Here is a 57,671-nt window from a genome sequence, read left to right as displayed (position 1 = left end):
AGAGGGCCCGGGCCGATACCTTCGAATTCGACGACTTTGACGCCACGCAGCGGCTCACTCAGATTCATTGTTGGGGTCTGTCAGGAAAAAACGCCGGCAAGCATCGATTGAAACGGCCGGTTTGTACATGGGGTGCCGCCTCGGCGCGACCGCTTCGACCGTCAAAGCGCCCTTTCGGCAGCGAGCAAATCTTCCGGCGTATTCAGGTTGACCGGCGTCGCGCCATGCAGCCAGACGAGCGCGCGCGTCTGCTGCCAGATCATCAGACTGTTCTGCCCGCTCTCGATGAACCTCTCGACATCCGCCGCGAGCCCGGTGCGGATCAGGCAGAACGTCGGGTGTGCGCGAACGCCATCGTGCATCGCCACGACCTCCGCTGCCGCATGTCGTGCTGCTTCGGCGATGAACCGATCCGCGATGTCGGCGGCGAGCACCGGCGTATCGCAGGGAACACACAGCAACCAGGGATGCCGGGCCGCCTGCAGCAGCCGCAGGACTCCGGCAATCGGGCCTTGCCCGATCGTGTCGCTCACCACGTCAAGGCCGAGCGCGTCGTAGCGCTCGCGATTTCGATTGGCCGAGACGATCAACTCATCGACCTGGGGCTGCAGCTGGTTGCGCAGACCTGCAATCAGCGGAAGGCCCTTGAATGGCAGCCAGGCTTTGTCGGCGCCGCCATGCCGGCGCCCTTCCCCGCCAGCGAGAATTCCACCGGTGATCCTTGATGCGCGCGTCATCGCCCTGGTCCGATCCTTGATCGTCGATGCTTGAACCTGCGGCGAGTTTAAGGATATCGCCGCGCGATGGCGCGCTACAGATCCCTGTCAGTCGGAGATGACCGCAATATCCCAGGTCGAATCCGGATATCAGTGCGCAATTCCCGAGGCGCCGGCCTCGTCGATCAGCGCCCCCGACGTGAAGCGCTCCAGGCCAAACGGCTCGATCAGCGGGTGGCGCTTGCCGGTGGCCAGCGTGTGGGCCATCGTCAAGCCGCCGGCCGGCGTCGCCTTGAAGCCGCCGGTGCCGAAGCCGCAGTTGAGATACAGCCCATCGATCGGAGTCGGACCGAGGATCGGCGACGAATCCTTGACGACATCGCAGATGCCGGCCCATTGGCGCATCAGGCGCAGGCGCGAGAAAGCCGGAAACATCTCGAGCATGCCGGCGGTCACGCTCTCGACGGTGTGGAAGTTGCCGCGCTGGGCATACGACGGATACATGTCGAGCGCGCCGCCAATCAACACTTCGCCCTTGTCGGTCTGGCTGATGTAGACACCGGTCGACGGCGACAGAACCATCATGTTCAGCGCCGGCTTGATCGGCTCCGACACGAAGGCCTGCAGTGCGTAGCTCGTGATGGGCAGGCTGAGCCCCGCCATCGCGGCCAGCTGGCTGGTATGCCCGGCGACCGACAGGCAGACCTTGGCCGCCGCAATATCGCCGCGATTGGTCCGCACGCCGGTGATGCGATTGCCCTGCCGGGTGAAGCCGGTGACTTCGCAGCCCTGGATGATGTGTGCGCCGCTTTCGTCGGCGCCGCGTGCGTAGCCCCAGGCCACCGCGTCGTGACGCGCCGATCCGGCGCGGTTCTGCACCAGACCGCCGAGCACCGGGAAGCGGCCGTCGAGCCGCAGCAGCGGCTCGCGCCGGCGCAGATCGTCGGGTTCCATCCATTCGGCCACGATGCCATTGAGCCGCATGCCGTTCATCAGGCGCCGCGACATCTCGACCTGATGACGGTTATGCGCAAGCACCACCTGCCCGCGCTGCGACAGCATGACGTTGTAATTGAGCTCCTGGCTCAGGCCCTCCCAGAGCTGCAGCGACTTCTCGTAGAAGGCGGCCGATTCCGGGTAAAAGTAATTGGAGCGCACGACCGTCGTATTGCGGCCCGTATTGCCGCCGCCGATCCAGCCCTTTTCAAGAACCGCGACGTTGGTGATGCCGTGGTTCTTCGCCAGGTAATACGCCGTCGCCAGGCCATGGCCGCCACCACCGATGATGACGACGTCGTAAGTGGACTTCGGTTCGGCGTTTCGAAAGGCGGGCTTCCAATGACGATGCCCGCGCATGGCATTGACGGCGATCGACAGCGCTGAATAACGCACAGGCTTCCTCGATTTCAGTGCGTGAATCGATTCAAAGACGATTGCGCACGAAGTCGCCGCCTTTCATGATCATCGAGTAATGCTCGTCCGGCCGGGCCATCACATGAATGTCCTTCAGCGGATTTCTGTCGATCGCGATGATGTCGGCATAGGCGCCCGCTTCGAGACTGCCGACCACGCCGCTTTTCTGCATGATCTCGGCGTTGATGCTGGTCGCCGAGCGCAGCAGGTCGATCGGCTTGAAGATGTCGGCGCGGAAACTGAATTCCTGGCTCTGCATCGGATGGAAGCGTTCCTCGAACAGATCCGTGCCCATGCCGACCCGCGCACCCGCGCGCTGCAGGTATTCCATCGACTGGTACGCCGCCGCATGGGCGACCTTGATCTTCTCCAGGCTCTCGCCAAACATGCCGAGCTCGGGGCCATAGCGCATGACCTGCTCCATCACCGCGATCGTCGGCACCGCAAACGTCTTGCCGTCGGCGGCAGCAATCAGCTTCGCGGTCTCTTCGGTGATGATCGTGCAATGGTCGATCGAGCGAATGCCGGTGCGGATGCAGCGGCGCGCGCCGTCGTCCGTATGGCAATGCGCGATCACGTACTTGCGGCGGGTGGCGGTCTCCTGCACCGCGGCCTCGATCTCGCCGTCGGTGTACTGCGGCATCCACAGCGGATCGGTCGGCGATGACACGCCGCCGGAGATAAACATCTTGATGTGGTCGGCGCCCTTGCGCAGTTCGTTGCGGCAGAACAGGCGCACATTCTCGACGCCGTCGACAACCTCGGCGAAGGTGTTGTTCGCAACGCAGCCGCAGGGCTCTTCATGCTGGTCAGCGGCGCGCATGTCGCCGTGACCGCCGGTCTGCGACAGCGCTTTGCCGCCGTAGTACAGACGCGGACCTTCCATCAGGCCCTGGCTGATCGCCAGGTGCAGGCCGATCTCGCCGCCGCCCGGATCCCGCACCGTGGTGAAGCCACGGTGCAGCGCGCCCTTGAGCAGGCGCGCGGCATGCGCGACCTTGAGGGGGATGGTCATGTTGTCCATCCGGTGCATGTTGAAAGTGATGCCGTACACATGGAAGTGTGCATCGAGCAGTCCCGGCATGACGAAGCGTCCGTCGAGATCGATCACCTCGGCGCCGGCCAGCTTTACGTCGCCGCGCGCGACTTCACGGATCGTGTCGTTCTCGATGACGATGCTGCCGCCTTCGATCAAGGCCTCGTTGCGGCCGTCGAAGATGACGCCGTTCTGCAGAACCTTCAGGCTCATTGAATCTCTCCCTGCCGCGCCGGCGCGGACGGAAATACAGTGTTGAGATGCCACTCGAGCACCGGCAGCGGCATCGAGCCGCCGCCGAGCACCGCGCTGTGGAAGTCGCGGAAGCTGAAGCCGTCGCCCAGCCGCTGCTGGACATCGTTGCGCATGCGCAGGATTTCCTCGTCGCCCAGCTTGTACGCCAGCGCCTGCGCCGGGATGCCGCAGGAATAGCGCAGCGTGTCGGACTCGATCTCGCCTTCGGCGCACATCGTATGCTCGCGCATGTACTGCTTGGCCTGCTCCCAGCTCCAGCCGAGCGCGTTCATGCCGGTGTCGACGACCAGGCGGCAGGTCAGGAAGGCGTCCTGCGACAGCCGGCCGTACCAGTCGTACGGATCGTCGTAGAGCCCCATCTCGCCGGCCAGCATCGCGGCGTATTCCGCCCAGCCTTCGTTGTAGGCGTTGACCATGCCCGCGCGCCGGAAGCTCGACAGGTTTGGATTGTTCAGCTGCAGGTTGAGATGCAGGTGATGCCCCGGCACCAGCTCGTGAAACACCAGCGATGCCGCCGCGATGACGGCCTGGCTGTCGAGCTTGGAACCGTTGTAATAGTAGATGCCGCGCTTCTCCTGGCCGACCGGCGCCGTGTAGTAGCCCCAGGTCATGCTGCCCTCCAGCGCCTGCGGCAGGCGCAGCAGGTCGTAGTCCGGGCCGGCGCGCTCGGCGAAGAATTCATCGAAACGCTGTTCGACGCGATCCTTGTGGCGGCGCATCTTCTCGCCGATATCGTCCGCGGATGTCGCGATGGCACCGGGCTGCTGACGCAGGTACACCGCGAATTCCGCTTCGCTGCCGGCAAAGCCGAGCTGCTGACGCACTTCGGCCATCTGCGCCTGGATGCGCGCCATGCGTGCGTGGCCGGCGGCGTGAACCTGCTCGGCGGTCAGGTCCATCGTCGTGTGCATGCGCAGCAGTTCTTCGTACACCTGCCGGCCGCCGGGCAGCTTGTCCATGCCGACACCGTCCGGCGCCTTGCTTTCATAGCCGGCATCGAGCTGCGCCATCAGGGCATCGAAACTCGGCAACACGGTCTGATCGATGCGGCGCTGAATCTCCGCGCCAATGGCTTCGGCATTCGAGAGTGCCGCCAGGCGCTCTTGCTTCACCGGAAAGACCGCTGCGGCGTTGGCGCGGGTCGCCGCCAGCAACTTGCGCACGGCGGGCAGCTGCAGCTTGTGGATGCGGATGCCGCGCTCGGCCTGCCCCGCGGTGCGCGCATGAATCTGCTGGTTCATGTGGGCCAGGTCGCAGAGCAGCGCGAGATAACGCTCGCCGTCGCCGTCGCGCTTGAACGCAAATTCACTGAGCACGCTGATCAGCGCGTTGTAGATGAAACCGCCGGTGTACGCGGTCTGCGCAAACGGGCCGTAGAACACGACGCTGGTGAGGTCGATCGCGAGCCAGTAACGGTCCGCTTCTTTGCTCCAGGTCTCGGCGAAGTAACGCAGCAGCTTGCTGGTCAACACGTACTCATGCGGCAGCTGCGCTTCGTCGACGCCATCGATGATCGCGAGGATCTTGTGGCCCAGCTCGGCGCGCCGCTGCGCAGCTTCCAGGCTGATGTCCGGCAATTTGACCAGGCCTTCGGCATCGCGCCTGAAGACGGAGCGGCTGACGACGGAGGCTGCCAGCTCCGCGGCCTCGTTGATGGCGATCAGACCGGCGGCCAGGGGGCTGGGTTGATAGAGCGGCATGAGCAAGTCCTGCAGTGGGCGCGGCAACCGGCGCTTATGATTTGAAGTAGCCGGCGATCGTGTCGAGAATCCGCCGCCGCGCATCCGGATGCGAGAAGCCGTGATGCCCGTAGGCGAAGTAATGAAAGCGCGCGTCCGGATTGCGGTCCGTGAGCACAAGCGCGAACGGCGCCTGCGAATCCTGTACGCCGCAGTAGAAATCCAGCGGCACCGGAATCGCGTAGTAGTCGAAACCCCAGGGCTTGGTCGCGAACGCCAGCTCGGCCAGCAGGCCCTGCTTGCTGTGATGGCTGATGAAGCGATAGTGGACTTCGGCCACATCCGCCTCGGTGCCCGGCGGCGGCCCCATCAGATCGAGCGAACGGGATCCGCCGCCATGCTGCGCGGCCGCGGATCGCTGCTTGCGGATTCGCTCGCCGGAGCCTGCCGCCAGGCCGATGATCAGCCGCGGCCAGTAGCGCATCAGGCGGTAGCCCCAGGCCGCAGTGCCGGAGGTCACGCTGCGCGCAACGGGATCGAACCAGGGCACGGTGGGATTGATCGGCACCGCACCGACGACGCGCGGCGCCATCGTCGCGGCGATGGCCATCGTCATGAGGCCCCCGTTGGATTCGCCGAAACAGGCGAACTTGTCGACCTTCAGGTGGCCGAGCAGTTCGGTCAGATCGTCTGCGTAGGCGGCGCTGGAACGTCGGGGAGCCAGGCTGGAGCCGGCAACACCCGGCCGGTTGGTCGCGATCAGGCGGATATTTCTCTGCACGGCTTCGCGGTGAAAGATGCCGGCCTCGAGGCTGAGGCTGCCGCCGCCGTGGAAGTACAGCGCCGCCCTGCCGGCGGGCGCGCCGAACTCCTGCCAGGTCAGTTGGCGGCCATCCGCCAGCGTCAGCGTCTGGACCGGCGGATCGATCAGTGGAATGTCTTGCATGGGATTACTGCATCACCCGGCGCGGCACAATCTGGAACGGCTTGGCGACCGGTGGCGTGCTCTTCATCAGGTGTTCGACGAAATAGTTCCAGGTGCGCATCGCCGTATAGGGATTGAGACCCTGGCTCGCCGTTGGATGTGTCTTGTTCGGCAGGATCAGCGCGTCGTAAGGCTTGTTCGCCTGGATCAGCGCCTCGACCAGACGATAGGCCTGCGACGGCGGCACGTTCTCGTCAGCATCTCCCCAGACGATCATCATCTTGCCGCTCAGGCCTTCGGCCATGCTGGTGACGTCGAGCGGCTTCCACGAGATCGGCTTCTCGGTCGGATTCGCCGGTGTGTTCGTTCCGTCCGCGTAGACCGCCAGGCCGTTGAAGTTCTCGAAGCCAGGATAGAGCGCGGCGTAGTCGTAGACGCCCGCGCCGGTGACGCAGACCGAGTAGAAGTCGCCGCGCGTCAGGATCGCCTGCGCGCTGAAGGTGCCGCCCCACGACCAGCCGTGGATGCCGACGCGGCGCAGGTCGAGTTCGGGCTTCTGCGCGGCGAGTTGCTGGATCGCTGCGATGTGATCGGCGATGCCCAGCTCGATGTACTTCGGATAGCCCGGATCGCGGAAGGCGTTGCCGCGGCCCGGCGTGCCGCGAGCGTCGATCACCGCGACGCCGAAGCCCAGCCGCGCCAATGCCGAGCGGTTGGCCGGATTCGATGCGGTCGCCGCGCCCACGTAGGTGCGCGGCGCCACGTAGACCTGCGGGCCGCCGTAGCAGGCGTCGATGATCGGATGCGCGGCGTTGCCGAGGATCTTCGCCGGCGGGTAATACACGACCGCAATGTCGGTCTCGCCGTCGGCCGCCTTGAGCAGCTGCCGCGACGGCGGCCGGTAACCGGCTTCGAGCAGGGCGGACACATCCGTGCGTTCGACTTCGGCGATCAGCGCGCCATCGACCAGCGAGCGCAGCACCGTCACCGGCGCGGTGCTCACGGTCGAGCAGGTGTCGATGAACACCGCGGACTGCGGCCTGATCTTCTCCGGCGCATCGGGCACGCCGAACAGCGTCTTGAACATCGGTGCGGCATTCGGCTCGAACTGATGATCGACATGCAGCTCGCCGCCGGTCAGCAGCGTCAGGCTGGAGCCGTCGAAACCGACGCGGTAAAGATGGCGGTAATACGGGTCGACGCCCGCCTCGCGGCCGCCGGCGCTGAAGTACAGCGTGCGCTGCGCTTCATCGATGTGATGGATGTCGAAGACCATCCAGGGACCGCCGGTGATCTGGCCCAGCAGTTCGCCGCTCTGTGCATCGTAGCGATACAGATGCCCGTGGCCGGAACGATCCGAGTACCAGATGGCTTCGGCGCCGTCGCCGAGGACAGTCACGTTCGGCACGTTGTACAGCAGGGTGTTCGACTCGTAGCGCGAGACCGGTGCCGGCTCGTGGATCAGCGTCGTCACGACGCCGGTCTGCAGATCGATGCGCAGCAGCGAGCCGCTCGCCGAGGCCTTGGTCAGCGCCAGCATGAACAGCTGCTTGCGCTGCAGCGACCAGCCGACGATGCCGTTGCCGAGCATCATCGACGGCGCGAGTCCGATCGGCAGCTGCAGCCGGATACGCGTGCCGGTGACGATGTCGAAGACAAACCAGTCCATCTCCAAATCGGCCTGATCGCCGACGATCGAACGGCGCAGCTGGTGGACCACCGGCCGGAACGAGCCATCGGTCGGCACGTGCTCGACGAACGGCTCCAGGGCGACGTGACGTTCGTCGATCCGCGGACACAGCAGGTACCGGCCGTCAGGAGAAAACGAGGCGCCGAACGGCGGCAGCACGGCGCCGCTCTTCTTCAGCGGAATGTATTGCAGACCGCTGTCCGGAATCTTCCCATAGCTGAAGTATGCCGCGCCGTCATCGGTCAGCCGATGCTCGCGCCCGGTGTGCAGATCGACCAGCAACAGATTGTCGCCATCGCGCGCCACGCCGTGCGTGCCGGTGGGTGATCGCAGCAGCCCTGCCCTCGGCGCCTTGGCCTCCGCCGTCGCGACCGAATGATTCTGCAGGTCGACCGTCACCGACTTGCCGTTGACCAGCGCCTTCAGCGTGCGGCCGTCCGCGCTCAGCTGCGCGTTCTGCAGACCGAGATTGTCGGCTGTCAGCGCGCTCGCAGGCATCAGCGCCTGATTGAGCGCGGCCGCAACGGCGTCGTGATCGAAAGCCGCCTGGCGGCTGCCGTTCTTTGCATCGACGATGACGAAACGCGAGCCATCGCGGGTCTGCCGCTGATACCAGAAGCGACCGGTCTCGCCCAGCCAGTTCGGCGTGATGTCCGCGTTGAGAATCAGCTTCGGCAGATTCGCCTCGACCAGCTGGCCGGCGGCGGCGTAGTCGTCCGCGCCGAGGACGGTAGTTGTTGCAGGTGCATTCATGTTCGTTGGTTTCCGGTGTGACGCTTGCCGATCTAGAAGCTGCCGCTGAGGCGCAGCACGACGGCGCGCGGCGCCACATACGTGACGGTATCGCCCGCGGGCTGCGGATTGGTCGTGATGCTGCTGTAGCCGCGCTCGTCCGTCAGATTGTTCAGCGACAGGCTCAGCTGCGGCCAGTAGCTCTCGCCGACCGCGCTGGCGAACAGGTTGAGGTCGAGCGTGTGATAGCCGAAGACCTCGGCAGTGCACTCGATCGTGTTGCAGGCCTGGCCCAGATACAGATGACGCAGCGACGCACCGACCTGCCAATCGCGGACCGGCTGGATGTAGGCCAGCGTCGTCGCGGTCTGCCAGCGTGGCGACAACGGCCACGGCGAGCCGGTCGGCACCGTGCCGCCCTCGACCGACTCGAAGGGTTCGGTCGTCACCGTGCGGTTCCAGGCCACTGCGGTGTCGAGCGAGACGCCGGGCATGAACGGCGGCAGATAGCGCAGGGACAGCTCCACGCCGTTGCCGTCGGCGCCGCCGACGTTGTCGATGAAGTTCAGGGTCGCGACGCGGTCGAGCTGGAAGACCTGCGGATTGGTCCAGTCGATGTGGTACGCCGAGACGTCGATGCGCAGAGAGCGATCGAACCAATCGGTGCGCAGGCCCAGTTCATAGTTCCACAGGGAATCGGACTTGTAGACCTCCGGCACGTCGGAGGTCGGAGTCGATGCGGCGAGCTGCGGACCGCCGAAGCGGAAGCCGCGCGACACCGTGAAGTAGGTGCGCACTTCGTCGGTCGGCGCGAACACGATGGACGCCTTCGGACTGATGCCGTTCTCGCCCACGGAGCGATAGCGCGTCGTCTCCATGAAGTTGTTCTGCGACGAATAGATCACGCCCGCGGTCGTGATCGCACCATCGGACTCGATCTCATAGGCGCGCGCGCCGAGTGTCGCTTCCCAATGTTCACCGAGTTCGCGCGTGACCTCGCCGAACAGCGCCCGCTCTTCCAGCTGCACCTCGCCGATCAGGTTCGCGATGTTGAGCGTGCCCTGCAGCCTGCCGACATTCTCCGGACAGGGATTCGGCAACAGCCCCTCGAGGAAACCGGGAATCTGGATCGGCAGGCTCGGCAGACCGGTCGCGGCACCGATGTTGGAGCAATCGTAGAGATCGGTCTGGTAGAGAAAAGCGCCGGCGAGCCAACGCCACGGCGAGTCGCCGGGTGCCGACACCGCACGCAGCTCCTGCGTCATCCCGTCGCTGCGGTTCGTGTTGACGCCCGCCAGCAGCGGCAACAGACCGCCCAAGGCACGCGAGGCTTCGATGAAGGCATCGAACTGCTTTTCGAAATAGGAGCTCTGCAGGATCAGGTCACCCCAGCCGAAGCTGCGCTCGATGCCGAGGCTTCCCAGCGTGTAGCTGTACTCGACGGGACTCGGACGCGGACTGTTGTCGCGCGACAGCTGGCCGTCGTAGTTGTCGGTGAACGCGATGTCGTCCTCGGTCGTGTGCTGGGTCGCTACCGCCAGCGACACTTTCCAGCGATCCGCCGGCAGCCAGGTCAGCATGCCGCGCGCGCCGTTCTGTTCCAGCGTGTTGACGTCTTTCTTGTCGTTGTAGAGATCGTCCGTGTACCCGGGCGATTCGCGCTGGAAGCCCATGATGCGCACCGCCGCCGTGTGATCGGCGAACGGCACGTTGACCGCGGCACCGTAGCTCCAGCCATCACCGCCATTGCCGGGATATGCGTTGAACTGTCCGAAGTACTTCAGCTGGAACGCATCGACGCTAGCCGCCTCGGGAACGTAGCGGATCAGACCGTTGAGGCCGGTGCCGCCGAACAGCGTGCCCTGCGGCCCCTTGAGCACCTCGACCGTCGCCATGTCGAAGGGGTTCGGGTCGAGCTGGACTTTCGGTGCAAACGGATCCGAGAACGGAATGTCGCCGAACAGCGTACCGGCGGTCGGGTTCACGCCCAGGCCAGTCGAGATGCCGCGGATCGTGATGCGCTTGGCCTGACCGCCGGAGCCCTCGTCGGTCAGATTGACGCCCGGCACCAGCGTGACGATCTGGTCGATGCTCTGCACCCCCTCGCGCTCGAGGTTCTCGCCGGACAGCACATTGATCGTCGCGGGAATGCTGCGCACCGGTGCGGCACGTTTGGTCGCGGTGACGACGATCTCTTCAAGCTGCGCCGGCTCCGCCGCTTCAGTGATCTCCGATGCAGACGCCTCGGCGCGCAGCGGCACGACCTCGACATTGGGCAGATCCTGGGCAACCGACTCGGCGGCCTCCTGGACGCCGGGCGCTTCGACCGCCGGCTCCTGCGCGAAAGCAGTGCCCGCCATCAGCGCGGGTATCAACGCGCGGCCGAGGCCACGCGACATCAGTGACAAGAGTTTCATGGCGCCCTCCGCACGGCGGCACGCGTCTTGGCGGGGACGCCAGTCCCGGCACCGCGCAGGAAAGTGTCGATCGCATTGCTGATCATCGCGCGGTGGAACGGCTCCAGGCTTTCGACGCTGAGGCCGGTCATGGTCAGCTCGGCCGGCGGTGCCTTGTCGAGCTTTCTGAGGAATTCCCGATGCAGTCGCAGGGCCTGTTCGCCGCCGTTGCGCAGGCGATAGATTTCCGTACCGCGGTTGTGCGCGAGGCCGGAAAGCACTTCCATGCAGAGCATGGCCAGATGCTCTGGCAGGCCCAGCGCCTGCAGAGTGCCCCAGTTCTGCCGCAGCTGGCGCGCCGCGATCTCGATGCTGACCGGACCGGCGACATGACGCAGGTAAGGATGGGTGCTGTGCGCTTCGATCTGCGCCAGCGCAAGCTCCAGCAACTGCTCGCGCAGAGGCTCCGGACGTGCGGCGTCCAGCACCGGCATCCGCTTGAGCAGATGCGCGGTGACGGCGTCCTCAAGGTCGGCCAGATTGTCAAAGTGATAGTTGATCGTGCCGAGCACGCAGCCCAGCTCGCGCGCCACTCCGCGCAGGCTCAGGGCCTTGACGCCGCCCCGGTCCAGCAACGCCAGCGCGCACTCGACGATGTCGTCCCGATTGAACGTTGACGGACGCCCTGGCGCAGCTTTCACCACTGCTCTCATTCGAATGCCCCGAGTGATCTTAGGTAGTTTTTGGTCGCTGACCGAAAACAACCATACAGTGATGAATGTTTTGATTCTTGTCAAACCCGGGAATATCCCCTACATCACTCCAGCGATCAGCGCCGTGAAGCCTTCACCGCCTACGCCTGTCGATCTGCTCGACCGCCCCTCTTAAGGGGGACGTCCGGCATCTATGCGGGATCAGGGCCGGTCACGTGGGCGGTCTCTAGAGGATGGTGTAAACCATCAGGAACGCTGCCGTGGTCATCGTTGTCAGCGCCAGCAGGAATAAAAGATCCGCGGCACGAATGAGCGCCGTGGAGAATCCGGCATTTCGGGTTTTGAGTGCACCGAAGATCAGATAGATACAGAGAAGAAATGCCGCCGAGCAGGCTGCGAACACATCGTCGGCAATGGTCTCCGGGCCACGCGCCTTCCCCGTTGAATTCATGAAGGCTGCGACGGTGATGCACAAGCCTGCAAGTGTTCCCGAGACTGAAAGCAAACCGAAGACTTCTGCTCTTCGCGAATTGCTGTCGGATGGACTTTGTTCATTCATAGATAACGAAATGCGCGATGAAGCGCTTCTGCGGGTTCTGGTGAAAAAGCCTAGTGCCCCATGGGCATTCGGATCTTCAGAACTATAGTCGACCGCATCCCGTTGGACGCAACAGACGTCTCGCCTTATATGATCGGCGGCAGCCTTGGAGGCGAGGACGACTCCACGCCCAGGGCTGCGTTCACGCCTCGAACAGGCCCATCAGTCGTTCTCGTTCTTGTACGCGACACCGTCACGCATGATCAGGGAGAGCTTGCGACCCTGCGCGGCCAGCAGTTCGATGTCTTCCAGCGGGTTGCCGCGGACGGCAATCAGATCAGCCCGCGCGCCCACTTTGACGCAGCCAATTTCACCGCTGCGCTTCAGAATTTCGGCATTCATCGAGGTTGCCTGCCGGAGAATTTCCAGCGGCGTGAAGACGTCCTTGCGCAGGCTGAACTCGGTGCCGTGGCGGGTGTGCTGCGGCCCCAGCAGATCGGAGCCGAATCCGATTTTGCAGCCGGCCTTCTTCATGCGCTCCATACCGCTTTGCGCGTGCTCAACCACTTGACCGACCTTGCGCACGCTTGCCGGCGGCAGGCCATGCTTCGCGCCATCTTCATAGAACGCAAAGATCACCGCCATGGTCGGCACGATATAAGCCCCCTGCTCAGCGACGAAGCGCGCGGTGGCGTCATCGATCAGCGTGCCGTGCTCGATGGTGCGCACGCCCAGGCGCACGCTGCGTTCGATGGCTGCGGCCGGATGACAGTGCGCCGCGACATAACGCCCATGGCGTGTCACCTCATCGACGATGGTGCGGGTCTCGTCATCGGTGAACTGAAGGTTATCGACCGGATCATTGGGCGAGGCGACGCCGCCCGAAGCGAGAATCTTGATGTGGTCGGCGCCGCGGCGCAGTTCATCTCTCACTGCGCGCAGCACCGCGTCCGGGCCGTCGGCGAGCACCGCCAGCTTCTGGTCGATGGCACCGCAGTTGCAGAGATGATGATCGTGGTCGTCCTCCTGCCCAGGCCGCCAGTCGGCGTGGCCGCCGGTGGTCGACAGCAGACGGCCGCCGTAGAACAGCCGCGGCCCCTTGACCAGGCCGTTGGCGAGCGCCTGCGCCAGTCCGTAGTCGCCACCGCCGACATCGCGGATCGAGGTAACGCCGTAGCTGAGCATGTTGCCGAGAAAGCCGTGCGCGTACTGCGCCAGATACGTCCAGGGCCGGCGCATGTTGCTCGTCAGGTTCAGCTCCGAGGCATAGACGTGCACGTGGGCGTCGATGATGCCCGGCATCAGCGTCTGCCCGGCGAGATCGATCTGCACGGCCGTTCCCGACGACAGCCGCGGACCGATGTCCTTGATGCGGCCGTCCTCGATCAGCACATCGTCCTCGGTCAGGTCGGCACTGCTGCCATCGAAGACCGCGGCGTTCTTGAGCAGGTAGAGGGTCACGATGTGTTTCCTAGTCGAATTCAGCGGTCAGGCGCAGGCTCAAGGCGCGCGGCCTGTTGTAGGTCCAGGTGTCGCCGGACAGCGCGCCGACGGCGTTGCGTCCGACGACGCCACGCTCGTCCGTGAGATTGCTGACACCGAAGCTCAGCGCGGGTCTGCCGATCCAGTCGGGACGCGAGACGTTGGCGCTGAGGTCCAGCGTCTTGAAGTCATAGAGATCGTAGCTGTGCTGCAGGTCGCTGTAGGCGCGGCTCCAGTACGCGTGCGAGACCGCGGCGCCGGCGATCCAGGGTCCGAAGTACGTGATGTAGGACAGCGTCGCGGAGGTCTGCACCGGCGGCGACGCCGGCATCTCGGCGCCCTTGCCGACGGTGTCCTGACCGTTCTCGTAATCGCTGGTCGTGACGGCGCGGATGTAGGACGCGAGCAGGTTCAGTGACAGGCCGGGCAGCGGCGTCAGCCAGGTCAGCGAACCCTCGACTCCCCGGCTGCTGACTTCACCGACGTTGTCGATGTACTGATTGCTTGCGGCGCCGCCGGCGTTCTGCGAGAGCTGCGCCTTCGACCAGCTGATGTCGAAGAAGGCGACATCGACACGCAGCGTTCGGTCCAGCCAGTCGGTGCGCACACCGATCTCGCGGCTCCACAGCACGCTGGAGGAAAAGGCGAGCGGTACCGGCGTTCCGGTCACCGGATTCTGATAGTTGCTCAAGCCCGGAATGACCAGCGGCGTGTTGATGCCGCCAAACTGGAAGCCGCGCGCGATCGTGAAGTAGGTCATGAAGCTGTCGCTCGCCTTGTAGGCCAGCGAGAACTTCGGATTCAGACCGTCTTCCTTCTGCGAGAAATCGCTGTCGAACACCGGAATGCCGACCGAGCGGGATTCGAACGAGCCTTCGATCTTCGTCTCGTACTGGCGCAGGCCCAGCGTCGCTTCCCAGTGCGAGCCGAAGCGCCGCGTCAGTTCGCCGTAGACCGCGTATTCCTCGGCGGTCAGCGGATCGACCTTGCCGCGTTGAACGCCTTGCAGGATCGGCGTGTCGAGCGAGGTATTGAGGCGGCCTTCGTAGTCGCGGCCGAACAGGCCGACGATCCAGTCCCAGCGTTCGCCTTCCGGCGAGACCAGGCGCAGTTCATGCACCGTGCCCGAGGTGTCGAGGTCGAACCTCGACGCGATGGATTCGATGCCCAGCGAGCCGGTGGCCTGGATGCCGGCGTCGACCTTGCCGCGCGACGGCTTCCACTGCTGGGTGAACTGGTAGACCAGCGTGCCCCAGTCGTCGAACTCGTAGCGCAGATCGGCGTTCGCCAGGCTGAAGCTGAAGTCGACATAACTCGGACCCGGCTTGTTGTTGTTTTCGAGATTGCCGTCGTCATTGTCGGCGACCAGCACATCGTCCATCTGTGAGCGCTGCTTGAGGTAGAGCAGATTGACGCTCAGCTTTTCCAGCGGCTCCCAGCGCAGCGCGGCGCGGCCGCTCCACTTCTCCGCGGAGTTCGCATTGTCGTCGTCGCGCTGCAGGTTGTCGTAGACACCGGGGACATTCTGGAAGACGCCGGAGGCACGCAAGGCCGCGCTGTAGCCGATCGGCGCATTGACGGCGATGCCATACGACATCCCCGTTCCGCCCGGATGATCGAGGCTGCCGGTATGACGCAGGCCGGTGTAGTCGACGAATCCGCGGCCGCTCCATTCGCCGAGCACGGGTTCGTTGGGCACGTAGCGCACGGCGCCATTGAGCGCCGAGGCACCGAAGGTGGTGCCTTGCGGGCCGCGGAGAATCTCCACGGTGTTCAGATCGAAGGGATCGAGGTCCGGCGTGCCGTAGTTGGAGTACGGGTCTCCCATCGGCGCATCGCCGATGAACTGGCCGACGGTCTGATTGCCCAGGCCCGCGCCGCCGCTGACGCCGCGAATGGTCATGCGGCGTCCCAGCGCATCGCCGGTCTCGCTGTCGTCCATCGTCATGCCGGGCGCTTTCATCATGTAGTCGCGGATGTCGCGCGCGCCGATCTTCTCCAGCTCTTCGCCGCGCAGCGCCGTGATGCTGACCGGAATCTCGCGGGAGGACTTCTGGCGCTTGGTGGACGTGACGATGACGTCTTCGAGGCGTTGGGTTCCCGGCGTTTCCTCAGCAGAGCCGGAGGGCGGCTCGCTGGATGGCTCGGTGATCGGCTGCACCGGAATCGTTTCGACCGCCAGTTCCGATGATTCCGTGACGGGCGGCGTGGCAGCCTGATCGTCGAGTGCGTTTTCCTGCGCAGCAGGATTGTCGACGGACTGCGCAACCGCGGGGAGCGCGACCGCGGACAGCGCCATCGCGCCACAGAACGCGAAACGCTTGAGCGCGCTCACGGCCCGATCGCCTGCTGCATCAGGCCGTCGGGATCGCCGAAGCCGAACAGATGCGCGGCCTCGGGCTCGATCGTCAGCCGCGCGCCCGGCACACTCGCCGCGACGTAGCGCGCGATATCGATCACGACGTTCACATCCAGCAGGCCGTGCCACACCCGCACCGGCACTCGAACCTCGGCCAGCTCGAAGCCCAGCGGCTTTCCGTAAAGCGCCATCTCATCAACGAAGATGGCCATACCCTGACGCAGCGCGTCCTGCGCCGGCGCGCCGTAGCACAGCTCGCGCATCTCGCTGCGCTCCAGAACGCGGCGGTCCGCCGGCGGCAGCTGCTTGAGCTTGCGTTGCAGCGCCTTGCCGTTGGGATCGACGCTGCCGCCCTGCATGCGATTCAGCAGCGCTGTCGCCAGACGCGGCATGTGGCGCGTGAGCCAGAAGATCGAGCGCACCATGCCGGACATCTTCTTGTAGACCTCCGGCGGCGCCGGGATCATGCCGCAGACCATCACCACCCGCTCGATGCGCTCGGGCAGCCGGTAACCGCAGGCCATTGCGTAACCGCCGCCGCCGGACATGCCGGCGACCGCGACGCGCGCGAGGCCCAGATGGTCGAGCAGTTCACGGACATCGTCCACGTGCTTGAGGAATGTCAGATTCGGATCGGGATCGGAATGGCCATAGCCGGGGCGATCGGTGACGATCAGGCGCACACCCGCCTTGCGCGCCGCGGCGTCGAACCAGTACGCCTGCGAGCGCCCGGTGCCGGTGCCGGTCAGCAGCAGCACCGGCTTGCCCTGCTTGTCGCCGACCTCCGCAAACGCCAGCTTGCGACCGTCCTTCAAGCTGACTGCCGACAGCGATTCGCTCGTGTTCATAATGAAGCCCCCAGGGAGAGATCACCCACGTGTTCCCGACACGTTCCGGTACGCTAAAGCTTGCAAACGGCTAATTTGTTGCGCCCGCCATTAAATATATAACATACAGCTGCCACAAAATGAAAAACCGAGCCCGGAGCGTGCCGCGTGCCTAAGCCCCCAGCGACCCAAGCGCCCACGAAAATCCGCCGCGGACGCCCGCCGCGCATCACGCGCGCATTGATTCTTGCGGAAGCGCAGAAGCTGCCGATGGGCGAGCTGACGATGCAGCGCGTCGCCGACGAACTCGACGTGCGCCGCGCCGCGGTGCATCGCCACTTCTCGTCGCGCGAATCGCTGATCGCTGCGGTTGGCGAACAGGCGGTCGCGAGTTTTCAGCCGCTACCGATCGACTCGAAGCACTGGCGTGCGTGGTTGAAGGAGGCGTTCCTGCAGCTGATCGATTTCATGCGCAGGAATCCCGCGGTACTGGCCTTGCGCTCCTGGGATCAAACCGCCTGGGCGATCCTGCCGTTCGCGGAAGCGGCAGCGGAAACCTTGGTGAAGGCCGGCTTCACTGAAGAAGAAGCCTTGCACCTCTGGCGCATGGTGTTTCACTACGCCTACAGCGGCGCCTGCTCGATTCAGGCCAGCCCGAGCGGCGAGCATCGCCACAAGACAGCCGAGAAGTTCAGCGCCTCCGGCAAGTTTCCGCATCTGGCTGCGGTCCTGCCTAAGTTCAACGAGGACCCGGCCTTGAGTTTTGCGCGCTCGCTGGAATGGTTGCTTTCCCAGCTGGCGGAGCCTCGCACAAGAAAATCGCGAACAGTAAGGCGGAAATAGGCCGATTGCCGACGCCAGCACTTACCGGTCTGGTCAGGCAGCGCGGCCAACGCGCTTCACACGTGTCCGATACGCGTGCACATTGTCCCCGGAGATTTGCGTCCGCTGCGTGCCGGTCACATCACCGATTTTCGCGTCCGTGCCGGTGACCGGATCGGCTTCGACGACGGTCTCGCGTTCGAACGCGTGGGATTTGTCGGTGTTGCGGTAGTACCGATACAGGGCCCAGTAAAGGCCGATGGCGCTGGCGGGGCCAACGAGGAGGAGCAGCCAGATGCCGTCGCCTTCGCTCATATCCCCGTCCCCAAGATCCACAGTGCGATGCCCTCGACGAAGGTGCCCACCGTGAGCGCGGCCAGCAGCAGTTTCCACTGCTGCACCGGCACGCTGCCCATGGTTTCACCGGTGCGGCCGTTCACCGCGATGTAGTGCAACATGCCATTCTTGCCGCCCGGCTGGTGGTACGAGTAGAGCCAGACCGGCAGGTACATCGACACCCAGCGCGTGCCGTGCACGTCGAGGCGTTCCTGCTCCCAGCGCACGCCACGATCGTATTTGCGCACCGATGATGCGACCTGCGCGCGCGCGATGGACAGCAACTGGTCTTCGAGGCGCGGCCGCAGTTCCTCGACGTCGCGATCGCGCTTCTCCGACGTCACGCCGTTCAGATAGGACGCATTCCACTTCACCGCGTTCTTGGTGTCGAACGGCAGGATCGTGTTGATGATGTTGTTGGTGTTGGTCTTGATGTCCAGGTTGCCGCGCATGCCGGAGGATTCGAGCGGCAGGTCGTCCACGGTGAAATCGACATGCCGGTCTACCTGGTACACGTCGGCATCGTAGTAGGTTTCCTTCTTGTCGCCGGTACCGCGCGTGTAGCACGCCGTTTGGATTTCGCCCTCGCCCGAGATGTCGGCGCTCGCCCTGCCGTCGATGATCATGTACGGCAGGTAGACGGCGATCACGTTCTCGGGCGTGAACTGTTCCTTGAATGCCTTCAGCGCGAACATCCGACGCTTGCCGACGAACTGGCGGATGCGCGCCACCGCGTCGTCCTTCTTGATGTGAAACGGCAGCACCGCGTCCGGCACCGCGCCGTTGGCCACCTGCTCGTTGACGCCAAAGACATGGCGGCACCAATGGCAGCGCGCCGTCATCTGGCTTTCGGTATTGACCGTCACCTCGGCGCCGCAGCCGCTGCACTTGAAGGTCATCAGGCTCTTGGCATCGTCGTCGATGTCCACCGCGCCGGACGCGATGATCGTGCCGGTGAGATCGTCCAGACCGGCGCCGAGCCCGAATTCCTCCTCGACTCGCGCACCTTGCCACTGGTGGCGGCAGTACACGCAGACCAGCAGATCGCTACCCGCCTTGTGGCGGATGTCGGTCGCACCGCATTTCGGACAGCGGTTGAGCCCGTCCTTGAGTTCGGCAGCGGACGTGTCGATGGCGACCGGGTCCGGTGCCAGCACCTCGTCGCGGATGGGTTTGGGCAACGTGCCCGGGTCGATCGGAAAACTGCCGGGCAGTGGCGGCACGTCCTGCGGCGACCCAGGGCCAGAAGGGCCCGGCGGTGTGTTGGCGTTGGACATCGGGTTGCGCCGTCCGCGGCTTACAGACCCAGGGCCTTGGACTTGGCCGCGTCGTAATCGGCCTGCGTGATCAAGCCGAGATCGAGCATCTCCTTGGCCTTCTTCAACTTGGCGATCGGGTCATCGGCTGCCGGTGCCGCCGGCGCAGCGGGTTGCTGCAGGTTGCCGAGGCCGCCGACCATGCCGGCTGCCATGCCGACACCCACCAGGCCACCCGCACCGCCCTTCTCGCCGGCCGACTGCAGGCCCGCCGCGACGCTCGCCTGCAGATTCGAATTACCGCGCGCACCGGACAGAGCGTCGGCGCGCTGCACGGTCTTGAGCAGTTCCTTGGTGTTCGCGTCGTATTCGATCGAGACGATCGCGGTCTTGGCGATGACCAGACCGCGATCCGACTTCCATTGATAGCCGCTCTCCACCGCAGCAGACAGGCTCCTGGCAAAACCGACGGAGTCCTGCTGCAGCTTGGTGATGCGATTGTTCTTGCCCGGGTCGTTCGTGTACAGGCTGAACGCCGGCGCGAGCGAACCCACCACTTCATTGAACAGCTGGCTGGCGGCCGCGTTGTCCATGTCGCTGAAGTCGAAGACCTGGCCGGGCTGCAGGTAACTCGCCGGCACGAAGTTCTTCACGAACAGGATCGGATCGACGATCTTCAACGTGTACGAGCCGCGCGTCACCGCACCGACCTGCGTGCCGAGGAATCCGTCGTCCCAGTAGATTTCGGATTGCGTTCCGAAGCGGTTATCCGGCAGTTCCTTCAGCGAGACGAAGAACGCGGCCTGCTGCGAACCCGGTTGGCCACCGAACTTGAATCGCTCCCAGCTCTGCTTGATCAGCGAGTCGACGAGGTTGTCGCCGGCGAAGATCGACTTCGAATTGAGATCGTCCGATCGCCATTCATAAGCACCCGGCTCGGCAGCAAAGCCTGTAGCGGCGCCATCCTGGAACAGCAGCAGACCGTAGCCTTCGGGAACGACGATCTTCGAGCCATTGCTGATGACGTTCGAAGAGCCCTTTGTATTCGAACCCCGTCCGGCATTGCTGCCGCGCGGCACCGCGGCGAACAGTGCCGCCGTCGCCGGCAGGCCGTCCGGAACCGTGTAGAAGTCCTTCCACTGGTCAGCCAGCGCACCGCCGATCGAACCCACCGCTGCTTGAACGAGCCCCATGAGATCACTCCCTGATTCGTGGCGGACAGCGTACCCTCCTTGCGCGAAAAACTATACATTCCCGGGACAGCAAACCAGCGAGTATCGCCACTGGGTTGGCAGCTCGATCGCGCGCTCGCCGCCTCCTGTCGGTGTGCGCCGGGGCATGCTCCCGTTTGACTTAAAGTATCTGAAGCCCTTCGAGTTCATGGTAGGAGTTTTTTGACGATCGCGATCGTTATGGGCGTGTCCGGCGTCGGCAAATCGACCTTGGCCCGCGCGCTGTCGGAGAAGCGCGGAGTGCCTTTCGTTGAGGCGGATGACCTTCACTCGGACGAGAACCGTGCGCGTATGGCCGCAGGAATCGCGCTGACCGATCAAGACCGTTGGCCATGGCTAGGTATTGTCGGCGGTGAGCTGAGAGATGCCGCGCATTCCACCGGTGAGGCGATCGGAACGTGTTCCGCGTTACGCCGCGTCTACCGCGACAAGCTGCGAGAAGTGGTAGGGCAACCCATTCTGTTTCTTTATCTTTCGACGGACCATGAACTGATCCGACGGCGAATGACGCAGCGGCACAGCCACTACATGCCTGCCTCGCTGCTGGATAGTCAGATAGCAACACTGGAACCGCCTCAGGACGACGAGTGGAGCGCGACTTTGCCGGCGTCCCAGCCGTTAGACCGCTTGGTCAGGATCGCAGAGACGATGCTGGCGGAAGCGCGCATCTGACGAGTGGCTGCTCCCTGGCGTCGACACGGGCGTGCGCGCCGCTAGTGCTTCAGCGTGATCGTTGGCTGCACGACGCCCTGCGCATCCAGCGTCGACGGTTGGCCGTTGGCGTCCACAGCCTCAGCCAACGGCGTGCCGATCTTCAGCGTCGCATCGGCTGAACTGCCGCCGCCACCGCCGCAGGCGGACAGCCCGCCGAACAAGCAGACGGCCAACAGCAAGCGCAGCTGGCGCCGGCCGGAAATGGTGGTCTTCATTGCCCTGTCCCTGATGGCGCTCATCGCTTAGAAGTCCGCAAGCAGGATGAATGCCTGGCTGGAGCCCGGCGGAATCAGCAGTGGTGACGTGAGGCCGATCGCCTGGGGCGGCAGTGCTGCAGACAACACGATCGACAGCATCGACAGCCGGCCGACTTCGTTGTCGCCGGCATCGACCTGGCCGTTGCCGTTGCGATCGCGCAGCAGACGCAGGGCGGTGATCCCACCTGGCGGCCTGCCGCTGATGTCCAGCGGAATCTTCACGGTCAGCAGCGTCGCAGGCAGCACCGAGTTGTTGCGGAAGGAGAACGTGCCCAGTACGACATCTTCGTCGCCGACGCTCACGGTGCGATCAATTGCCGCGCTGCTGGGCGTCGGCGTGGCGCTGGGCGTTGCCGAACCGGTTGGCGTGGGCACCGGCGTACCGGTCGGTGTGGATGTCGGCGCCGCGGTGGCCGTCGGCGGCGCGGTTGCAGTAGTAGTCGCCGTTGGGGTCGGAGGCGGAGTCGCCGTCGCAACGCCGGTCGGAGCGGGTGTCGGTGTAGCGGCAAACGTTGGCGAGGCCGTCGGCACTACGGTGGGCGTCGCGGTGGTCACAGGTGTGGGTGTAGGCGTACCTGCTGGTGTAGGTGTAGGTGTAGGTGTAGGTGTGGGTGTCGACGATGGCGTCGGCGTCGGCGATGAAGTCGGCGATGCTGTCGGCGATGGCGTCGGTGTCGCGGGGCCGCTACCGGACAGAGCCACCGTGTGTGGCGTATCTGGCGTTTGGTAGGAGCCTTCGCTGGTGGCCACCGTCAGCGTCGCCGAACGCGCGCCCGCGGCGGCGGGCTGGAACTTCACATCCACGGTGCACGACGCACCGGATGCAAGGCTCGTGTCTGCAGCCAGCGCGCAAGGGCTGGTTGCACCCGGCGCGAGGATGAAATCACCCGAATTTCCCGATAGTGACACGCCGCTGACGGTAAGCGCCGGTCCCGCCGGATCGGTGTAAGTATTCGTGACCGTCACGGTCTTGCTGGCGGTCGCAACACCCAGCGCTGCACTGCCAAAAGCCAGCGCGCCCGGCGTGACCGTGATCGGCTTGTAGGCGAAATTCACATCGGTGATCGCCTGCCCGTTGGTCAGGTCGATCTCCGCGACGTTCGCCGTGGCGATGCCGTCACGGTCGTAACTGGGTGCCACCCCTGCCCCCGCGGTGTCGACGACCACGCGATAGGCCCCGACGCTGAACGCATCGAAATAGAACGAATAACCGCCATATCCGTCGGTCGTCGTCGTCGACAGCGTCGCGCCGCTGCTGTCGAGCAGCTTCACCGTGAGTCCCTCGATTCCGCCCTCGGAGTTCGTGTAGGCGTCGTTCACGTACTCCTCATGGTCACGCACGCCATCGGCATCGAAATCGAGCCAGACGAAGCCGCCGACGTAGCCGGAGTCCAGGTACTGGTGAGCGCCGGTGCGGTCGAACACGAAGATGTTGTTGAACTGATCCGTTGCCAGATAAGGCGAGATGCCTTGGACGAAAGGATTCTCGCCATTGAACGGACTGGGCAGGCTGAAGCTGCCGAGATAAGTCCCTTCGGGCGTATAGGCATGGCCACCGCCGAGGCCATCGCCGAGAAAGACCGTGCCGTCGCGGCCGATGGCGAACTGCATGTCCGCCGTCGTCACTCCTGCCTTGAATGGAAAGGCGCGCACAAAGGCATACGCGTTGTCGGGATCGAGCACCTGAACGCGGCTGTTGCCGTAGTCGAGAACGTAGAGCAGGCCGTCGGGACCGAAGCTCTGGAAGTCGAGCGTTCTGAACTCTCCGTCGCCGCTGCCGGTGTCGGTGACGGGGCCAAACCTCAGCGTCGGATTCAGTATCGAATCTTGGGACACCGGGTCGATGGAGTGACCACCCCGAGCTTCGCCTTCCCCAATGACAGTCATCGTCCCGTCATTGCGCAGAGCGATGGACTGCGGGTCGACCATGAACAGGGTATCGGTTTCGACTGTTCTGTAAAGAGTGTCGTAACGGTAGACTTCGAACAGCTGCGGGCTGAAGATCACCAGGATGGGATGATCTGGCAGCTGGAAATCGGGGAGATAAGGCAGCACCCTGTCCGGCGGCATGTAAACCCCGATCCGGCTTGCGGCATTGAGTTTGGATATCGCGGGCAGCCCCGTCACCTGCGTCAGACTGCCTGTGCCCGGATCGATCCGATACAAGTTGCGAGAAGTATCGAGGAGCAGAACCCGGTAGAGATCGGCCGATATCGAAGCGAAAGGCGCGCGGGTCTGCGGCAGCAGGTACTTCAGACCGCCAGGAACCGGAATCTCGCGAACGTAAGTCAGCGGACGGGCCGAAGCCGTGAATACCGGCAGCGCGAGCAGCAGTGCGGCGAACGACACGATTGGCGTACGGAACATACGCGCTCCCCCTCGGTTTCTGACTCGTTCCCCCTGGAGCGAGCGCAGCGCCATCGGAAATGACTGGCTCCCAGTCTAGAGGTCCCGCCTCTTGAGAAATCCCCCCTGTTTGGGGGGAGTGAACCGGATCTTTAAGACCAAGGTCACGCCATCTTTGGCATTGCCGCTCTGTTGTCCTGAATTCCAACTACAGGATCAGGCGGCGATGTGCAGCCCGGTTTGGCGGTCTTGGGCCAAAAGCTGAATTCGCTCTCAGCCTTGGCCCTCAAATCGCCAATCCGTTGTGCACCTGCTGCAGGCGATCCGCCGCTCTACTTGCCGAAGCGCTCGTCACAAACGAACTTGGCGAGATCGACCCCTTTCTCGCTAATGCGCGTGGACGCCGTCCAGAGACAGGTGTGGTAAGTCGGCGGGTATGCCCAGAACGCCGAAATAATCGACCCGCCGATCAGCATGCCGAGAAACAGAGGAATCAGCTTCTGCTGCAACGGGGTCAATGGCTTTCTCCAAAAGTGTCAGGCGCGGGATTCAGCGCGGCACTCTAGCAGTTCGACCATAGAGGGCGCAGGGATCGCATCCCATGATGCGCGAAGCACTACAGTTTGGTTCAGTCGTCCGATTGCCGAAGCGCCTCCACAGTCGTAGGCGGAAACAAGCCTCGGCAAGAAATCCAGCTGATCCTGACAGGCGCCTGCTGACGTTTAAGCTGGAAGCGCACCTTTCTCCAGCAGATTTTTTACTTGGCTCTATAACTGGAGCACACTGACCACAGAACAGCGGCACATAAAAAGGTTACGAGGAGAAGCCCATGCAAGTTGCTGCAAAGCCGTGGCTGCTGCAGAAGTTCACTGACCTCACAGACGCCTTTGCCTGGCCGCTGCGCACATCGCACTATCTCGAACTGGTCAATCCGCTGTGGACGACTCACGCGCTGCAGGCTCGCGTGGTAAGCGTCTGGGATGAAACCGCCGATGCCCGCACGCTGACCCTGAAGCCCGGCGCCAACTGGCGCAGCCATCGACCCGGCCAGCACATGCGCATCGGCGTACCCATCGGCGGCATGCACTACACGCGCACGTATTCGATCAGTTCCGCGCCCGAGCGCGACGATGAGCTGATCACGATCACGGTGAAAGCCATCACCGGCGGACGCATGTCGCACCATCTGGTGCGGCAAATCAAACCGGGCGACTACCTGCCGATCGGCGTTCCGCAGGGCGATTTTTATCTGCCCGACGCCAATCCGGTACAGCCTCTTTTCATCAGCGCGGGCAGCGGCATTACACCGATCATGAGCATGCTGCGCAGCCTGATTGCTCAGGAACGCCTGCCCGATGTCGTCCACATTCACTATGCGCCACACGCCTACGACGTGATCTTCGGCAAGGAGCTGCAGGCGCTCGCGCAGAAGCATCCGCGCTACAAGTTGCATCTGGTCTATACCCGAGAGCCAGGAGAGGCCAGCACAGCCAAACGCCACTTCAACGCCGAGACGCTCGCCAGCGTCTGTCCGGACTGGCGCACACGCGACACCTATGCCTGCGGCCCGCAGGGAATGCTCGACACGATTGAGACGCTGTGGGCCGAAGCGGGTCTGAGTCGCCAGCTGCACACGGAACGTTTCCGTGCCCAGATCGCCGCGGCGCCGAGCGAGATCACCGCCGGCACGGTGCGCTTCGCCAACAGCGCGGTTACGGCGCCGTCCGACGGCATCATCAATCTGCTTCGCCTTGCCGAAGACCACGGACTCAATCCGCCGCACGGTTGCCGCATGGGCATCTGTCACGGCTGCGACGCCACCTTGAAGAGCGGATGCGTGCGCGATCTGCGCACCAACGCACTGCTCAACGAAGTGGGCCAGGTCGTTCAGATCTGCGTCTGCGCCGCTGCAGGCGATGCCGAACTCGATCTCTAGAACTGCCGGAGCAAACCATGGGCATGCCCACACATCTGAGCGCTGGCGACATCGAAGAGTTCGGTCGCGAGATGGACGCGATCCGCAACGAGGTGATGGACTCACGCGGCGCTGAAGATCGCGCCTACATCCTGAGGATCATCCGCTGGCAACGCAGCCTCGCGCTCGGCGGACGCGTCGTCATGTTTCTGAGCCTGCTGCTTCTGCCCGCGTCCACGCTGCCGTACGCAGGCTGGCCGCAGTTCCTGATTGTGCTGGGGCTGGGCACGACCATGCTCGGCCTCGCCAAGATCATCGAGAACATGGAGATTGGTCACAACGTCATGCATGCGCAGTGGGACTGGATGCGCGATCCCGAGATCCAGAGCAACACCTGGGAGTGGGACAACGTCTGCCCCAGTGACCAATGGAAGCACAGCCACAACGTCGTCCATCACACCTGGACCAACGTGCTCGGCAAGGATCCGGACGTGGGTTACGGCATCATGCGCGTCACGCCGCATCAACGCTGGCGTCCGAAGTACCTGATCCAGCCGGTCACGAACTTCCTGCTCAACGTCCTGTTCCAGTGGGGTGTGGCGATACACGACGTCGAAGTCGACAAGATTCTCGAAGGCAAGAAGTCCCTTGCTTCGGTGCGGCCCCTGTTGCGCCGCATTGCCTGGAAAGCGGTACGTCAGCTGCGCAAGGACTATCTGCTGTGGCCCGCGCTGGGCGCACTGCTGACCGTGCCGTTCTCCCTGATCCTGCAGCTCGACATCCCGCACATCGCGCTGCTGGCGTTTGGCTTCATAGTCCTCGGCAACGCGATTGCCAACCTGATGCGCAACGTCTGGTCCAACGTCATCATCTTCTGCGGGCACTTTCCGACCGGCGTTCATCACTTCACGAAGGAAGAGGTCGAAGGCGAGACGCGTGCGCGCTGGTATGTACGTCAGTTGCTTGGTAGCGCCAACATCGGCGGCGGCGACCTGTTCCACATCCTGAGCGGCAACCTCAGTCACCAGATCGAACACCACCTGTTTCCTGACATGCCGAGCAATCGCTACCCGCAGGTGTCGCCCCGCGTCAAAGCCCTCGCTGCGCGCTATGGACTGCCTTACAACACGGGCTCGCTCACGAAGCAGTTTGGCACGACCACGTGGACAATCTGGCGGCTGGCGTTTCCGGGTGGACGGATTACAGCTTCGGTGTTGCCGGCATAACAATCCGCGGCTCTGTCGTTTCTATCCGAGGTTGTCACTTTCCTACCCGCGATAGGCGAGACTTGTCGGTGCCGACATGGCGTTGCCCACTGTTTCATACGCGCAGTGGCAGCAGGCGACTCACCAGCGCCACTGCCCTGCCACCGCGAAGCGCTGAATCTCTAACTCGCCCTCGGGCTTGGCAAACAAGCCCGTTGCCATCAACTGCAAGCGGTCCGTCACCGCATAGAAAAGACCGGCATCGAGCTGCACGCCCGCACCCTCGTCGTCGGAGCTCAAACGCACGTCCGCAGCGCGGACCTTGCGCTCCGACCGCCAGTAGTACGGTCCGGCAGCCAGACTGAGCCCGAGCTGATCCAGCAAGGGCTGCTTCCAACGCAACCGTACGGCCAGTGCATCTCCGCCGACGGGTAGCTCCCGGACGACGGCTGCAGCCAGCGCTGCAGGATCCGCAGCAGTGCCTGTGATACGGACATCATAGGAGCCGAGGTCGTCGTAGCCCAGTTCAAGACTCAGTTGGCGCCAGAGGTCTCGGCCGACATACAGACCGAAGCTGCTGTCCGCGTCGTCCAGATCAACCTGAGCCCCCGTGTAGCCGGAGGATGCCAGGTGCCGCGCAATCCTCGTCGAACTGCCGGACTCAGCAATGCCGACGCCGACGCCCGCATACCAGTCCGCAGGCAACTCGGACGCGGATGACGACTGCGCAGCGGAGACGCCGGGCAGCATGATGGCGAAGACGGCCGCGAGCGGCAGAACCTGCCGCCGGCGCAGCAGCGCGCCGAGCAACATCACCAAACCACTCAGCAGCGACCAGGAACCGCCGCCGGAGCCGCGCACTTCGACGATCGGCAAGGGCACCGGATCATCTTCGACGATAGTTGCAGTCGCTGAAGAAAGCGCCTTGGGCGCAACAGTACCGGCAGCGGCCACCGGCTCCACGCTCACGTTGAAGGTTTCGTCGCCCTCGTAGATATCATCGTCAAGGATGACGAGCGTCACTCTCAGCGGTCCAGCCTCGCCGTCGGCGAACGTCAGCACTTCATCAAGCGCTTCGTAGTCTTCACCCGCGGTCGCGGTGCCATCGCTGGTGCGCAGGCGTACGCGCAGCGGGCCTTCGGCGCCCTGGCTGCGGACCACCGTGATAACGCCCTGCCCTGCATCCTCGTCGATGCTGATATCCGCAGTAACGAACCCCGCTTCACCGTTATCCGCGACCGGCCTGACGGTAACGACAACCGTTGCGGTAGCGGTGCCACCACGGCCATCGGCAATGCGATAGCTGAAGCTGTCAGTGCCGTTGAAGTCCGGATTCGGCCTGTAGCCGAGGCGCGCGGGTCCGCTGAGTATTTCGACGCTGCCGTTGTCCGGTTGGGTGACCGATGCAATGCTCAGGCTGTCACCGTCTGCATCGCTGTCGTTGGCAAGCACGTTGATTGCCGTCAAACCGCTGTCTTCATCGACGATGCTGGAATCAGCAAGCGCCTGCGGCGCGCTGTTGGCCGGCGCGGGACTGTCGTCGTTGAGTATGGTCAAGGTCGTGCTGCCGGGGCTGCCGAGCACGGCATTGGTGGGCGCTCCCAGGGTCAGCACCACGGTCTCGTTCGATTCCGTCAATGCATCGTCGGTGATCGCCACGACGAACGTCGTGCGGGTCTGGTTAGGCGCGAAGCTGATGCTGCTGACCGCGAGGCTGAAGTCACCGCTGCCCGCACTGCCGCCGCCGACACTGATCGGAACAGTCACCGCTTCGGCAGACGCCCGGCTCAACTGCACCGTCAGCGTGGCGCTGCCCGCACTCTCCGGTACGGCCTCGATGGCTGTAGCGAAGCTGACCGCAGGCATGGCGAGGTCGAAGATCGCCCGCACTGCACTGCTCGCTGCCATCGGCACCACGCAAGTCCCGCTACCGCTGCAGGCACCGGACCAGCTGACGAAAACACTGTTCGCGCCCGGCGTCGCGCTGAGCGCAACACTGGTACCGGGCGGATAGGCCGCTGCACAACTGCTGCCACAGTTGATGCCCGCGGGACTGCTGGTGATCGTGCCCGCCCCCGTGCCGCCTCGGCTGACACTCAAGGTGAGAGATTTGAGCGTGAAGGTCGCCGTCACATTCTTCGCTGCATCCAGCGTGACACTGCACGACCCTGCACCGCTGCAGGCGCCGGACCAGCCGCTGAAGTTCGAGTTCGCACTCGGGCTTGCGGTCAGCATGACCACGGCGCCGTCGGCGTAGGCTTCCGTGCAATCGGTGCCGCAGCTGATGCCGGCGGGACTGCTGCTGACGCTGCCAGTTCCGCTGCCTGCGAGCGAGACCGTCAGGTCACGCTGCTTGAGTGTGAACGTCGCGGTGGCGCTCTTGCCGGAATTCATCGTGACAGTGCAGGTGCTTGTGCCGGTGCAGTCGCCAGACCAGCCCGCGAAGTCGGCGTTGGCGCTTGGTGTCGCGGTCAGCGTCACCACGGTGCCGTCTGCGTAGACCTCTGTGCAATCGGTGCCGCAGTTGATGCCGGCAGGACTGCTGCTGACGCTGCCGGTTCCGCTGCCTGCGAGCGTGACGGTCAGGTCACGCTGCTTCAGCGTGAACGTCGCGGTGGCGCTCTGGCCGGAATTCATCGTGACGGTGCAGGTGCCCGTGCCGGTGCAATCGCCGGACCAGCCCGCGAAGTCGGCATTGGTGGCGGGTGTCGCGGTCAGCGTTACCACGGTGCCGTCTGCATAGGTCTCTGCGCAATCGGTGCCGCAACTGATACCGGCGGGACTGCTGTTGACGGTACCGCTGCCGCTGCCTGCGAGAGCGACGCTGAGATCCCGTTGCTTCAACGAGAACGTGGCGACAACGCTTCTCGCCTCGCTCATCGTGACGCTGCAAGTCGCAGTGCCGCTGCACGCGCCGGACCAGCCGGTGAAATCCGAGGTGCTGCTGGGCGCTGCACTGAGTGTCACCTCGGTCGCGTCGGCGAACGTGGCGTTGCAGCCGGTCGGCGCCGTGGTGCAACTGATACCCGCCGGGACGCTCGTGACCGTGCCCGTTCCGGTGCCTGCGGTGCTGACGCTGAGCGCGAAGTCACTCTGCTCGTCATCGACAATGGTGGCAACCGCTTCGCCGGTGAGGATGCTGACCGGGTACAGCTGGTTGAGGATGATCGAGACGTCGTTGCTGAGGTAGTTGCTCGTGACCAGATCGGGATGGCCGTCGCGGTTGAAGTCGCCCACGGCAATGGCCCTCGGATAGGAGACGACCGCGAAATTGCCCGCAGCGGCGAAGCTCGGCATGGTCTCGCCGGCTGAGGTGGTGTTGAGCAGCACCGAGGCGGCGCTGTCGATGCTGTTGTCGTCTCCGCTGACCGCCACGGAGAGATCCGGTTTGCCGTCGCCATTGAGATCGCGGATCGCGATGGAGGAAGGCGTGTTGCCGACACCGAGATTGCTGACCGTGCCAAACGTCGCCGCGTTTGCATTGAGGGCCGTGTTGTTGAAGCGGACCGAGACGCTGTCGTCATTGGCGTTTGCCGTGACGAGATCGGGACGACCATCCCCATTGAGATCGCCGAGTGCAACGGACTGTGGCCCATTGCCGACACTAATGTTGTTGGCGGCGGCAAAGCTGGCGACGCTCGCCCCTGCGGCCGTGGTATTGAGCAGGATCGAGACGTTGTCTGCGTTGTAGTTTGCGATCGCGATGTCGAGCCGGCCGTCGCCATTGATGTCGGCAACGGCCACCGAGTACGGAGTGCTGTCGGCGGCAAAGTTGCTCGGCGCGGCAAAGCTGGCCACCGCTGCGCCCGGAACCGTTGTGCTGAGCAGAACCGCTGCCGAGTTGGCGCCGTTATCTGCAACCGCGATATCGGCTCGGCCGTCTCCGTTGAAATCGCCGAAGGCAACCGCGATGGGGTAGTTGAAGGTGGAGAACGTACTTGGCGCAGAGAAGCTCACGGTGGTCGAGCCGGTCACGGTTGTGTTCAGCAGCACCGAGATGCTGTCGATCCTTGCGGAAGCCATGACAAGATCGAGACGACCGTCGCCATTGAGATCGCCGATCGCAACCGACTGCGGGTCGCGGATAGCAAAGCGGGCAGCCGCAGAGAAGCTTGCAGAGACCGCTCCTGGCGCGGTGGTGTTGAGCAGCACTACCACTTCACCGTTATCGTTATCGTCTTCCGGCAATGCCACGGCAACGTCGGGACGGCCATCACGATTGAGATCGCCGACGGCGACCGAGTTGGCGGGGGCGCCCACTGCAAAGTTGCTTGCCGCTGCAAAGCTCGCATCGGACGCGGCAGGCACGGTGGTGCTGAGCAGCACCGAGACATTGCTGCTGTTCAGATACGAGGTCGCCAGATCCGCGAGACCATCGCCATTCAGATCGCCCATCGCGACAAATAGCGGAAAGGTACCGACACTGAAGCTGCTCGCGGGCGCAAACCGAGCAACAGCCGCGCCGGGTGCGCTGATATTGAGCAGTACCGAGGTGCTGTCGCCGTATAAATTGACCACCGCAAGATCGGCCCGACCATCGCCGTTGAGATCGCCCACCGCGGCTCCGAACGGGTTGGCGCCGACGCCGAAGTTGCTGGCAGCAGCAAAGCTCGCAGCGGCGGCGCCGGATGTGGTGGTGTTGAGGAGCACCGAGATGTTGTCGTCGTCACGATTGACCGCGACGAGATCGGCACGGCCGTCGCCATTGAGATCGCCCATGGTGACGTTGCCCGGCGCAGCCCCCACGCTGAAATTGCTGGCGGCCGAAAAGGTCGGCGAGGTCGCGCCCGCCGCCGTGGTGTTGAGCCGCACCGAGACGTTGTCGTCATTGAAGTTGGCGGAGGCCAGATCGGGGCGGCCGTCCCCATTGAGATCGCCGAGAGCTGCGGAAAATGGGTTGGCGCCGACGGCAAAGTTGACGGCAGCAGCGAAGCCGGGGACCAGCGCACCCGATACCGTCGTATTCAGCAACACGGAAAGGTTGCTGCTGTCGAAGTTCGATACCGCGAGATCGGGCTTTCCATCACCATTGATATCGCCGGCGACCACCGAACGCGGGCCATCGTCTGCGGCAAAGAAAGTCGGGGCGGTAAAGCTCGCGGTCGCCGCTCCGGGAGTGGCGGTGTTGAGGAGAACGGCGACCAGGTTGCCGCTGGTCGCCACCGCAAGGTCGGCGCGGCCATCCCCGTTGAAGTCGTTCACGTCGACAGAGGTCGCAGGATAGCTGACCGTGAAGCTACTGACCGCGGCAAATGTCGCTGTTGTCGCGCCGGGCGAGGTCGTGTTCAGTAGAACCTTGACGCCATAGCCGTTAAAGCTGGCTGCCGCGAGATCGGGCTTGCCATCGCCATTGAAGTCACCGACGGCAACGGAGGAGACGCTATCACCGGTGGGAAAGTTGCTGGCGACCGCATAGTTCGGCGTCGGTCCGGCATTGATCGCCGACACCAGTTGAACCAGGAACTGCTCGTCACCTTCGGCGATGGTGTCGCCGTTGATGGTGACTGGCAGATTGATGCTGGTCTCACCCGCCGGCAGCACGACACTTCCGGCAGTCACCGCGACGTAGTCCGTACCCGAAGTGGCTGGATTCGCCGAGCTGACGCTGGTCTGGTAGATCAGGCCAATATTCTCGGTCGCCGCACCCGTGCGCGTCACCGGCACATCGAGGACGGAGGTACCGGCATTGCCTTCGCTGGCTGAGGCATCGCCGGCACTGATGATCGCCGTTTGCGCGTAAGCCCCAGGGCAAAGGCCCAGACCCAGCACCGCGCTGCCTAGGGCCACGCGAATGAATGAAGCAACGAGGATACGTGTGCTGCGCGCTGTCTGGATCATGAGCTGTCCTTGCGAATACCTGGCACATCCAAGACGCGCCTTTCCGTCAGGGGAATCGTCGCAGGCATCGACGCGTACGAACATCCGACAAAGGTACTAGTCCGTAGCGCGCGGAAGGGGTCGCAAGACACAGAAGGCGGGTCAGCGATATCTGCGACAGCGGATGCGCTCATCCAGGAAGATTGCGTACTCCCGAGCAAGGAGAGCCAGATCTCATTAGCTGCCTTGAATGCCCGCTTTGCCGGCGGCTACTGGATACTCGCCGTATGTGGTCTGTGCTGCTTCGAGCCGGCCATCCGCGACAGTCGATTCGGTGCCAGAAGCGGGCCGTCGCGACCGACCTCTCTGGAGAACGTCAACGTCCGAATTGAATCAGATGCGCAGCGCATAGCTGAGCGGTCACAATAGCGAATGAAAATACCCAAGGGCTTGCAGCCGCTGATCGATGACGCCGTCATCGACGAAGTGATTCGTCCTCTCAAGAGCGGCAAGGAAGCTTCGGTTTACCTGATTGCCTGCGGCCGCGAAATTCTCTGTGCAAAGGTCTACAAGGCAGCGGAGAAGCGCGGCTTTCACAAGCTGGCCGAGTATCAGGAGGGTCGCAAGGCACGCGGCAGTCGCGAGGCGCGAGCGATGGGCAAGCACAGCAAGTTCGGACGCAAGGAACAGGAAGTCGCCTGGAAGAGTGCCGAAGTGGACGCGCTCTACCGCCTCGCCGCCGCAGGTGTCAGGGTGCCGCGGCCTCACGGTTTTCATGAAGGCGTTCTGCTTATGGAAGTGATCGCCGATGCCGCGGGCGATGTTGCTCCACGACTCAATGATGTCGAGCCAACGCCGGAGCAAGCGCGCGAGTGGCATCACTTCCTGATGTCACAGATCGTGCTGATGTTGTGTGCCGGGTTGATCCACGGTGACCTTTCAGAGTTCAACGTGCTGGTCGATGCACATGGCCCGGTGATCATTGATTTGCCGCAGGCCGTCGACGCTGCCGGCAACAACAATGCCTTCCGAATGCTGGCGCGCGATGTCGACAATATCACTGCCTATTGCGGCCGCTTTGCGCCCGAGTTGCTTGCCACCGAGTACGCGCATGAAATCTGGAAGCTCTATCAGAGCAGTGAACTGCGTCCTGATAGTCCGCTGACCGGACGCTTCGTACACGACGCGACAGCAGCGGACGTGGGTGATGTGCTGCATCAGATCGACGAGGCACGGCGTGAAGCCGAGCGCCGCCAGCGCGGACGCGAGGAAGCAGAAGCGGGCCTGAACGACTAGAGAATATGCATTCGCCGGGTTTCTCCGGGCTTATGTCCTGACCCGAGCTTTGCCCCGCCAGGCACAAGGCTCAAGCAAGCTGCCGGCGCCGAACATACCAGATCGACGGTCTCCGCTCGGCGACCACGTGCCGCCAGAGCGATTGGCTGTTTTGGGGAGGCACTCTTGTTCTCGGCCACTTCCGTCTGTGGGCCAATCAGAGGCCATCGCCGCAGCAGCAAAAGCGGCACCTCACGAACGACTGCTCTCCGTCGTTCTAGCCTTGCGGCGATGAGCCTAGAACGTAGCTCCAACGGTGACTCGAACCGCACGGGGCTCGACCGGATGGAAATGGAAGTCGGATACACCTTCCGCCGGTTCGCCTGGCAGGCGCGATTCGTAGAAGTAAGTGATGTCGTTGTCGTTGCTGTCGAGCAGATTCAGCACCGTCAATGAAATGAGGTACTGATCCAGCAATCGGTAGCTCATCTGCGCATTCACCACGGTCGTGGCCTTCGATCGTGCGGTGTTGTCTTCGACCAACGGCCCCTCGCCGAGGTAACGCAGGCGCAGGCCGCCGCTCCAGTTGCTGATCTCGGGAATGGTGAAGCCCAGGGAGAATACGTCTTCGATCGAGTTGGGAATGCGGTCGCCCTCGCCGGCCGGGACATCCAGCCTGCCGCGCGAAAACGCATAGTCAGCATCGACGATCAGCCAATCGGCTGGCCTGTAGTACAGCGAGAACTCGACGCCGCGTCGATCGCTCGGCGGCCCGGCCTCGCTGTTGCCGGCATCGCCGATATAGACCAGTTCGGAATCCGAAGCCAGTGTCCATAGCGTCGCGGAGAGCTTGACGTCCGGAATGACGGCGGTGGTCATGCCCAGTTCCGCACCGCGAATCTTGACCAGCGGCGTGACCTTGTCCGCCGGCGTCAGCCGATCGGGGTCTGTCGGGTCAAGGGTGATCGTCGTTCCGCGCGCGTCGTTGCTGTGGAATCCCTCGCCATAGTTGACGAAGAACTCGCTGTGGTTCCAGGGGCCGAACACCAGTGCGAGCTTGGGCGAAACGAGCGCATCGTCGGCCTTGCCGGAGTTCTCATCCAGATCGCTGTCCACCTTGAAGTCATAGCGATCCGCCCGGATGCCCAGCTGCGAGCGGAACCACCCCGACCATTGCTGGGTGCTGCTGGCATAGAGACTGACACTGGACTCATCGACGCTGTCTTCGCGAATGGTCGAGGTGCGCTGCCGTGCCTGGGTGAGATAGAGCCCGACCGGGTCGATCTGATCAAACCGCGTCTGCACGCCCACTTCAAGATCGATGGGCATGGCGGTCGGCAACAGCCAGTAGCGGCTGAGCTTGCCGCCGTAAACCATCCGCTCGTCGAACTGCTCGAACTGATCGTCCGGCAGTGCGTCGGCGTCGGTCGGATCGGACAGGAAGTACGTGAAGTTCGAGTACAGATCCATCTTGTAGCTGAGGGCGTACGCACTGGCATTCCAGCTGCCGAGATCGGCTGACTTGCGCCATTCGCCGTTCAGGCTGAAGCGCCGGGACTCTCCGCCGTCGCTGGGATCGATGAAGCCCAGTTCGCCGATCTGTCCGCTCTGCACCGCGCGCAGGGGAATCTGGTCCGGCGCCGTGTAATCGATGCCGTAGGCTTGCAGGCCGATCGTGAAGCCATCCGTCGGGCTGCCGTAGTTGTAGCGCGCCAGCGCCTTGTAGATCTTGGCGTCCTGCTCCAGATCGTAGGGGCCGTCGTAGCGGGTGACTTCGCCGCCCAGCAGCAGCGTTCCGCCGGCAATCTTCGGAGAACCCGCGAGCAAGGCGTTGTAGTAGCCGTACTCTCCGATCGTGACTCTGGCGATGTTGTTCGGCAGTTCGTCGAGGTAGCGCAGGTTCGCCGAGCCTGCCGCCGCGAAGTCGCCGACCTCGGCGTAGTACGGACCCTTGCGATAGTCCAGCGCACCGATCAGCTCGGGAATGATGAAGTTGATGTCCGCATAACCCTGGCCATGTCCGTGCGTGCGCATGTTGACCGGCAGGCCGTCGACTTCCGTGTAGAAGTCGGTACCGTGATCCAGATTGAAGCCGCGCAGGAAATACTGGTTCGCCTTGCCCTCGCCGCTATGCTGGGTAACGATCAGGCCGGGCACGAATTCCAGCAGCTCGCCGCTGCGGGAAATGGGCCGCTCCGCAAGCTGCTCGACCGTGACATAGCCTTCAGTGGACGAGCGTGCCGCGTCCTGCAGCCTGCCTTCATCGACGACCTCGACCGGATCGAGGACGGCGGGAACGCCTCCCGCCCACGCAGACGACATGGCTCCGAGAAACCCAACGGCGACAACAGCCCCCTGCAAACCGGCAATACGCATTTGATCCCCACACCCGTCAATCGCTATTTTTTCAAACCTTAAATGAACGGATCAGCCACCGTCCATACGTCATCCATCCGAAGGCCGACGCACTCGCAATGCCTGCAATCAGCCTCCGGTCACGCGCTGCCACAACCAGATCGCCGCAATCACGGCGACGACGGCCGAACCGAGCGACAGGATCACCAGCCGATAGAAGCTTGTGCGCCGCAGGAGATAGGCCATCGGCATCAAGGCGGCGACGATCGCCAGTTGCCCCGTCTCGACGCCGAGATTGAACGCCAGGAGACTGAGCAGACGCGAGCTGTCCGGCAATCCGAGTTCGCTCAACGCAGACGCGAACCCGAAGCCGTGGATCAGGCCGAAGATGAAAGCCACCAGCCAGCGACCGCGCGTGGCGATCGGCATCAGGTTGTTGAGCGCGGCGAGCAGCACGGATGCTGCGATGGCCGACTCCACCCAGCGGCTCGGCAGCCTCAGCACGTCGAAGGCGGCCAAGGACAGTGTGATCGAATGCGCGACCGTGAATGCGGTGACCACGCCAAGGACGGGCCACACCGCAGCAGCCAAGGTCGGCTGCGCTTCCCAACGATTCTTGACGCGGACCAGCACGCCCGGCAGCAGCAGCGCGAGCAGGAACAGGATGTGATCGAAACCGATCCAGATATGCCAGATGCCTTCGACCAGATAGTCCGTGAACTGCCGCCACAGCGAGACGGATGCCAGCGTGATGTCGACGACGGGCTGCGAGGGACTCAGCACCGCAGTGTGGGTTTGCTGATCGCCGTGCAGAACCAGGATTCCCCGGTGGGATGGATCCATCTCGAACAGCAATCCATATTCAATGGCGAGGCTGGCCGGCACCTGCGGACAGCTGCCTTCCAGCGAGAACCAGGCGAATCGGCCTTCCAGGCGATCGTTGATCAACAGATCACTGACTTTCAGGGCGCAGGGCCTGTTGTCGGTACGCACCGACAGCGATTGCATCAAAGCCACTTCCAGAGCCGGCTGTGCAAGGCGCAGCTCTCCCCAGGTGATCGCGGCATCGCCATTGGTGTCGATGGCAACCACAAGGTCCAGATCCCGTAGAGCGATCTCCCATTGCCCACTCAGGCGCGATCCATCCACGGCCAGTGTCAGGAAGGCATCGCTGGGGCGATGTGCGTCGGCCCCGGCGCTGAACAGCGCCAGCAGCAGCACGACAGACTTCAGCGCCTTCATGGCGTGCCACCTTCGAGGTAGGGCGTCAGCCGTTCATCCTGCATGCCGCTTTGCTTGAGGAACTCCAGCACGGCTTGCGCTGCAGCGGGCTGCGCCGCGGCACGGGCCGCTTGCAGAAGGACACGCGCATCCCAGGGCTCGCGCTGGATGCTCCAGTTGAGCTGTGCGAGGCGCAGCGCACGTTCGGGATCGCCATGTGCGAGCAGTGCGTATCGCGACTCCTCGCGAAGATGTAGCGCTTCATTGCGCAGATGCGCGTTGGCGAAGCTCGCTTCAAGCTGAGCGTCAAGCGCAGCAAAACCCGGATCATCGAGTTGATGCAGTGCCAGTGCGTGGCGCAGTCGCATGGCGTCCGCCGCGTCCAGCCCTTCCACAAGTGCCAGCACCTCACGCGGGCGCCGCAGATCCAGCAACAGATCTGCATACGCGGCACGCAGACCGAAATCACCGGGCGACCTTGTCAGTCCGGCACGATAGTGAGCCTCCGCCTGCAACGGATGGCCCAGACGCTCGGCCATGTCGCCGAGCTCCGCGGTGATCCATGCCGCGACCTCCGGCGACGCAGCAATCCGCGCATCGCTCATCTTCACAAGCTCGGCGTAAGCCTGCGCCAGCTGCCCGCTCGATCCGGCCACCGACCAGCGACAGGCTCCGGCAACCATCGAATCCGCGACGGCCGCCAGTTTCTCGCAAGCGGCGTCCGCAGCCTCGAAACGGCCGATCACGCGCAGCACCGTTGCCTGTGTCAGCCAGGCCTGTGCGAAGTCCGGCTTCTGCCGAAGTACGAGCGCCAGGTCCTGCAGCGCAGGCTCGAACTCGTGGTGTGCCTGCTTGATGGTTGCACGCAGAAGCACCAGCTCCGGCGGTGCATCGGCCGCCGTCCACCAGGGCATCAGCAGCCCTTGCGCGTAGCCCAGGAAACGCGGATCCGCTTCGCGGCGCGATCGTTCGATGTAGATCTTTGCGAGCGTGGCGGCAACCGTCGGATCGGCTTTCTGATTGGCGCGCGACGACTGCCGCAACATGCCCGAGCGCAGTCCTCCCGGCAGCTGTCCGAGGATCTCGGCGTCGTCAGCCGGCCGGAACGGCGCCGCCTCGGCGGTCGCCGCCATCAGCAGGAACGACAAAAGAAATAGCCCCCGTGGGGAGCGGGGGCTGGAGGTACGCATACGCGCTCTATATGGCTGCCTGGACCTGGCTTCAGATCAGCGGAATCGGCAACGAAGTCTCGTCCGTGTCTGTATCCGAGATCGGCAGATCGTTGAGCAGGATCGGCGCGGCGCCGTCGTTGGTGTTGCTGACGATCTCGTCGGACGCGATCTGCGTTGTCGTCAACGCAGACCCGTTGCGATCCCCGCTGTTGCAAGCCGCAAGCAGGGTCGCCGCCGCGATCAGCAGCAATAGCCGTTCATTGTTTTTCATGGCGTCCTCTCCTACGAGCGTGCGCCGGCCAGCGGCGTGTTCAGGTACGGGAACACCGTCAGATAGTCCGCGGGATTGGGGCGCGCGCCATCGTTGACGACCGCGCCGGCATTCTGCACCGCGGGCGTTGCACCGGCGACGTTGCAGGTCTGCAGGTTGTTGGTGCCGGTCAGCGCACCTTCGGCAACCGTCAGCGCGATATCGACAACGTCGTCGATCGGCCGGCGACCGTTCGGGAAACCGCCCAGATCACAGCCGAGGAAGCCAAGATCGTTCTGCGCAGCGGCGGCGGTGATGCCGACAGCGGTGTTGAGTCGCAGCATCTCGCCGGGCGTCGTCAGATTAGCCGGCGCGGTGAACTTGAACGACTGGCCGTTGACCGGCGTCGTGATGCCCGTGACGAAAGCGGCGAGCAGGTCGGCGCGCGGCGTTGCCGGCGGTTCCACGCCGAAGAGCACGTTCACCAGCACCGGCAGCGTCGGGAACTGCACGTAGGTACCGAAGCTGGCAACGTCGTCCGCCGGCTCGCTGGCATTGAACTTGTCCTTGTCGGTGATGCCGATCACGACTTCGTTCACCAACGGGCTGCCGAGGCGCGAGACCTGCGTCCAGGCTCCACCGTTCTTGACTGGCCCCTGCCCGCTGGCATCCGCCACCGGACCTACCGGCACCGGATTGACGAGACGCGCCTGGCGAACACTCGCCGTCGTCCACGCACCGATGACCGGATCGCTGCCATTGGTCAGGCACGACGCCGGGACTTCCAGCGCGAGCGAAGTGACGTTCTTGTTGCCGATGATATTGCTCGCCGAGTTGCGCGCACCCAGTGGATTCAGGTTGATCTGATCGAATACCTGTCCGAGGTTGACGACGAAACCTTCGCGGCGCTGGCCAACGAACATGCGCGCCGTCCCCGCACAGCCAGGAATATTGATGTTGTAGGTGAAGGCGTTGGCATAGCCGGCATAGTTGGGAATCGACTTGGTTCCGATGTTGTCGACCGGCTTCGTGAACGTCGTCGAGCCACCGCTGGCATTGCTGACGTCGCTGGCGACACCGCTGCGGCGGTTGCCGCGCACGACCTTGACCGAATAGGTTTCCACGACGTTCAGCGCTCCGGTGCTCGAGCCGCTTCCACCGCCGATGTTGACCAGCGGGACTTCAACGCCACCTTCGGGACCGCCGCTGACGGGAACCTTGCCGCCGCTGACGTTGAGTGACGGAATGCTGGCCTGCCCATACTGGTTCCGGAAGCGGAACTGGAAGGTCAGATCCTCGCGCGAGTCGCCCGTGTTATCGACATGGATCTCATAGAGCGCGTCCGGATCCATCGTGAAGTAGTTCGGACCACCGTAGGCGTCCTGCAATGGCTGATAGTTGGCAATCAGCGTGACGAAATCGCTGCGTCCCGACTCGTAGCTGCGGAACATGTAGAAATCAGTGCCATCGACCTTGGGACTGCCGGCAATGAACGGGGCCTCGCGATGGCTGGACGCCTGGGCGGAAGTACCCGCGATCGCTGCCATCGCGCACACGGCCGAGATCAGACATTTTCTGAAGATCATTTCGCAACTCCCCTGGTGCCCCGTGCGATGACGGAGCCGACGTTCTGAACCGTGCCAGCGGCGACGGCATGTGAGGGATCGAATCGGTTAGAACTCGTTCTCTGGGGAGGTTTACGCGGTTTGCCGGAAACTGGATTCACGAGCCTCGAAAGTCGGGGCTGTCATCTTGCGGCGACCATCACGAGGATCAACGTTCCGGCTCGGCAATCATCGCCCTGCGCGTCGCTGTCGATCACATCGTTGCGGGGTTGCGGACGAGTCGCGCGCAACTGCAAGCGACCGTCAGTTTTTGGCCGTCGCAAACTTTCTGCCCGGCCCCTTGGCATTTCCACCCTTGCTGAACGCCGGGGGCGAGTAGAAATTCAAGGTTTTCAGCAGCGTCCTTCCGGTGTTGCGAATCTCGTGCTTCTCGCGCCGCTCGATGACGATCAGCACACCGGACTTCAACGCCGTCTTCTTGCCGGCAACGATGGCAACGCCGGTGCCGCCGACCACGTACAGCCATTGATCGGCCGCGCGATGGTAGTTGTCCGCATCGCCCTCGGACTCGCCGGGCGCAAGCACCATTTCGGCGGCCTGGGCTTTGCGGACTTCCGCGGCGATTCGATAGCCTTTTCCGAAGCGCAGGGTCTTCTTCTTCATGGGCCCGAACCGGCGATGTCGTCGCGGCAGGTCTATGCAGCCTGCGCGGTGATACCGAACTGCCGGCGCCTGGCCAAAACCGGGCTGGCTTCCGTCCCGGCCTCCGACAGGTCGGTGACCAGATCGAAACCCAGGGTACCCTTGCTGATGGCGAGGTTGCCGATGATCTGCCGGCGCAACAGGCACTCGTCGAATTCCGCATGGCAGGGATCGGTCGGTGCGGTGAGCCCGGGAACCAGCGTCTGCCAGTTCTTGTCGATCCACAGATGCGGCCGCGTCGCGCACTCGCGGCGCCCGGCAAGGACGTACAGGCCGTCCTTGCAGATCACGCCCTGCGTGACGCCGATTTCAAGATAGTCCAGTACGGCATCGGCATACGCCGAGGCGAGCCTCTGAATGTCCATGTGCATTGCTCTTCCCTGAGTGTTCATGAGTGCCTTCCACTGACCAGTGGCGCCGGTTGAAACCGAGCAAAACCAACCCCTAAGCGTTCATTCTTCAGTGAGCCTTGGACCCCTGCTCGTTCTTGTCGACACCCCGCAGATTCAGGGCCGCCAAGCCGATCTGCAGAACGATGAGCGCGTAGGCCTGGGCATTCCAGCCCCAGATCGTCCACAGAACATTGCTCAACAGGTAAGTCCAGAATCCCAACTTTCGTCGCCGCGGACGCCGTGACGCGACCAGCCAGGCCGCGACCAGCGTCACTGCCATGGCGATCCACTGAACGGCATCGAGCGCCACCGGCATTTGATAAAGATCCGCTTCAACGATGGGATCAAAATGCTGCAGCGCGACTGACTTTTCGCTGAACGTGATCGGCTCGCTGACGTGGCGTTCGCCGCCTCAAGCGCGGCCGCTGACGCAGGTGTCCAGCACGCGGCCGATGTGTTGCCGATCGAAGCGCGACTCGGGGCCGATCAGCACCAGTTCCGAGCGCGGCGTGGAGCCGCCCCAGGCACCGGCGTCGATGCAGGATTCCTGGCTGCCGACCTTCTGGTACAGCGTGGCCAGCGGATAATTCCGCAGGTTCACGAAGCCCTTGGCGCGGTACACCGTGTTCGCCAACGACTTCATCGCCTGCAGGAACTCGGTCCGGCCCAGCGGCCTGTCGCTGCGCCAGACCATGCTCGCGAACGGATGCGAGCGAGCATCCATGACAGGCGTCGGGCGAAATGCCGACTGGCCGACTCGCGCATCGCCGAGCAGCAGTGCCAGCGGCACGCTGCCATCGTCGGACTCGATGATCGCGGCGGCAGGCAACAGCTCGGTGATGAATTCGCGCACCTTTTGCACCCGCTCGGGCCCGGCGATGCCGACTCGATTGAGCACGGTCATGAAGGCGCCGCGAACCTGCCGCTGGAACAACTCGGCGTACTCGCTGCCGCGAGCGTCGAGTGCGTGCATTGCATCGACCACCGTGACGACGTTCTCGAGGAAGACGCGGCGGCGCAGCCTGGACTGGTTGAGCGTGCACAGGATGTTGATCGGATCCGACACGCCGCTGGTCTCGATCAGCAACTGCTCCGGCGCGGGCTCGATGGCCAGCAGGCTTTCGACGCCGGCCACCAGATCGTCGCGGATCGAGCAGCAGATGCAGCCGTTGGCGAGTTCCATCCGCTGGCCCTCGACCTTCACGATCAGCCGGGCATCGATGTTCAGCTCGCCGAAGTCGTTGACCAGCACGGCGAGGCGCCTGCCCTCGCCTTGCAGCAGCAGGCTGTTCAGCAGGGTGGTCTTGCCGGCGCCGAGGAATCCGCCGATCAGCGTGATCGGCAGTTTGCTGACGCCGCTGGCGCGCTGGATCTCGGAATACCGGTCGAGCGGATTCAGCACGGCATCAGCCGCCCTTCACTGGTGGCGCCACGGGCCGGACATAGTCGCCGGTGCTGGCGACGAACTCGACGAACCAGTCCAGGCTCGCCGGATTCATCATCGCATCGCGGCTCGCGGCTTTTTCCAGCGGCCAGCCCATCAACAGCTTGCGCACCGGCACTTCCATCTTCTTGCCGGTCAGGGTGTAAGGAATTTGCGCAACCGCGTATATCCGGTCCGGCACGTGGCGCGGGCTGCAATCGAGACGCAGCTTGGCGGCGACTCTCGCGATCAGGGCCTCGTCCAGATTCACATCGGGCTTGAGCCTGAGGAACAGCGGCATGAAGAACTTGCCGCCGTCCAGCTCGCAACAGACCACGAGACTGTCGGCCACTTCATCCAACTGCTCGACCGCGCGGTAAACCTCGGCGGCGCCGATGCGCACGCCGAAGCGGTTCAGCGTGGAGTCGCTGCGTCCGTAGATGTAACAGCCGCCGCGCTCGTTGATCTTGATGAAGTCTCCATGGCGCCAGACCCCGGCAAAGTGTTCGAAGTAAGCCTCGTGGTAGCGCCGGTCGCCGGGGTCGTTCCAGAAGCGGATCGGCATCGACGGAAACGGCTTGAGGCAGACCATCTCGCCCACCTCGTCGGTCAACGGCTGGCCGTCGTCGCTCCAGGATTCGATGTCCATGCCCAGGCAGCGGCACTGGATCTCGCCGGCATGGACCGGCAAGGTCGGCGACGCACCGACAAACGCGCTGCCGACCTCGGTGCCGCCGGACTGCGAGGTGACCCAGAGATCTTCCTTCACGTTGTCGTAGAACCACTGGAAGGTCTCGGGCGTGCTCGGCGCACCGGCGACCAGAACGGCTTCCAGCGCGGACAGGTCGAAGTGATCGCGTGGCCGCAGGCCGGCCTTCTCCATCATCTGCACGAACGTCGGGCTGGCGCCGAAGTTCGTCGCCCGCGTAGCGGCGGCAAGCGACCAGAGGAAGTCCAGGCCCGGATGCACCGGGCTGCCGTCGTACTGGACGATGGCCGCGCCGCTGAGCAGGCTCGCGACCAGCAGCTTGTACATCGCCCAGCCGGTCGTGCTGTGAAAGAACATCACTCCGCCAGGCGCGAGGTTGAAATGAAAGCAGCTGAGCTTGAGATGCTCGATCAGCTGACCGGTGTGGTTGTGCGTGATCGCCTTCGGCAAGCCCGTGGTGCCGGACGAAAACATCACCCACAGCGGATGCCGGTTGTCGACGCGTTCGTAGCGGAAGCTGTCGCGCGGGATGTCCGGGCCGGAGAGCATCTCGCTCCAGCTCAGGGCGCCCGCAACGGGCGCCGCCTGGGTGCCGAGGTACGGCAGCCAGACGACGTGATCGAGCGTCGGCAGGCTGGAGACGATCTGCCGCACCTCGTCGCCGCGCTCGAAGTCGCGTCCGCCAAAGCGATAGCCGTCGCTGACGAAGATCAGCCGCGGCTCGATCTGCGCAAAGCGGTCGACCACCGTGCGGGTGCCGAACTCCGGCGCAGTCGACGACCACACCGCGCCCACCGCGATGCTCGCGATCATCGCCACCGTGGTTTCCGGAACGTTGGGCATGTAGGCCACGATGCGATCGCCCGGCTGGATGCCCATGGCGCGCAACTGGCTTGCCAGCACGCGGACCTGTCGTCCGAGTTCCTGCCAGCTCATCCTGCTCAGTGGACGGTTCTCGGTCAGGTGATGGATCGCGGTCTCGCCGGGCGCTGCCTTCGCTTCGTAACGCAGCAGGTGCTCGGCGTAGTTGACGCGCGTGCCGGGAAACCACTGCGCGCCGAACATGCCGTCGGCGTCGAGCACCCGGGTCGGCGGGCTGTCGGACTGAATCTCGAAGTAATCCCACAGCGCGGCCCAGAACCCCTCGACGTCGTTCACCGACCAGCGGCGCAGCGTCTCGTAGTCATCGACATTCATCCCACGCTGTTGCCGCAACCAGCGCATGAACTGCGCGAGCTGCGAGCGCGCCGCGAACTCGGGGCGCGGAGACCACAGCCGTTCACCTTCGGTCACTGCCATCCGATTGCTCCCAGATCGCCGGGCTGTCAGCGGGCCGCGCGCTTGAGCGCCGCCACTTCGGCTTCGAGCTGGGCAATGCGCAGATCCTTGGGATTGAGCATGAACTGGCTCTGCAGCGCCTTGCCGTCCATTTTCACGCGCTGTCCCATCATGATCCCGTACACGCTGGACACATCCTCGCCCCAGCAACCCATGTACGGCAGCTCCGCTGGCGGCTCGGGTGTATTCCAGGACTTCACGAACTCGTCGTAAGGAACGCCGCGAGCCAGACGCGCCGCGCGTTCCTCCTTGCGCAGCGCCTGGGTGCCGGTCTCGTCGACCAGGCGCGTGGCGGGGTCATAGGCGACCTTGAAGATCTCGCGCGCGGTGTTGTCGGAGATCAGGCTTTCTTCCAGATCCTTCATCACCCGTTCGGGCTCGCGCTGCAGCACGTCGCCGTAACCGCCGCCGGCACCCTGGCACATCATGTACAGCTCGCCGGGCGCGGCGAGTTCGAAGGTCATGCCCATGTCGTGCGTCGAGTAGGCGGCGCCTTCGATGGATTGCTCGTTCATCAGCCGGACGATGTCGAACGGCACCTTTTCCGGGTTGTTCTGCAGTTCCTTGAAAACATCGATGCCCTTCACCTTGCACAGCGGGTACGTCGGCGACGAATAGCCGCCGAACAGCGGCAGTGCGGAAGGAAACAGCGAGCCCGAGCAGCCGGTCATGAAACCCCACAGCGCCGATCCGCGGAAGGTGTGGATCTGTTCGTAGCCGAGACCCGAGCGCTGCTTGCCGAAGCCGACCCGATCCTTCGCCAGCGTGAACGCACCGAGGCGCACCAGCGGCAGGTCCTCCTCCATCAGCTCGATCTCGCCGAGGTCGCAGTGCGCGGCGAACGGCGGCGACACCGAGTGCTCGCCGTCGCGATGGCTGCGGCCGCCCTGCCCCATGCCGTTGATGTCGGCACAGAAGTTGCCGACGTACTCGGCATGCTGGGTCAGGCCGCCGTAGATCAGCGATGCCGGCTGATCGTACTGCGGCGCGACCATCGCGGTGTAACGGTGCGGCAGGCTGTAGTTGAACTTTGCCATCGGGATACTGGCGATGGTCATGGTCTTGAACAGCGGAATCAGGCTCATCGCCTGCGGCGTGTCGAACGAGCCGTTGATGATCGACTTCTCGTCGAAGATGAAATCGAACGGCGTGAACACCGCCATCGTGAACGGCAGGTCCGGCCAGATGTTCTGCATGTAGCCGCTGAACAGCATGGTCTTGAACGAGGCCTGGCAGGCATTGATCGAACGGTTCAGCAGCTCCGGCGACGAGCCGCGCATGTCGACCAGCATGCGATCGCCCTTGACCGTGATCGCCATGTTGAGCTTGAGCATCACGTTCTCGCGCAGCGTCGAGTCGGCGAAGGACATCGTGCGCGTGGTGCCGTCCGGCAGCTCGCTGATGCGGCGGTGCACCTCGACGACCACGTCCTCGATGTGCTTTCGCAGCGTGATGATCAGCGCTTCCTCGCCGTGCTCCTCGAGCACCTTCATCACGCGCTCGCGCAGGCGCAGCACCGAATGCAGGCGCACCTTCATGTCCTCCAGCTGCAGCTTGGGATCGCGCACCGAGTTCTGCAAGAAGGTCACGAGATCGCGCTTGAGCTCGAAGTTCTCGACAACCTTGAACGGCGACATCTTCAGGCCTTCGTCGAACTTGCTCTCCGCCGCGGCCGGCATGCCGCCCGGCTCGGTCGCGCCGTTCTCGCCTTCATGAATCGTCGCCGACAGCCAGCAGACCAGCTTGCCGTTCCAGAACACCGGCATCATCATCGACTGGTCGGTGTTGTGGATGCCTCCGTAACGCGCATCGTTGTGGATGAAGCCATCGCCCTCGCGCACGCCCACCGTCGGCTCATCGACCCAGTACTTGTTGATGAACTTGATCGGATAGAACACCGCCGCGGCGAAGCCGCCGACGCCGTGCGGCGCGATCATCGACAGATCGCCGCCGGCGGTGAAGATGCCGGTCGTCATGTCGCCCCACTTCGCGCCGGGCGCCGCGCCCATCTGCTCGATCATGGTGTTGGACTCGTCGAGCGCCGCGACGATCAGACCGCGCACCTCGTTGATCTTGTGCGGATCGACGTTCCCGGACAGCAAGCGCTCCTCGATCTCGCTGCGCGGCTCGATGCGATGGTTCTCCATGATCGCCGGATCGGGCGCGTAGAACAGCTTGTTTTGCCGCAGGAAGCGATCCAGCATCGCCTGCTGCTCTGGGGTCGTCGGTTCGTTCATTGGAATCTCCTTGTTCTGGTCGACGGGGCTAGGGCCTGTTAACGCTATTCGGGTCGTCGCGGTGCCCCCGGAGGGGCGGGACCGTTTTGCCGCATCGCCACGTCTCTCGTCAGTCATGTACATCGAGTACATCTCCTTCCTCGTTCCTCGCGCTGCGGCAAAACGGTCTCCGCCGCGGCGATCCGAATAGCGTTAACAGGCCCTACTCGATGCGCGTGAACCACACCGCGTTCTGATCCGCCGCCTGATAGCGCCAGCCCGGCTCGACCAGATAGGTCGTCGCCCGCGTGACCACGATCGCGGGGCCGTCAATCTGCGTACCGGGCTCCAGCGCCGCCTCGTCATAGAGCGCGGTCTTCATCGCGCCTTCGTGACCGACGAAATGACAGTCGCGCGAGCCGACCGCCGCCGGTGGCGGCAGGGTCTTCTTGGGCGGCCGGATGTTGCGGAACTGGATGCCCGGGTGGGCGATGTACGAGCACACGCGGATCGTGTTGATGCGCACGCCCGCTTCCGGTGTCTGGCTACCCTTGCCGAAACGCTCGCCATAGCGCGCATGGAACTGGTCGATCAGCTTCAGCACATGTTCCGGCGCGGTCACGCGATTGAGGTCGGTCACCACCGCGGTCTCGACGCGCTGGTTGCCGTAGCGCATGTCCAGTTCGAGCCGGTAGCGGACTTCCTCCGGCTCGAAACCCTGGCGCAGCAGATCGTCGCGGCCGCGGGCTTCGAGCTGTTCGACAATGGCGTTGAAGCGTTCGTAGTCGCTGAAGAACGCCTGGCGATTGGCGTCGAACAAGGGCGTCCAGGTACTCATCTCGTGGATGTGCAGCTGGTTCATGTTGCCGGCGCCGCAGGCCGAGAACACCGAGGCGTACGGCGGTGCGAGGATCGTCTTCACGCCCAGCGCGCGGGCGATGCCGCAGGCGTGCAGCGGACCGTTGCCGCCATAGGCCAGGGTCGTGAAGTTCTCCGGCTCGTAGCCACGCGTGCGCAGTTCGCGTGCGATGCCGTTGGCCATGTTGGCGTCGACCGTACGCTTGATCAGCTTGGCGCAGTCGACGACGCTGAGGTCGAGATCGTCGGCCAGGTGTTCCTCGATCGCCTGCTTGGAGCGGCGCGGATTGATCTTGATGCGGCCGCCGGCGTAGTTCGCCGGATCGAGATAGCCGAGCATCAGGTCGGCGTCGGTCACGGTCGGCTTCATGCCGCCACGGTCGTAGCAGGCCGGCCCGGGATCGGAGCCGGCGGATTCGGGGCCCACCTGCACGGTCTGGAACATGCGGTCGTACTTGCAGATCGAGCCGCCGCCGGCACCGAGCGTCACCAGATGCACCATCGGCACGCTGACCATCCAGCGCTCGATGACCGGATTGAAGTCGTAATGCTTGACGCCGCCCTCGACGACGATGCCGATGTCGAAACTGGTACCGCCCATGTCGGTCGCGACAATGTTGCCCAGCTCGGTCTGCATCGCCAGATGTTCGCTGGCGGCGATGCCCGACACCGGCCCCGAGTGCACCGTCTGCAGCGCGTCGGTCGAGTTCAACTGCGCCATGCCGCCGCTGTTGTGGTTGCACAGCATCGGCTTGTCGTAGCCGGCGGTGCGCAGGTTCAGCTCCAGCGTGCCGAGGCCGTGGTACATGACCTGATGCAGGAAGCCGTCGATGATCGTCGACATGGCGCGCACGTACTCGCCCTTGCGGCCGGCGACCTGATGCGACAGCAGCATCGGAATGGCCCCGAGCATGTGCCCCGGATATTCCTCGAGGAAGATTTCGCGGATACGCAGCTCGTGCACCGGATTGACCACCGAGTTGGCGAGCACGACGACGATCGCTTCGGCACCCAGATCCACCAGCTCGCGCAACTGGTCGCGCAGCTGCTCTTCGTCCAGCGCCATCACCACATCGCCGGCGTAGTCCACGCGCTCGCGCACCTCGAGGATCATCGGGATCGGCACGATGGGATCGGGCCGCTGCGCATTCGGCACGTCCATCTGCTGCTTGTGCGGCAGGCCGGTGCCATAGCCCTTGGCCCTGGTCAGCGGCACCGAGGAGCGGAAGCCGTCCGTCGTCAGCAGGCCGAGCCGCGGACCCTTGCGCTCGATCAACGCATTGGTGCCCAGCGTCGTCGCATAGCGAACCGAGTCGACTTCCGAGAGCAGCTCGCGTTCGCTAATGTCCAGTTCGCGGCAGGCGCTCTTCAATGCCTCGTTGAAGCCGAGCGCCAGGTTCTGGTGCGTGGTCAGCGCCTTGGACTCGATGTAGCGTTCGCCCCAGGCGACGAAGCAGTCGGTGAAGGTGCCGCCGATGTCGACGGAAACGCGCTTCATGCGCCTTCTCCGTTGAACATCCGTGCCGCGGGCTGGCCGCCATGCGCCGGCGGCCGTGGCGCCTCCTTGCCGACCGGCGCCTCGCTGACCTGCGGACGATCCTTCCATTGCAGCTTGAGCGCGTCGATGTCGAGCTCGATGTCGCGTACCGGCGGATGGCCCGGCGGCAGATACTCGGTCTCGATCATCGCGCCGCACCTGGGGCAGTAGTACTCGAGAATCCGGCACCAATCCGGGTTCGGCGCGTACGTCAGCTTGTACTTGCCCGGATCGAGCAGCGCCTTGTGGATCTCGCGTGGATCGCGGTTGTACACGAGCAGGCCGCGCTTGTAGTTGTCGCGCGCCGAAATCAGCTCGGCGTCGCAGGCACGGCACTCCCATTGCTCGCTGTCGAGATCGATGCGCAGGTTCTCGGTGATCAGCACTTTCTTCATGGCGATCTTCTCTCCTCAGGCCTTGGCGATACGGCTCAGCAGCACGTCGCCGGCGTCGTTGAATTCAAACTGCCAGGCAGCATCGATACGGCAGGTGAAGAAGGCTTCCTCGAGCACTGCCGGACCCACGGCGCGAGCGCCGGCCGGCTGATCCTCCACCCGATACAGCGGCAGCTCGCGTGGCTGGCCCGCCATCACCACACGGCGCTGGGCCGTCGAAGACGCCGCGACACCGGCGACGCCGAAGCGACCGCTCAGGCTCGGCTGCGCAATCGGCTTGCGCGCCTTGAGCGACACCGAATAGCGTTCGCCCGCCTTGAACGCCGGCAAGATGTCGGGCAGCGGCAGCGATTCGTCGCGACCCGCGGCACTGATCAACAACCGGCGTTCGAGCTCGCAGTCCGCCAGCGAAAATCCTTCAGCATGGATGCCGCGACGTGCGCGCTGCATCAGCGCTTCAAGGCAGGCGGGCAGATCCTTCGGCTTCTCCAGCGGCGACTCGTACTCGTGCGCGATGTCGGAAAAGCCCAGGCCGAAAGCAGAGAACACCGCGGCCAGTCCCGGAATCAGCACGCGAGATATACCGGCGACCTCGGCGACGCGGCAGACGACGAACGGCCCCGCGCCGCCGAACGCCGCGAGCGTGGTCTGCTCGGTGACCTTGGTGAAGGCATGGATGCTGTCGGCCACCTTCTGCACCCAGGCCGCTTCCATGCGCTCGGCCGCCAGCGCTTCGTTCAGGCCCAGCGGCGTGCCGACCGCCTGCGCGACCGCGGCGCGCGCACGATCGGCATCGAGGCGCATCTCGCCGCCGAAGAAGGTCGCCGGGTCCAGCAAGCCGCTGACCACGAATGCATCGGTGATCGTCGCTTCGGTGCCGCCCAGGCCGAAGCAGGCCGGGCCAGGCGCGCCGCCGACGCTCTGCGGGCCGACATCGACGGTCTTGCCGTCTCGGCTCCTGATGATCGAGCTGCCGCCAACGCCGACACTGACGACGTTGCACAGCGGGAACGACACCTCGACGTTCTCCACGCGACCGCGGCGATCCTCGCGCACGCTGCCGTTGCGCACCTCGCCGATGTCGGTCGTCGTGCCGCCGATGTCGATCGACACCAGATGCTCGAAGCCGTAGTGCTGCGCCAGCACGCGGGTGCCTTCCATGCCGCCGCGCGGACCAGAGCTGTAGGTCTTCAGCGCGATGGTCTTGGCGACCCGCGCCGACTGGCCGTCATTGCGGAAGATCAGCAGCGGATTGCGCACCTTGGCGGCGCGCAGCTTGTGCTCGGCGTTGTAGAGGAAGCGCTCCATCGCCGGGTGCAGGAAGGCGTTGAACAGCGCTGTCCAGGTGCGGCGCACGTCGTCCTCGTCCTGCGCCACTTCATGCGAGTACAGCAGCGGAATCGCACCGAGCAGGTGCTGCGGGAACTTGCGCAGGAAGACTTTCTTGAGCCGGGTTTCCTGAAGCAGGCGATCGCTGCCGCCATGCGCGACCACAACCCGGTTGGCGCCCGAGGACGCCAGCGCATTGATCGCGCGCACCGCGGCGTGCTCCAGCGCGGCACCGTCCAGCGACAGATCGAGCGTGGCGCAGCGGGTGTCCACCAGCGCGTCGAACAGTTCGCCGGCGTTCTCGGCGCCGCGCAAGGCCTCGCGGCTCAGGCTGCCGGTGAGCAGCAGGCCCAGCCGCTGGCCCTTGCGCTCGACCAGCGCGTTGGTGCCCTGCGTCGTCGAGTACCGGATGTGATCGGTGGACGCCAGCAGCGCCACCAGATCGTCGCTGCCGTAGATCGCCTTCGATGCGCGGGTCAGTCCGTCGATGAAGCAGCGCGACAGATCAAACGGCGTCGTCAGCGTCTTGGTGCGCCAGACCCGCGATCCCTCGAGCACGCAGATGTCTGTGAGCGTGCCGCCATTGTCGATGTTGATGAGCTTGCCCACCACCTTCTCCTCTCTTTCTTGATGGGAGCAAGGTATGCGGGTCCGCGGGAAACGACCCCACCCTAAACTACGGGCCGCGGCCGGTGGTGTTCGCGATCTTCTACTCGATCAGCCCGAAGCGCCGCGCGAACGCGATGGCCTGCACGCGGTTCTGGATGCGCAGCTTCTCGAAGATATTCTTCAAGTGCCACTTGATGGTGTTGACCGAAACCGAGAGACGGTCGGCGAGCTGCCGGTTGGAAAATCCCGCGGCGAGGAAGTACATCAGCTTTCGTTCGCCTTCGGTGAGCGCTTCGATCAGGCTCGGGCCGCTGGGCGTCGCCGTGTCCGCCGTCTTCGGCATCGGCCGGACTTCGGCATCGCCGCTCGCCGCGAGCAGGCGTTCCAGATAGGCCATCACCGCATCGGGTTGCAGTTCGCGATTCGGTCCGCGTTGCTGCGTCCACAGCTGCTTGAGCAGTGCGAGTATCGGCGCGCCCTCGTCGAGCAGGCTGCGCAGGAAACCGCCGGAGGCGCCGATCTGCAGCGCCTCGAGCAGCGCGCGACCGGCAACGTTGGCCTTGCCGGCGTCGTGCAGGCCACGGGCGTCGAGCAGGCGCAGCTTCAGTTCGCGCCGCCGCCGGCGGGTGGCGACCGCGCGACGGATCTCGACGGCGAGCCAGGGCCGCACGGCGGCGTAGCGGCCGGCCGCGATCTGCAGACGCGCATAGGTCACGCCGCAGGCTTCGTCCTCGCCGGCCTGGAACATCAGGTCGGATGATTCGGCATCGCGGTATGCGGCCGGCAGCTCGCGCAGCCAGCGCTCGGCGGTGTCCAGCGCGCCATCCAGGGTCGCCTGCCTTGCGAGCTCGGCATGCGCGTAGATCACCAGGCGTTGCAGATCGTGACGGTAGCCGAGATAGACCAGCCGCTCGAGAATTTCCTCGGCCTCACCGCGCCGGCCGCGCAGCTGCGCAATGCGCGCGCCGGTGATGCCGATCGTCGCCGCCGCATCGACGATCGCCTGCTGCTCGGCCAGCTGGCCGTAGTCGAGAATCAGCCGTTCCGCCTGGGCGATGTCGTTCTGTTCGTAGGCGGCGCTGGCCAGATAGGCGGCCACCACCGCACCTGCCGAAGCACTGCCCGCGGACTGCTCCTCGGTGCGCCGCAGCGCCGCGCACAGGCCACGCTGGGCATCGTCGATGCGGCCCTGCGCGGTCAGCGTCATGCTGGTGATCGCGTCCTGATAGGCCTGGCCAAACGCGTGATGGTCGCGATCGTGCAAGGGTCTTGCGCGCACCATCAGCGCACGTGCCTCGTCGAACGCGCCGCGACCGACTTCATACATCGCCCGCGCATTGAGCGTCACGCCATACAAGGCGCCGCCGCGATCCTGCAGCAGTTCCGCCGTCTCCAGCGCTTCGGTGCCCATCTGCTCGACGCGATCGCGCGCCGCCAGCACGAACAGACGCGATACCTGATGCAGATCACGTGCACCGGGTGCGGCCTTGCGCGACTTGAGGCGCGCACGATGACTCTCCAGCAGGCGTTCGGCTTTGTCGAACGAGCGGCGGAAACCGTAGGCGACGACCGCCGCATGCACCAGCGAGTCATGGCGCAGCACGGCCTCGATGCCAAGCCGGTCGACGTGCCGTTCGATCAGGCCGAGCCGCTCCTGGGCAACCAGGGATTCGACGATGCCGGCAAACAGTTGCGCGGCGCGCGCGGCATCGCCCGCATCGAGCAGATGGCCGATGGCTTCCTCGATCAGGCCATTGGCCTCGTACCACTGCGCGATGCGCTTGTGGCGACGCGCCAGCGCCTGCGCGGACCAGGTCTCGGCGGCGCGCCCGAGAAGGAACTGGCGGAACAGGTTGTGGAAACGCAGCCAGGTGCCTTCGAGGTCGACCTGCGCGAGGAACAGGCCCGCGCGTTCGATCTCGGCCAGATCCTGCGCACCCTTCGATTCGCCGGTGATGTGCTCCGCGAGCGCCGCCGACAGTTTCTCCGGCACCGCGAGTTCAAGCAGCCGCGTCTGCAGTTCCGGCGCGAGGTTCTCGAACATCTCGGCGGCGAGAAAGTCGATCAGCTCCCGGGTGACGCCCCTGCCTGCGTAGGCCTCCACGCGCGAGCGCGAACCGCGCCGCAGGCACAGGCGATACGCCTGCAGGGCCGCCGGCCAGCCGTCGGTGCGGGCATGAATCTCCGCGACTTCGGCGGGACGCAGATCGCCGAACTCGCGAAAGAACTCCAGCGTCTCCGTCGGGCGGAAGCACAGCTCCTCGTTCGCCACCACGACCGTGCCGTCGCGGATCTGCAGACGCGCGAGGCGCGCGGTGGGCAGCACGCGGGTGCCCACGCAAAGCTGCACCGACACCGGCAGGCTGCGGACGACCTGCGCGAACACGGACTCGAAGTGCGCGGAAGCGGCGGTCTCGAAATTGTCCACCACCAGCACCACCGGCTCGCGGATGCGCGCCAGGCGCCGCAACAGATCCTGAAGAGACGTCGCCCGCTGGCGTGCGGATTTGGCGGCACCCTGCGCTGGGCCGGGTTGCAGGCCGTCCACGGCATCGCGCAGCAGGCGCAGGAAATGCGCGGCATCGCCCGATTCCGAATCCATCCGCACCCAGGCGACTCGCTCGCCCAGCGCCGCGCGCCGCTCGCAATGCTGCCGCAGCAGCGAGGTCTTGCCGTAGCCGGCGGGCCCCTGCACGACGATCAGTCGCGGTCGCGGCTCCGCCGACAATCGCTCCAGCAGACGGTGGCGAATGATCGCGTAGGCGCTGCCGCTGGCCTCGGCCGCCGCCGGGCGACGGGCAGCCGCAGTCTTCTTGCGGGATGGAGACGCGCTGGTCGGACGGGTTCGCGGCATTCGTGCTGTCAAGCCTACGCTAAGAAAGGTCGGAACAATCGCGTGCCGTCATGTCCGCGACCGCGGCACCGACCATGCCTAGGACGCCGTCTCCGCGCCAATCTGCACCAGCACCTTGCCCTTGTTGGCGCCGGTGTAAAGCATCTTCAGGGCATCGACCGCCTTGTCGATGCCCGGCGTCACGTCGAGGCGATAGTTAAGCTTTCCTTCGAGCATCCAGCCGGCGAGTTGCTGCTGGTACTGCGGATAGCGGTCGGCGTAATCGAGGATCACGAAACCCTGGACGCGCAGGCGACGCATGATCAGGTTGCGGAACATGTAAGGCCCCGGAATCTTGTCGCTGGCGGTGCTGTTGTACGTTGAGATCAGGCCGCAGATCACGACCGAGCCGAAGTTCTTCATCACGGTGAGGCCGGCATCGAGCATCTCGCCGCCGACGTTCTCGAAATGCACGTCGACGCCCTGCGGCGCCAGCTCGCGCAGCCGCTCGACGACGTTCTCGCGCTTATAGTCGATCGCGTGGTCGTAGCCGAACTCCTGCGTGAGCCAGCCGCATTTCTCGGCGCCGCCGGCAATGCCGATCGTCGTGCATCCATGGATCTTCGCGATCTGGCCGACCAGCATGCCGACCGCGCCGGCCGCGGCCGTCACCACCACCGTATCGCCGCGCTTCGGCTGGCCGATCTCCAGCAGGCCGACCAGCGCGGTCGGCCCGGCGACGGCCAGTACGCCAAAGGCGTCGGCCAGCTTCAATCCGGGAATGCGCGGCACGATCGAGAAGCCTTCGCCGTTGCTGATCGAGAACTCCGACCAGGGCGCGAGGCCGGCCACCAGCGTGCCTCGCGGGAAGTCCGCATGCCGGGAGTCCATCACTTCACCGAGGACGAAGCCCTTCATCGGCTCGCCTTCGCGGATCGGATCCATGTACAGGTCCCAGTCGCCGAGCCACAGGCGGTTGGTCGCGTCCATCGACAGATAGATCGAGCGCAACAGGAACTCGCCGTCCTTGGGCGCCGGCAGCTTGTCCTCGCGCAGCTGCAGCGTGTCGGCTTCGATGTCGCGGGAAGGCTTGCGGTTGAAGTACCAGCAGCGCGTAGCGGTCATCGGTGATCTCCTCGGTATGTTATGCCCCGAGTGTCGTGCAGCTGCGGCCGCAAGCACCCCACCCGATCGGGCGGGGCCTTGCGCCCTGCCCGTCGGGCCCGGGCAGGCGGCCGTTCAGGCGTCCTGAATCTTCAGCCCGCCGATGAAATCCATCTTGCCGAGATCCACGCCGTTGTGGCGCAGGATTGCGTAGATCATCGTCAGGTGGAAGTTGAAGTTGGGGATGGCCAGGCCGACGACATAGTCGTTGCCGCGGAACCATTTGCCCTCCAGCCAGGGCGGCGCGACCTTGCGATCTTCCGAGCCGGCGAAATCCTTGTCGTCGACGGTCGCCAGATAGGCGATGCAGGTCTCGATGCGCTGGCGCAGTTCGGCGATGGTCTTCTCGGTGTCCGGATGCGACGGTGCCTTGGCGCCGGTCAGATAGGCTGCGGCGAACTTCGCCTGGTCGCAGGTGGACTGCACCTGCTGGGCCAGCGAGAACGCATCCGGTGCGAGGCGTGCGCCGGCGAGCACATCGACATCGAATTCCTTTGCCTTGGCGTGGCTTTCCGCCTTGTCCAGCCACTTCGCGATGTTCTGCAACTGGCTGGCGAACTGACGGACGATTTCTGCGTGGGTCATGAGGTTCCTGGGCTGGTTTGACAGGGGAAAGGCCGATGAGCCTGGCCGGACGGAGGGGGATATTAGACCGCCGGGGCTGCTTTGGTGTGACCGGGCGTGGGCCGCATCGGGGCGCCTGCCGGTGGGACGCAACCGTTCGGCGGCCATTCGCCAGCGTTCGGCTCCTGCCCCCTCAAGGTCCGGAAAGGCCCGACATATGCTCGGCCCACAGTCACCCACCGCGAGTTTGCCCGTGCGCCGAGATCGTTCCGCCTCCCCCGACACCGTTCTGCCTTCCGGCTTCCGGCAGCGCGCGCTGAGTGTGTTCGCCGCATCTCTGCTGCCTTTGAATGTCGCGTTGGCGGATGTGGTGCCCGAAGCCGCCCAGGCTTCCGGCTCGATGTTCGATGCGAAGACGGCCGTTCTGGTCATCGTCGCTGTCGCGGTCGCCTGGGGCCTGCGCGTCGTGCTTCGCCAGTATGCGCAGGGCGCAGACAAGTTGAAGGTCGCCAAACGGGACCGGATGCAGCCGAACCTCTAAGCCAAATGCGGATGCGGTGCCGTCGATGACGGCACCGTCATCGCGTCCGGCGAATCAGTCGAAATACGCCAGCACCGGCGCGTGATCCGATGGACGCCACTGGCGTCGCGGATTCGTCGTGACGAGGCAGTTCGTGCATCGCCGGGCCAGCGAGGGCGTGATCAGGATGTGATCGAGCCGCAAGCCGGTAGCGCATGGAAATACACAGGCATGCTTTCTGCTAAAGGCTCGTCCGTTCGTCGCCCTTTTCTGGACAGCGTCAGCGGATGTTCCAGATATTCAATAGAGGAATGAGCGCAGCTTTTTCTGCGCGGCAGTGCAATCAAGTGGCAGGGCCAATGTGGCTGCTCGCCGAACACATTAGATAGTTGAGAGAACCATCATGAAGGCTATTGTTCTAATCGCGACCCTTGCGCTGACCCTTTCGGGCTGCAGCTCAATGAAGGTTTCGAAAGTTGATTCGAAAACTGGATACTTGCCTGCACAGAGCGTGTCCGGATTTTTGTGTAAACGGCGGGTGGGTTAACGGATAGGCATCCTGTCTTCGAACTGGATGGTAAAT

At 64.3% G+C, this 57,671-nt stretch carries 43 protein-coding genes (1 of these 43 running past the window's edge); 6 read left to right on the top strand and 37 right to left on the bottom strand.

From position 1 onward, the window contains the following. From AC3WUF_RS20510 to AC3WUF_RS20450, 13 genes are all read right to left on the bottom strand, one after another. Positions 1–68: the 5' end (the start) of a CaiB/BaiF CoA transferase family protein gene (locus AC3WUF_RS20510; RefSeq protein WP_492429174.1), read on the bottom strand. 985 nt of this gene lie to the left of the window's left edge; the window shows 68 of its 1,053 coding nt (coding positions 1–68); the start codon lies at positions 66–68; the stop codon falls past the left edge of the window. Positions 69–161: 93 nt separating this feature from the next. Further along, complete coding sequence (mobA, locus tag AC3WUF_RS20505; protein ID WP_492429172.1) at positions 162–737, bottom strand: molybdenum cofactor guanylyltransferase MobA; 576 nt, start codon at positions 735–737, stop codon at positions 162–164. A 129-nt stretch (positions 738–866) separates the two neighbouring features. Further along, positions 867–2,108 (bottom strand): sarcosine oxidase subunit beta family protein, encoded by a 1,242-nt coding sequence (locus tag AC3WUF_RS20500; protein WP_492429170.1) that lies wholly within the window; start codon positions 2,106–2,108, stop codon positions 867–869. Between the two features lie 31 nt (positions 2,109–2,139). Continuing rightward, the gene (locus AC3WUF_RS20495; RefSeq protein ID WP_492429168.1) at positions 2,140–3,378 is read right to left on the bottom strand and encodes a metal-dependent hydrolase family protein; all 1,239 of its coding nucleotides are present in this window, start codon (positions 3,376–3,378) and stop codon (positions 2,140–2,142) included. Further along, positions 3,375–5,120 (bottom strand): DUF885 domain-containing protein, encoded by a 1,746-nt coding sequence (locus AC3WUF_RS20490; RefSeq protein WP_492429166.1) that lies wholly within the window; start codon positions 5,118–5,120, stop codon positions 3,375–3,377. The genes AC3WUF_RS20495 and AC3WUF_RS20490 overlap by 4 nt, the downstream gene beginning before the upstream one ends. A 34-nt stretch (positions 5,121–5,154) precedes the next feature. After that, positions 5,155–6,045: an alpha/beta hydrolase gene (locus AC3WUF_RS20485; RefSeq protein ID WP_492429164.1), complete on the bottom strand. Its 891-nt coding sequence runs from the start codon at positions 6,043–6,045 to the stop codon at positions 5,155–5,157. A 4-nt stretch (positions 6,046–6,049) separates the two neighbouring features. Further along, positions 6,050–8,467: a S9 family peptidase gene (locus AC3WUF_RS20480; protein ID WP_492429162.1), complete on the bottom strand. Its 2,418-nt coding sequence runs from the start codon at positions 8,465–8,467 to the stop codon at positions 6,050–6,052. Between the two features lie 32 nt (positions 8,468–8,499). After that, complete coding sequence (locus AC3WUF_RS20475; RefSeq protein ID WP_492429160.1) at positions 8,500–10,863, bottom strand: TonB-dependent receptor; 2,364 nt, start codon at positions 10,861–10,863, stop codon at positions 8,500–8,502. Next, positions 10,860–11,543, bottom strand: coding sequence for a TetR/AcrR family transcriptional regulator (locus AC3WUF_RS20470; protein WP_492429158.1), 684 nt, complete (start codon positions 11,541–11,543; stop codon positions 10,860–10,862). The genes AC3WUF_RS20475 and AC3WUF_RS20470 overlap by 4 nt, the downstream gene beginning before the upstream one ends. Positions 11,544–11,781: 238 nt before the next feature. After that, positions 11,782–12,114: a hypothetical protein gene (locus AC3WUF_RS20465; RefSeq protein WP_492429156.1), complete on the bottom strand. Its 333-nt coding sequence runs from the start codon at positions 12,112–12,114 to the stop codon at positions 11,782–11,784. A 201-nt stretch (positions 12,115–12,315) separates the two neighbouring features. Continuing rightward, a complete protein-coding gene (locus tag AC3WUF_RS20460; RefSeq protein ID WP_492429154.1) occupies positions 12,316–13,554 on the bottom strand; it encodes a metal-dependent hydrolase family protein in 1,239 nt (412 codons plus the stop codon). A 10-nt stretch (positions 13,555–13,564) separates the two neighbouring features. Beyond that, a complete protein-coding gene (locus tag AC3WUF_RS20455) occupies positions 13,565–15,910 on the bottom strand; it encodes a TonB-dependent receptor (RefSeq protein ID WP_492429152.1) in 2,346 nt (781 codons plus the stop codon). Beyond that, positions 15,907–16,782: an alpha/beta fold hydrolase gene (locus tag AC3WUF_RS20450; protein ID WP_492429150.1), complete on the bottom strand. Its 876-nt coding sequence runs from the start codon at positions 16,780–16,782 to the stop codon at positions 15,907–15,909. The genes AC3WUF_RS20455 and AC3WUF_RS20450 overlap by 4 nt, the downstream gene beginning before the upstream one ends. A 147-nt stretch (positions 16,783–16,929) precedes the next feature. Here AC3WUF_RS20450 and AC3WUF_RS20445 point away from each other — a divergent pair, with 147 nt between their 5' ends. Continuing rightward, positions 16,930–17,604: a TetR/AcrR family transcriptional regulator gene (locus AC3WUF_RS20445; RefSeq protein ID WP_492429148.1), complete on the top strand. Its 675-nt coding sequence runs from the start codon at positions 16,930–16,932 to the stop codon at positions 17,602–17,604. A gap of 33 nt (positions 17,605–17,637) precedes the next feature. Here AC3WUF_RS20445 and AC3WUF_RS20440 read toward each other — a convergent pair whose 3' ends face one another. The 3 genes from AC3WUF_RS20440 to AC3WUF_RS20430 are packed head-to-tail and all read right to left on the bottom strand — an operon-like array spanning position 17,638 to position 20,368. Continuing rightward, complete coding sequence (locus AC3WUF_RS20440; RefSeq protein ID WP_492429146.1) at positions 17,638–17,898, bottom strand: hypothetical protein; 261 nt, start codon at positions 17,896–17,898, stop codon at positions 17,638–17,640. Further along, positions 17,895–19,196, bottom strand: coding sequence for a TFIIB-type zinc ribbon-containing protein (locus AC3WUF_RS20435; RefSeq protein ID WP_492429144.1), 1,302 nt, complete (start codon positions 19,194–19,196; stop codon positions 17,895–17,897). The genes AC3WUF_RS20440 and AC3WUF_RS20435 overlap by 4 nt, the downstream gene beginning before the upstream one ends. Positions 19,197–19,216: 20 nt before the next feature. Beyond that, positions 19,217–20,368, bottom strand: a complete 1,152-nt coding sequence (locus AC3WUF_RS20430; RefSeq protein ID WP_492429142.1) for an SPFH domain-containing protein — start codon at positions 20,366–20,368, stop codon at positions 19,217–19,219. Between the two features lie 201 nt (positions 20,369–20,569). On the opposite strand from AC3WUF_RS20430, the gene AC3WUF_RS20425 reads away from it, so the two are divergent. Continuing rightward, on the top strand, positions 20,570–21,079 hold the full coding sequence (locus AC3WUF_RS20425) for a gluconokinase (RefSeq protein ID WP_492429140.1): 510 nt from the start codon (positions 20,570–20,572) through the stop codon (positions 21,077–21,079). 41 nt (positions 21,080–21,120) lie between these two features. Here the strand turns inward: AC3WUF_RS20425 and AC3WUF_RS20420 are convergent, their stop codons facing one another. The 3 genes from AC3WUF_RS20420 to AC3WUF_RS20410 all read right to left on the bottom strand — a co-directional run bounded on the left by AC3WUF_RS20420 (position 21,121) and on the right by AC3WUF_RS20410 (position 24,242). After that, the gene (locus AC3WUF_RS20420) at positions 21,121–21,336 is read right to left on the bottom strand and encodes a hypothetical protein (RefSeq protein WP_492429138.1); all 216 of its coding nucleotides are present in this window, start codon (positions 21,334–21,336) and stop codon (positions 21,121–21,123) included. Positions 21,337–21,363: 27 nt separating this feature from the next. Beyond that, positions 21,364–23,799, bottom strand: coding sequence for a choice-of-anchor D domain-containing protein (locus tag AC3WUF_RS20415; RefSeq protein ID WP_492429136.1), 2,436 nt, complete (start codon positions 23,797–23,799; stop codon positions 21,364–21,366). Between the two features lie 257 nt (positions 23,800–24,056). Beyond that, positions 24,057–24,242 carry a hypothetical protein gene (locus AC3WUF_RS20410; RefSeq protein ID WP_492429134.1) on the bottom strand — a complete coding sequence of 62 codons (186 nt, stop codon included), beginning with the start codon at positions 24,240–24,242 and terminating at the stop codon, positions 24,057–24,059. Between the two features lie 311 nt (positions 24,243–24,553). Here AC3WUF_RS20410 and AC3WUF_RS20405 point away from each other — a divergent pair, with 311 nt between their 5' ends. Together AC3WUF_RS20405 and AC3WUF_RS20400 are read left to right on the top strand one after the other, a co-directional pair. Beyond that, on the top strand, positions 24,554–25,660 hold the full coding sequence (locus AC3WUF_RS20405; protein WP_492429132.1) for a ferredoxin reductase: 1,107 nt from the start codon (positions 24,554–24,556) through the stop codon (positions 25,658–25,660). 17 nt (positions 25,661–25,677) lie between these two features. Further along, positions 25,678–26,865, top strand: a complete 1,188-nt coding sequence (locus AC3WUF_RS20400; protein WP_492429130.1) for a fatty acid desaturase family protein — start codon at positions 25,678–25,680, stop codon at positions 26,863–26,865. 120 nt (positions 26,866–26,985) lie between these two features. On the opposite strand, the gene AC3WUF_RS20395 is transcribed toward AC3WUF_RS20400, so the two are convergent. Next, entirely contained in the window at positions 26,986–32,682 is a 5,697-nt protein-coding gene (locus AC3WUF_RS20395; protein WP_492429128.1) for an FG-GAP-like repeat-containing protein, read from the bottom strand. 411 nt (positions 32,683–33,093) lie between these two features. On the opposite strand from AC3WUF_RS20395, the gene AC3WUF_RS20390 reads away from it, so the two are divergent. Next, positions 33,094–33,957 carry a PA4780 family RIO1-like protein kinase gene (locus AC3WUF_RS20390; protein ID WP_492429126.1) on the top strand — a complete coding sequence of 288 codons (864 nt, stop codon included), beginning with the start codon at positions 33,094–33,096 and terminating at the stop codon, positions 33,955–33,957. A 276-nt stretch (positions 33,958–34,233) separates the two neighbouring features. Here the strand turns inward: AC3WUF_RS20390 and AC3WUF_RS20385 are convergent, their stop codons facing one another. The 17 genes from AC3WUF_RS20385 to AC3WUF_RS20305 all read right to left on the bottom strand — a co-directional run bounded on the left by AC3WUF_RS20385 (position 34,234) and on the right by AC3WUF_RS20305 (position 56,589). Next, a complete protein-coding gene (locus AC3WUF_RS20385) occupies positions 34,234–36,258 on the bottom strand; it encodes a TonB-dependent receptor (protein WP_492429124.1) in 2,025 nt (674 codons plus the stop codon). Positions 36,259–36,420: 162 nt separating this feature from the next. Next, a complete protein-coding gene (locus tag AC3WUF_RS20380; protein ID WP_492429123.1) occupies positions 36,421–37,533 on the bottom strand; it encodes a HupE/UreJ family protein in 1,113 nt (370 codons plus the stop codon). Beyond that, the gene (locus AC3WUF_RS20375; RefSeq protein ID WP_492429122.1) at positions 37,530–38,660 is read right to left on the bottom strand and encodes a hypothetical protein; all 1,131 of its coding nucleotides are present in this window, start codon (positions 38,658–38,660) and stop codon (positions 37,530–37,532) included. Before AC3WUF_RS20375 ends, AC3WUF_RS20380 begins: the two co-directional genes overlap by 4 nt. Before the next feature lie 73 nt (positions 38,661–38,733). Further along, entirely contained in the window at positions 38,734–38,955 is a 222-nt protein-coding gene (locus AC3WUF_RS20370; protein WP_492429120.1) for a hypothetical protein, read from the bottom strand. A gap of 11 nt (positions 38,956–38,966) precedes the next feature. Then, positions 38,967–40,520: a DUF4331 domain-containing protein gene (locus AC3WUF_RS20365; RefSeq protein ID WP_492429118.1), complete on the bottom strand. Its 1,554-nt coding sequence runs from the start codon at positions 40,518–40,520 to the stop codon at positions 38,967–38,969. A gap of 282 nt (positions 40,521–40,802) precedes the next feature. Then, a complete protein-coding gene (locus tag AC3WUF_RS20360) occupies positions 40,803–41,162 on the bottom strand; it encodes a cupin domain-containing protein (protein WP_492429116.1) in 360 nt (119 codons plus the stop codon). Between the two features lie 32 nt (positions 41,163–41,194). Then, positions 41,195–41,566, bottom strand: a complete 372-nt coding sequence (locus AC3WUF_RS20355) for a hypothetical protein (protein WP_492429114.1) — start codon at positions 41,564–41,566, stop codon at positions 41,195–41,197. Between the two features lie 94 nt (positions 41,567–41,660). Then, positions 41,661–41,909 carry a hypothetical protein gene (locus AC3WUF_RS20350; protein ID WP_492429112.1) on the bottom strand — a complete coding sequence of 83 codons (249 nt, stop codon included), beginning with the start codon at positions 41,907–41,909 and terminating at the stop codon, positions 41,661–41,663. A 96-nt stretch (positions 41,910–42,005) separates the two neighbouring features. Continuing rightward, positions 42,006–42,995, bottom strand: a complete 990-nt coding sequence (locus AC3WUF_RS20345; protein WP_492429110.1) for a CobW family GTP-binding protein — start codon at positions 42,993–42,995, stop codon at positions 42,006–42,008. A 4-nt stretch (positions 42,996–42,999) separates the two neighbouring features. Next, the gene (locus AC3WUF_RS20340; protein WP_492429108.1) at positions 43,000–45,024 is read right to left on the bottom strand and encodes an acetoacetate--CoA ligase; all 2,025 of its coding nucleotides are present in this window, start codon (positions 45,022–45,024) and stop codon (positions 43,000–43,002) included. A 26-nt stretch (positions 45,025–45,050) separates the two neighbouring features. Further along, positions 45,051–47,300 carry a hydantoinase B/oxoprolinase family protein gene (locus tag AC3WUF_RS20335; protein WP_492429106.1) on the bottom strand — a complete coding sequence of 750 codons (2,250 nt, stop codon included), beginning with the start codon at positions 47,298–47,300 and terminating at the stop codon, positions 45,051–45,053. Between the two features lie 202 nt (positions 47,301–47,502). Next, positions 47,503–49,635: a hydantoinase/oxoprolinase family protein gene (locus tag AC3WUF_RS20330; RefSeq protein ID WP_492429104.1), complete on the bottom strand. Its 2,133-nt coding sequence runs from the start codon at positions 49,633–49,635 to the stop codon at positions 47,503–47,505. Beyond that, positions 49,632–50,069: an acetone carboxylase subunit gamma gene (locus tag AC3WUF_RS20325; RefSeq protein WP_492429102.1), complete on the bottom strand. Its 438-nt coding sequence runs from the start codon at positions 50,067–50,069 to the stop codon at positions 49,632–49,634. Before AC3WUF_RS20325 ends, AC3WUF_RS20330 begins: the two co-directional genes overlap by 4 nt. A gap of 15 nt (positions 50,070–50,084) precedes the next feature. Continuing rightward, positions 50,085–52,007, bottom strand: coding sequence for a hydantoinase/oxoprolinase family protein (locus AC3WUF_RS20320; protein ID WP_492429100.1), 1,923 nt, complete (start codon positions 52,005–52,007; stop codon positions 50,085–50,087). Positions 52,008–52,107: 100 nt separating this feature from the next. Continuing rightward, positions 52,108–54,861: a winged helix-turn-helix domain-containing protein gene (locus AC3WUF_RS20315; protein ID WP_492429098.1), complete on the bottom strand. Its 2,754-nt coding sequence runs from the start codon at positions 54,859–54,861 to the stop codon at positions 52,108–52,110. Between the two features lie 78 nt (positions 54,862–54,939). Further along, entirely contained in the window at positions 54,940–55,965 is a 1,026-nt protein-coding gene (locus AC3WUF_RS20310) for an NADP-dependent oxidoreductase (RefSeq protein ID WP_492429096.1), read from the bottom strand. A gap of 114 nt (positions 55,966–56,079) precedes the next feature. Further along, positions 56,080–56,589 carry a DUF1993 domain-containing protein gene (locus AC3WUF_RS20305; protein ID WP_492429094.1) on the bottom strand — a complete coding sequence of 170 codons (510 nt, stop codon included), beginning with the start codon at positions 56,587–56,589 and terminating at the stop codon, positions 56,080–56,082. 196 nt (positions 56,590–56,785) lie between these two features. On the opposite strand from AC3WUF_RS20305, the gene AC3WUF_RS20300 reads away from it, so the two are divergent. Next, positions 56,786–57,109, top strand: coding sequence for a hypothetical protein (locus tag AC3WUF_RS20300; RefSeq protein WP_492429092.1), 324 nt, complete (start codon positions 56,786–56,788; stop codon positions 57,107–57,109). Positions 57,110–57,671 lie beyond the last annotated feature (562 nt).

It is taken from the genome of Fontimonas sp. FW305-C-3 (genome assembly GCF_058783185.1).
The sequence above is the reverse complement of the archived record's forward strand: the minus strand, read 5'-3'. Positions and strand labels throughout refer to the sequence as shown.

Coding starts and splice junctions, on each gene's coding strand:
- mobA (WP_492429172.1), bottom strand. CDS start 737: ATGACGCGCGCATCAAGGATCACCGGTGGAATTCTCGCTGGCGGGGAA.
- AC3WUF_RS20495 (WP_492429168.1), bottom strand. CDS start 3,378: ATGAGCCTGAAGGTTCTGCAGAACGGCGTCATCTTCGACGGCCGCAAC.
- AC3WUF_RS20490 (WP_492429166.1), bottom strand. CDS start 5,120: ATGCCGCTCTATCAACCCAGCCCCCTGGCCGCCGGTCTGATCGCCATC.
- AC3WUF_RS20485 (WP_492429164.1), bottom strand. CDS start 6,045: ATGCAAGACATTCCACTGATCGATCCGCCGGTCCAGACGCTGACGCTG.
- AC3WUF_RS20480 (WP_492429162.1), bottom strand. CDS start 8,467: ATGAATGCACCTGCAACAACTACCGTCCTCGGCGCGGACGACTACGCC.
- AC3WUF_RS20475 (WP_492429160.1), bottom strand. CDS start 10,863: ATGAAACTCTTGTCACTGATGTCGCGTGGCCTCGGCCGCGCGTTGATA.
- AC3WUF_RS20465 (WP_492429156.1), bottom strand. CDS start 12,114: ATGAATGAACAAAGTCCATCCGACAGCAATTCGCGAAGAGCAGAAGTC.
- AC3WUF_RS20450 (WP_492429150.1), bottom strand. CDS start 16,782: ATGAACACGAGCGAATCGCTGTCGGCAGTCAGCTTGAAGGACGGTCGC.
- AC3WUF_RS20440 (WP_492429146.1), bottom strand. CDS start 17,898: ATGAGCGAAGGCGACGGCATCTGGCTGCTCCTCCTCGTTGGCCCCGCC.
- AC3WUF_RS20435 (WP_492429144.1), bottom strand. CDS start 19,196: ATGTCCAACGCCAACACACCGCCGGGCCCTTCTGGCCCTGGGTCGCCG.
- AC3WUF_RS20430 (WP_492429142.1), bottom strand. CDS start 20,368: ATGGGGCTCGTTCAAGCAGCGGTGGGTTCGATCGGCGGTGCGCTGGCT.
- AC3WUF_RS20420 (WP_492429138.1), bottom strand. CDS start 21,336: ATGAAGACCACCATTTCCGGCCGGCGCCAGCTGCGCTTGCTGTTGGCC.
- AC3WUF_RS20415 (WP_492429136.1), bottom strand. CDS start 23,799: ATGGCGCTGCGCTCGCTCCAGGGGGAACGAGTCAGAAACCGAGGGGGA.
- AC3WUF_RS20405 (WP_492429132.1), top strand. CDS start 24,554: ATGCAAGTTGCTGCAAAGCCGTGGCTGCTGCAGAAGTTCACTGACCTC.
- AC3WUF_RS20400 (WP_492429130.1), top strand. CDS start 25,678: ATGGGCATGCCCACACATCTGAGCGCTGGCGACATCGAAGAGTTCGGT.
- AC3WUF_RS20395 (WP_492429128.1), bottom strand. CDS start 32,682: ATGATCCAGACAGCGCGCAGCACACGTATCCTCGTTGCTTCATTCATT.
- AC3WUF_RS20390 (WP_492429126.1), top strand. CDS start 33,094: ATGAAAATACCCAAGGGCTTGCAGCCGCTGATCGATGACGCCGTCATC.
- AC3WUF_RS20385 (WP_492429124.1), bottom strand. CDS start 36,258: ATGTCGTCTGCGTGGGCGGGAGGCGTTCCCGCCGTCCTCGATCCGGTC.
- AC3WUF_RS20380 (WP_492429123.1), bottom strand. CDS start 37,533: ATGAAGGCGCTGAAGTCTGTCGTGCTGCTGCTGGCGCTGTTCAGCGCC.
- AC3WUF_RS20370 (WP_492429120.1), bottom strand. CDS start 38,955: ATGAAAAACAATGAACGGCTATTGCTGCTGATCGCGGCGGCGACCCTG.
- AC3WUF_RS20365 (WP_492429118.1), bottom strand. CDS start 40,520: ATGATCTTCAGAAAATGTCTGATCTCGGCCGTGTGCGCGATGGCAGCG.
- AC3WUF_RS20360 (WP_492429116.1), bottom strand. CDS start 41,162: ATGAAGAAGAAGACCCTGCGCTTCGGAAAAGGCTATCGAATCGCCGCG.
- AC3WUF_RS20355 (WP_492429114.1), bottom strand. CDS start 41,566: ATGGACATTCAGAGGCTCGCCTCGGCGTATGCCGATGCCGTACTGGAC.
- AC3WUF_RS20350 (WP_492429112.1), bottom strand. CDS start 41,909: ATGCCGGTGGCGCTCGATGCCGTTCAGTGGATCGCCATGGCAGTGACG.
- AC3WUF_RS20340 (WP_492429108.1), bottom strand. CDS start 45,024: ATGGCAGTGACCGAAGGTGAACGGCTGTGGTCTCCGCGCCCCGAGTTC.
- AC3WUF_RS20335 (WP_492429106.1), bottom strand. CDS start 47,300: ATGAACGAACCGACGACCCCAGAGCAGCAGGCGATGCTGGATCGCTTC.
- AC3WUF_RS20330 (WP_492429104.1), bottom strand. CDS start 49,635: ATGAAGCGCGTTTCCGTCGACATCGGCGGCACCTTCACCGACTGCTTC.
- AC3WUF_RS20325 (WP_492429102.1), bottom strand. CDS start 50,069: ATGAAGAAAGTGCTGATCACCGAGAACCTGCGCATCGATCTCGACAGC.
- AC3WUF_RS20315 (WP_492429098.1), bottom strand. CDS start 54,861: ATGCCGCGAACCCGTCCGACCAGCGCGTCTCCATCCCGCAAGAAGACT.
- AC3WUF_RS20310 (WP_492429096.1), bottom strand. CDS start 55,965: ATGACCGCTACGCGCTGCTGGTACTTCAACCGCAAGCCTTCCCGCGAC.
- AC3WUF_RS20305 (WP_492429094.1), bottom strand. CDS start 56,589: ATGACCCACGCAGAAATCGTCCGTCAGTTCGCCAGCCAGTTGCAGAAC.
- AC3WUF_RS20300 (WP_492429092.1), top strand. CDS start 56,786: ATGCTCGGCCCACAGTCACCCACCGCGAGTTTGCCCGTGCGCCGAGAT.